Source organism: Stenotrophomonas sp. STEN023 (assembly GCF_056760135.1).
This window is the reverse complement of the sequence record NZ_JBRREF010000007.1, coordinates 54,481-95,289: the sequence shown is the minus strand read 5'-3', so window position 1 is coordinate 95,289 and position 40,809 is coordinate 54,481. Positions and strand designations below refer to the sequence as shown.

The following is a 40,809-nucleotide window of genomic DNA, read 5'->3' as shown; positions in this document are numbered from 1 at the left end:
TCCTTAACTGGGTGCCCCGCAGAGCGGTTCGTGCCGCGCATGCGGGGGCGGGGCCTCCCCGGGAATGGCCTCTGGGCTTCTGGGCTCGGCTCTACAGGACTTTATCGGTAAGGCCTCAGCCGAGCATGGCTCGGCTCTACAGGGCTTTATCGGTAAGGCCTCTGCCGAGCATGGCTCGGCTCTACAGGGCTTTATCGGTAAGGCCTCTGCCGAGCATGGCTCGGCACTACAGGCTGGTCGCTGCCTGCCTGACGCTGTACCGGTCATTCTGCTCGGGCCGCCAGCGGGTAAACTAGCGCAATGCCCCAGAGTCCCGCGCAACAACTGCTCTCCAGCGTTTTCGGTTACGACAGTTTCCGCGGCGACCAGCAGGCCATCGTCGAACACGTTGCCAGCGGCAACGATGCCTTGGTATTGATGCCAACCGGCGGCGGCAAATCACTCTGCTACCAGATCCCGGCGCTGCTGCGCGACGGCTGCGGCATCGTCATCTCGCCGTTGATCGCCTTGATGCAGGATCAGGTGGAGGCATTGCACCAGGTTGGTGTGCGCGCCGAGTTCCTGAACTCCACACTGGATGCCGAAACCGCCGCGCGGGTCGAACGCGAGCTGTTGGCCGGCGAGCTGAAACTGCTCTACGTCGCACCGGAGCGCCTGCTGACCGGGCGCTTCCTGTCACTGCTGAGCCGTGCGCACATTTCGCTGTTCGCCATCGATGAAGCCCATTGTGTGTCGCAGTGGGGCCATGATTTCCGCCCCGAATACCGCCAGCTGACTGTTCTGCACGAACGCTGGCCGCAGGTGCCGCGGATCGCCCTGACCGCCACCGCCGATCCGCCCACCCAACGCGAGATCGCCGAGCGCCTGGCGCTGTCCACCGCCCAGCATTTCGTCAGTTCCTTCGATCGCCCCAATATCCGCTACACAGTGGTGCAGAAGGACAACGCCAAGCGCCAGCTGCTGGGCTTCCTGCGCAATCATCGCGATGAGGCCGGCATCGTTTACTGCATGTCACGGCGCAAGGTCGAGGAGACCGCGCAGTTCCTGTGCAGCGAAGGCATGCAGGCATTGCCCTATCACGCCGGCATGCCGGCGGAAGTACGTGCCGCCAACCAGCGCCGCTTCCTGCGCGAGGACGGCATCGTGATGTGCGCCACCATTGCCTTCGGCATGGGCATCGACAAGCCCGACGTGCGCTTTGTCGCGCATACCGACCTGCCCAAATCGATGGAAGGTTACTACCAGGAAACCGGCCGCGCCGGCCGTGATGGCGAGGCTGCCGAAGCCTGGCTGTGTTACGGCCTGGGCGACGTGGTGCTGCTCAAGCAGATGATCGAGCAGTCCGAGGCCGGCGAGGAACGCAAGCAGCTGGAGCGCGCCAAGCTCGACCACCTGCTCGGCTACTGCGAATCCATGCAATGCCGCCGCCAGGTGCTGTTGGCCGGCTTTGGCGAAACCTATCCCAAGCCCTGCGGCAACTGCGACAACTGCCTCACCCCGCCCGCCGCATGGGACGCGACCATTCCGGCGCAGAAGGCGCTGAGTTGTGTGTACCGCAGCGGTCAGCGTTTTGGCGTCGGCCACTTGATCGACATCCTGCGCGGCAGCGACAACGAGCGCATCCGCCAGCTCGGCCACGACAAGCTCAGCACCTACGCCATCGGCAATGACCTGGATGCGCGCGCCTGGCGCGGCGTGTTCCGCCAACTGGTCGCCGCCAGCCTGCTGGAGGTAGACCCGGAGAGCCATGGCGGCCTGCGCCTGACCGATGCCAGCCGCGATGTACTCACCGGCCGCCGGCAGATGATGATGCGCCGCGACGCTGCACCAACCCGCGAGCGCGAGCGCGGCGGTCCGCGCACCGGCCTGCCGGTGCAAGCCGGCGATCTGTCACTGTTCCAGGCTTTGCGCGGGCTACGTGCGGAACTGGCACGCGAGCAGAACGTGCCGGCTTTCGTGATCTTCCACGACAGCACCCTGCGCAACATCGCCGAACAGCGCCCGACCAGCGTGGACGCGCTGGGCAAGGTTGGCGGCATCGGCGGCAGCAAGCTGGCCCGCTACGGGCAGCGCCTGGTCGAGATCGTGCGCGAGCAGGGTTGAGGCGCAGCCGCGGCCTGGGCAACTACTGTCCCTGCAGGTTCTGCTCGGCAAGCAGCAACAACCCTTCCACCTTGCGTCGGTCGACCGAGCCAGCCACCTGCAGCCGTTCCATCAGCACCTGTACGCGCAGCAGTTCCTGCCTGGCCAGCTGCGCATGCCCCAGCTGCAACAGTGATTCCGCCAACGCCAGACCTGCTGCGGCTACCGCGGCACTTTCCTTGCCCTGCTTGGCTGCGGCAAATTCCAATGCACTCCTGCGTAGCGCCAGCGCGTGCGCGCCCTCCCCCATGCGCCCTGCCAAGTCCGCCCGGATGGTCAACAGCCTCAGCTGCAGATCCTCCGAAATCGGCGAATGCATCGCTTCCAGCAGCCGCTGAGCCTGCGCCAGTTCGCCGTTGCGCACATGCCAATCGATGCGATTCAAATGCGCTTCCACGCGACCGGGCGCATCCTCCGGCAGGCTTTGCGTCAGTCCCTTGTCGGCATGCAACAGCATGGGGCCGGCCTCCCCCATCCGTCCCTGCCGCATCAGCAACACGCCCAGCCCACTCTCCGCCCGCAGGCTGGTGGGCGAGTCCGCACCCAGCTTCTGCGTGCGGATCAGCAACGTCTGCCGATACAGATCTTCGGCCGCGCCGAATTCGCCGCGCAGTTCCTTCAACGATGCATAGTTGAACAGGCCCATCGAGTACTCGACCGAGTCCACACCATCCAGGCGCGCGCTCAATGCATTGCGCTTCTGGTAGTACGGCTCCGCCGCCGCATAGTCGCCGGAGTCCCGGTACAGATCTGCCAGGCCATCATATTGCTGGCGTACGAAGCCGCTCTCGGCACCGTACAGTTCCAGCGCATGCTGCATGCCCGACTGCAGCAAAGGCAATGCCTGTGCATAGCGGCCCTGCTCGCGGAAGATCTGTGCCAGCCGCATTTCCGCCGCCAATGCCAGCGAGGTGCGCCGACCGTGCAGGCTGGCAAGCATCTGCCGGAACTCGCGTTCCGCCGATTGCTGGCGGCCCCAGCGCAGGTACATCAGGCCCTTGTTGTAGGACAGCTCACTTATTTCGGTCGCAACGTCCGTATCGGTCGCATCCTGGTACAAGGCCACCGCACTGTTGTACGCGGCCTCGCCAAGATCAAAATGCTGTTGGTTGACCAGCGCCAGACCCTTGGCGTTATAGAGACGCGCCTGTATCACCACCGGGCCCTTGCGCCCGATCAGATCCAGGCCTTGCGCTGCCAGTTGCGCCCCAAGTTCACCATCGCCATCCATGGTTTTCTGCACGGATAGATCCGCCAGCACATTGGCCGCATCCAAGGGGCGCGCCACGCGCGGGTCCATGAAACCGCCATAGGCCTGCTGCAGCAACGTGTCGGCCTGGTGTGAGGCACCCGCGTTCTGGTAGGCAACGCCCAGCACCGCGCGCATCCGCGCCAGCTGCGCCGGCGCATCGGCAAGGTCGCGTGCGACCTGCAGCGAGGCCTTGTCGAGCAGCTGCCGCGACGTCAGTTGCTCGGCGCCGCGCTCGGTACGCAGGAACGGATCGGCAGTCTCGAACATGCCGACCATGAAGTTGCTGACCTGCTGCGCGACGACCGCCTCTTCCTGCGCCTGCCGCCGGGTTTGCCACAAGCCCACCACGAACACCGCGAGCAGGGCACTGACACCCGCGGCGATCGCAGCACCCTGCCAGTTGCGGCGCAGCGCCTTGCCCAACTGGTACAGGCGACCGCCGTTGCGGGCAACCACCGGCTGCAGTTCCTGATAGCGCCGCAGATCGGCCATCAAGGCTTCCACCGAGCGATAGCGCAGAGTGATGTCACTGGCGCAGGCACGCGCCGCGATGGCATCCAGGTCACCGCGCAATCGCCGCCGCCAAGGCAGGTCGGCCGGCGCGCTCGCGCTTGCTGCAGGCACGGCTTCGCCAGCATTCTCGGCTTCACGCGTACAGGCGCGGGTGGTCAGCATCTCCACCAGCATGACTCCAAGACTGTAGACATCGCTGGCTGCGCCGACATTGTGCCCGGCGATCAGTTCCGGGCTGGCATAAGCGGGCGTGCAATAGCCGGAGTCGCGCTTGTCGCGTGCCTCGTTGAGCAGCTGAGCCAAACCAAAATCCAGCAATACCGGCTGACCATTGGCCTGCACCAGCACGTTGCGCGGCTTGAGGTCACAGTGCAGCACCAACTGTTCGTGCGCAGACTGCACGATGGTGCAGATCTCCAGGAACAGGCTCAGCCGCTCCTGCAGCCCCAACGCCTGCTCTTCACACCAGCGGTCCAGCGGCACCCCATCGATGTACTCCATCACCAGGTAGGGATGGCCGTCGGGCGTGGTACCGCCATCGTAAAGCCGCGCCACATTGGCCAGCTGCAGATCGGCCAATACCTGCCGTTCACTGCCAAGCAGTTCGACTTCGGTGGCGCCCGGCATGCCGTGCAGCAGCTTGATGGCAACGGTGCGCTGATAGAGACCGTCGGCGCGTTCGGCCTTGAACACCGTTCCCATTCCGCCTTGGGCAATGCGCTCGGTCAGCCGCCACGGGCCAAGCCGCTCGCCGACCCCGAGTTCCGGTGCCAACGCCCGTGCCAGCGCAGTGTCCAGGCGATTGCTGACCCGGCTCAGGCCTACCGTCTGCGAACGCAGCAGCTGCAGCACCTCCTCGCGCACGGCGGGATCGGCACTGCCTTCGGCAACGGCCTGCGGCCATTGCTCGCGCGCCAACTCACTTACCGCGTCGAACAGCGCACGCACCTGCCGCCAACGTTCACCGCCCACTAGTGCCCCCTGGCCATCAGTGCTCAGCGCAATTGCCGGTTCAACCAGGCCCGCGCGAAACGCAGGTCTCGGTCGACCGTGGGAGCGGATACATCCAGCACCAGGGCGATCTCATCACGGCTCATGCCGCCAAAGTAGGTCAGCTCGATGGTGCTTGCCGCGCGTGGCTCCAGCTCGGCCAGTTGATTCAAGGCCTGGTGCAGCGCCAGTACGTCATAGCCGATGCCGGCTTCATCCGGCACCTGGTCGGCATGTGAAAGCGTCAGCTGCTCGGCGTTGCCGCCGCGTTTGTCCGCCGCGCGTGCGCGCAGATGGTCCACCAGTACCGAGCGCATCTTCAGCGCGGCGATGGCAACGAAGTGGGCGCGATCCTTGTAATCGGCTTCAGCGCCCAGCAGGCGCATCAGCGATTCGTTGACCAGCGCCGCCGGCTGCAAGGTGCCATTGGTCTGCTGTGACAGGCGATTGCGGGCAATCAGCATCAGGTCCGAATACAAGGCCTCGAACAGGTGCTCGCGTGCATCCATGTCGCCTTGTTGCCAGCGGTGCAGTAATTGCGTGATCTGCTTGCTCAATCCTGTCCCCAATGACTGGATGCCGACAACGGCAACCAACGGTGCGCTGGCCATATTAGGACCAGTCCCCATCAGATCCAACCACGATGGCTGCAACTGTTCGTTCGGGTGACAGCTGCGGCGCACTCTTACAGTCGCTCGTGTCGTTGAACAACTGCCAGCAAACAGCGATAGCGGTCACAACGCATGCACTGTGTGGATCACATCGATGCCTGCTGGCCCAAGGCCCCAACCCCGCTGCATCCGCGCCGCCCCGGTCAAGCCACGGTAGCCCGAGGACACAGTACTGATGGCCGTTGACAACATTTCCACGGCATTGGAATCTGCGCCACTTCGCGCCTGAAAAGCGCTTGATCGGCGGATTCTATGCAGCAGGGAGTAATGCAGGGCATGTGGAGAAGGAACGTTTTGATCGGCACGCTGTTGTCTGCGGGGATGCTGGCAGCCACGGCACAGGCACAGGTATTCGATCCCGGTGCACACAAGGGGCCACAACAGGGGACGCAGAACGAAGTCGCGGTGCTCGGCACCATGCACATGGCCAGTCTGCCGGCAAGCTTTGACCCCGCCTCGCTCGATGCCTTGATCGACCGGCTGGCATCGTGGCACCCGCAGGCGATCGCCGTCGAGTCGGTATCCGGACAGCAGTGCGACATGCTGCGCCGCTACCCTGGCCGCTACAGATTGACGGTGAACGATTACTGCCCCGACCTGTCGGCCGCAGCGAAGGCAACCGGACTGGACGTGCCAGCCGCATACGCGGCAGCGGAAACGCTGTTGGCAAGCTGGCCAGCACAACCAAGCGCGGCCCAGCGCCGCGAACTAGCCGCCAAGTTCCTCGCAGCGGGCGAACGTGATTCGGCACTGGTCCAATGGTTGTACCTGCCTGCGCCGGAGCGGCATGCAGAGGGCGGCTTGAACCAGGAACTGGTGGACGCACTGGAAGTGTTGCGTAGTAGTCGCAATGAAAACACGCTGATCGCCGCCAAACTGGCGGTGCGGCTGGGACACCAACGGCTCTGGCCGACCGACGACCACAGCGCGGATCAGTACGGCCCCAACCCCAAGGCCTATGTGGCGGCGATCCGGAAGGCATGGGACAACCCGGCTTCCAAGCAACGCAGCGCGCAGTACAGCAACCTGGACGCACAGCTCGACACGCCGGAGAAAGTACTGGCGGTATACCGCCGTGACAACGGCGCCGACATCGCCCCGGTCGCCTTCGCAAGTGACTACGGCGCCGCACTGGAAGAACCCTCTCCGGAAGGCTATGGGCGCATGTATGTCACCTCCTGGGAAACCCGCAACCTGCGCATGGCCGCCAACATCCGCGACCTGATGGGGCCAAGGCCCGGCATGCGCACGCTGGTGCTGGTCGGCGCCTCGCACAAGGCCTACCTGGATGCCTATCTCAAGCAGATGCACGACGTACGCATCGTCGACGTCCAGCAGACCCTGCTGAAGTAACACAGCAAGGCCGCGGCGAACGCCGCGGCCTGCACCATCAGTAGCCCGGGCAAGCGCAGCGCACCCGGGGCTTCCCGAGAACAAGCTTCAATACCGCTGGATTCCAGTCTCCCGAATGCGCTTCGCTTACGCGGCCCAGGTTTGAGCCGCCAATTCAGGCCCTCGCGCAGCGGTCGCTTTCTTCGGGGCAACAAAAAAGGCTTCGGATCGCTCCGAAGCCTTTGCAATGCTGGTGGGCCGTGATGGATTCGAACCATCGACCAAAAGATTAAAAGTCTGATGAAAAACCCTTGCGGCACAATGGTTTGGGTCGGTTTCCCGCTCCGCAACTATGTGCAATAGATCACCGGTAAGTGCTTGATCCTGCGTGGACGAACTTTCCTTTGCGGAGCGAAATCGAGCCGCGCCTTGCGGCCGCTCTGGCCCCGCCAAAGGCTTGATTACATTCAATTCCTTCAGATACTAGGAATTGACGCCACCCCCAAATCACCCCAATTCCGGTGATTTGACCGATTCGTCAAACTGGCGAGGCAGGGCTTAACAAATCAACGATTTGGAACAGTTCGGCGCTTTACAAAAGCGGGCTGGAGAAGTTCTCGATCACCGATCTGTCCACCAGGCAACGCCATACGCCGATGTTGATTTTCCCCGCCTTCATCGGAGGCGCTGGAAATCAACATCCATCCCATAGAGTGCCGAGCTCACCTCGGCACCCTCACCTCGGCCGCCGGCCGCTTGCTGATCAGCGCCTGCAGCACCGCCTTCTCACGCGATCGACGGCGCGGCCTCACCGGCCGACTGGGCAGATCGTTGCCCCGTGCAGCGATCCATCGCTCCACCCACATCTTGCCCTGGCGGTAGGAGCCGGCCTTGAAACAGAAGGACCGGCCTTGCCAGTTGATGGTGCCAGCTACCCTGCCCATCTCCATCTGCAGCACCGCCACCGTCTGGTAGTTGAAGCACAGGTAGCAGGTGTCGGGGTTGTCGAGCCAGTGGTATGGGGTTGGGAGCATGGCCAGAGGATGGACCAGCCGCGTCTCTCTTGGTGAGAACGCGGCCAGTACAAGGCCCTACCTCCACTCCCACTGGAACCGGAAGCCGGCCATACCCGAGGCATTGAGCTCGGCCGTGGTGCCCAGCTCGGCGGCGTGGACCACGTCGTACAGCTCCCGCTGCACCCGAAAGCAAAGCTGCGTCCCCGAGATGTAGCTGAGGATGATGTCGCTATCGCTAACGCGCTCGGGCCGGTGGTCGTCCATGGTGATGCAGGGGCTTGATGCGCCGGCAATCTGGACCGCGACCATCTCACCCGTGTCCGCCGAATAGCGCCAGAGGAAGGTTCCGACAGAATCGGTCCAACACAGGTGCACCCGCATGTTCTGGTCGAACGCCAGACCGATGCGGATGATTCCGGGGCGCTGCAGCACTCCGACCTTGCTGGCCTTGCCCTGGTCCTCCCGCCAGACGTAGACCCAGCCATCGGCCAGGTCGTACTCCGCTGTCCAGTCATACCCTCCCAATCCCTGCGACGGGTCATTGATGGCAATACCGCCCACCTCATAGTCCACCAGAGGATTTCGGTGATTCCGCATCCTTGCCGACCAAGGGCCGGGGTATGGAACGATGGAGAGGATAGGAATCATGGCGTATGGCGTCCCCAGCTAAACCCGACGGTTACATTGGCGGTTCGCTCTGCGGTTTTATTCAGCTTCGGATTGAAACCGAAACTCCAGCATCCAATCGGCGTCCGAGATGAGTTATCGGTCGCACTCGCCCCCCCCATCAGCGCCACCACCCCGAGCCCTGTGGCGTAGTTTGCGGAGGTCAGCCCTAGGTTGAATGTGTAGGTCCTCAGATAGCTGTCAAGGGTGTAGGCGTTCGAAGTAGGCACGCCTGCGCTGATGCTGGCCGTAGCTGGCTCGACGGTCGCAGCAGAGGGCTGCGTCTCTGCATGCTTATCGCCGCGGTAGCCGACTACGAAAGCCGAGCCCAGGATTGCTGCTGATTTATCCCAGTGGCCGGAGGTCGGCCAGCCATGTGGACGCATCGTTATCGTGCATGCCGCGCCGTCAACTGTGGCATTCACCACAACGTCGCTGTTCGCAACATAGCAGCGCAACTCATAGATGACGTCCAGAATCTCATCAGGTGCCAACGTGATTGTGGTCGGGGTGCCGCCGGAATCCTTCAACAGTGCGCGCGAGAAGATAGCTCCAGTCGCAGCCGGGGCCATGGCTACTTCTGCAAGATTCACGCCCGACACCGAACCAGCGGTAAACCGACGCGAAACCCGGTTGTACATATAAGTTGCATCGACCGATATGCCGGACGCAGCTCCTGTGCCTGCACCATTAGCAGATCCGCTTTGGGCTACTAGTGCGGTGTCCGTGAAGGCAGGGGCTGCGTTTCCAGTTCCAAGACGGCAAAAGGTCAGCGCATTGACCGCTGTATTCCCGAGCATGTTCAGTCCGCCATTCGTGATTAGGTTGCCAAACCACGGCAGGACGACCTCTGCCTCGGACAGGATCTGCTCGCCCTGCGCGTCAACCCCGAGAACCTTACGCTTCTCAAACTGGAACAGGCCCTCTAGGCCAAAGGTGGTCTTTTTCATAGTGATGTGCTCGCTGAGACAAAGATAGGAGAAAGGCTTACGGCTTCGGGCTCCATGGTGTTGGCGCTCAGAACCTTCTTGGTAGAAGCGGAATCAAAGATCGGAGAAAGCTTTACGAAGTCCTCCGCAGGTTGAACATGTGGAATGCGGATCACCCTTGTGCTCGCCGAAACGAATACTGGCGCGAGTAATAGGAAGTCTTCTGCAGGTTGCTCATGCGCCCACTGGACTGGCCTTGTTGCGGCGCTGATAAAAACCGGCGACAGGCGCACGAAGTCTTCTGCCGGCTGTAGATGAACCAGTAGTCCAATGGCTGTGGAGGCAGACAAGAAGACGGGAGTTAGCCCTACCGAATCTCCGACGACTACTGGATATGGCGCACTGGTTAGATACGCGCGGAACTCTCCTAGCTCACCGGTCCAGATGGCGGCACGGCCAGCCGAGTCACGAATCCGCAACGCGATGCGGTAGCGGCCAACCTCATCGACACCGAGCTCAGATGGCACGTCCCAGCTCGCCGCATCCATCCAAGTAGGGGCGCCGGAACCAGTGAGCCACGCACCGAGCTGGACCCCGGCAGTACCATTCGGCCCTGACGCGCTGACGGAAGCGTCGTTCCACCGCCCGTTCTGGCCACGCCCCTTGAACACCTGTCCGCGTTGCGGTGCGCCGATTGGATTGCCCGCGCTGTCGAGGAACCGCACCAGTGCGCTGTACTGGCTACCGAAGTGGTGGCCGGCAGGGTTGTACATGCCCCGGAACCGCGTCGTGATCCGCTGACCGGGAAGGCACGGCCCGATGGTGTTGTTCCACGCTTCGACCTCGATGCCGCCCTCATTGCCCATGCCGCGACCACCAGGCCACCTCAGCGAGTGCGCGCCTTCGTAGCGATGGGCGGTGTCCACCACCGGTACTGCGCTGCCGCCGCGCGGCACAAACGACCAGCCGCTGGTGTCGCCCGTTTCAAAACCGGGATTCTCCAGAGGCGTCACGTACTGGCTGTACGGCGGCCAGACGATGACGATCTCTTGCGTTGCATGGTCGATATAGATCGAGCTGCCAGGCGGCAGCGCGTCGCTACCCGGCAGGATCTCTACCGAGCAGCGACCGATGGCGTTGTGGATCTGCAGGCGCCCCTCATACGCCAACCGGGATGCCACATACGGCAGCGTCCCTGTGATGTAGAGCGGCAGGCCATCGACGTTCTGGTCGAGGTCCGGCCGCAATGACAGGCGGGCCGCCATCAGCTTGCCCTCGCGCCGCGCAGATACACAGCCAGACCCTTGGCCAGCGCCGTGCCCACCTGGTCAACATCAATCGTCACTTCGGAGCCGGCAGGGATAATCCGGTTTGCGGCCAGAAAAGCAGTGCTGTAAACAGCAGGCGTTGCCGCGGTGATGGTCGTTCGCTCGTTGTTGTCGAAGGTCAGCCGCGTGGCAAGGATGCTCACGCCATCCACGTTCACGTCCACGGTAAGCACTGCGCCGGTCGCTTGCGCTACTGCCAGCCCCGCGTACAACCCGCGCGCAGCGACTTCATCAAGCATCAGATCGTAGGGAAGGACAAAGCTGTCTTTGCCGGTGCCGGTGGCGATGTTGGTTCCGAGCAGAACCGTGCGATCGATCAGCCGGAACACCTGCTTTGCGGGCTCCGTGGCCAGCCGCAGCAGGTCACCGCCTGCGCACCAGCTGTCATCCTGCTTGGCCAATGCGCTGATCAACGCACCCTGCGCGCGCGTCTCCAGAGCGAAACCGGCCGGCGGCTGCAGCGTCCCGCCCGATTGGATGGCCAGCGTCACTTTCCCCAACCCGGCCTGCAGCACCATGAAGTGCGGCGCAAAGTCGCCCTTTCGCCAGTCCGCGGACGCGCTGCCGGTATTTGCCCGGATGGTGATCGTGGTCGGATCGTCGGACTGGCAGATGATCAGGGCGTTCTCGTAGGTTCCATCCACCAGTAGGTTGTCGCCAGGCAGTAGCACCCGGCGCATGGCCGTCGTGGTCAATGGCGGATCACCCGCCCATGGACGTGCATAACCACGAAGCACGGCGAACCCGCGCAGCCCTGCTGCCGGTGCCACGGCATAGCGCATCACCGAATCACCAGGGTCAGCGCCGACAATGATCGTGTAATCGACACCTGGCCGCATGCCAACGAAGTCGCCGGCGTTCACAACCTGCTCGAAGTAAACGTCGTACATCGACGGGTCGCCGATGGTCGCCTGCGGAATGGGGAAGTCGGTGGCGACGCCATCGGCCAGGCCGTTGCCGTTGTCGTCCTGGAAGAGGAACAGCATGGGCGTCACGCCGACACCGCCGGTCTGCGTCTGCTCGATCAGCGTTAGGGCTGTTCGCAGGTTGAGTGCGTCAGCCTCGGCCACCGCGTCGCCCACACGGATGATGCGCTGCCCCTTTGCATCCCAGACAAACGCACCGGTCACCGCGTCGATCACCGTCTGCATTGAGTCATCTGACAGCTGCTGCAGCTGCATCACCCGGTAGTCGAAGGCGTCCTCATGAATCTCCGGCAAGAACGCGCCTTGGTTGGTGATGTCTGTCGGCTGGTCCAGAGGCACCGTGCGCAAGATAAGGATCTTCAGGCCGGCAGCCGGCGGATCGTTGAATTGCAGGGTCGTTTCCGGCAGGCCGAGGCCTCGAACCGTGTACTGGCTCGGTGGCACCAACGTGAAAGCGCCATTGGTTCCGAACAGAACCGACAGGTGCGACGACAGGAAGGCCCGCGGGCCGTTGAAGGTGGTTGCCTCGCCGTTGCCGTCGTAGCTCTTGCGACGGTCATTTGCCGTGATGGTCATGGAGTCTCCAGAAAGAAGAAGCCCCGCACTTGGCGGGGCTTGGTGGTCAATGGCGCAGGCTGTTACTGCTCGTCTTTGGGGCGCCGATAAAGAAGGTAGGCCGCCGCTTCTGCGGGGTTGTCAGGGGTGTATTGACCAGTGCCAACGTCGTAAATGTATTCGCCGGTTGTCAGCATCTGGTTGCTGGGAATACCGGTCAACGGACCAGCAGCGCGCACGCCGGTCTTGATCAGCTTTTCGGCGTCCGGCTCGTCGTCGTCAGCAATCCAATCCCTGCCTTCCTTCCATGCGGCCTGGCCGAACTTCGCCAGTGCCACACCTGCATCCACGATCGGATTCGGACGGCCCATGCTGGGCTTGCCCTCGATCGCTGCGTCAATGCCGCCAGCTACATCGCGCAAAAGCGGGATGGTCTGGAAGGGGAACAGGATCGTTTTACGCGCGAGCCAGGCACTCCAGTCGTCCCAGCCCTTCTCATCGTCGTCACCACCATCCGGACCGCGCATCATCAGGACTTCGAACACGGCGTTCGACAGCACACCGGCCGACAGCCAAGTACCAAGCGCACGTGCCGGTGACTGCACCCGCCCCAGGTACAGTCCACGTAGGCCTGATTCCTGCAGCCGGTTGTTCATGATGATCATCGGGCCGATGAACATGCGTGCCCACTTGTAACGCGGGTCACGCTCGGCCGCGCTCAGATCCTTGGGTGCGCCTGCCTGTTGCGTGGTACGAATCGACTTGTCGGCCAGACGCACCGACTCATCGATCCCCATCCCTTGCGCCTGTGCCTGCTGGTATCTGCCCAGCCAGATTGCCCGCTCAGCCAACGGAACTGTCCAGCGGTGCACCTCCATAGCCATCTTCATTGCTGCCGCACGAATGCCCCGCTTGCCTGACAGCTTGCCGAGAACGACCTGGTAGGACGAATCCAGCGAGTTCGCACGCTCCTCCATGTAGGGCGACAAGGAATGGATCATCTCGGTCATCTTGCCAGGACTGCGGTAATAGGCCGCGTAGCCGGTGGCCAGATACTTCGGGTCGACGCGCGCCGCAGCCTGGATTGGTGCCACCACGGTGTTTGCGAACACCAGCGGAAGCCTGAAGCCCAGAGCAGCCACAGCCGTATTGGTCAACACCGCGTCGCCGATCTTCTCGGCCATGCTGGAACCAGGCTCAGACACCGAGGCGCCACGCACTGCGTTCTTCACGCTGCCGTAGAGCGAGTGATAGGCGCCCTCCGAAAGCCGCTGCTGGATCAGGTTCTTCAGTTCCTGGTCCTCCAGCACCCGCAGCGCCTGCTTCACGTAGCCGCGGTGGGACACGTCGGTGATCACGTCATTGAGGTGGCGGGACAGCACGCGGTGGTAGTCCAGCAGCATCGGCGCCGCGTAGTCAGTGCGTTCCTTGGTGTGCCCCTTGCTGGTCATCGCCCGGCTGAAGGTGCCGCCCAGGATCTGTTCTTCCGCAGCACGCGCCTGCTTGGCGCCGCCGGCGGACACGCGCGGGTCATACACCGCCGGGTAGTAACCGCCACGCAGGCTGACCGTCGAGCCATCGGCCGCGGTAAAGATCAGCGGCATGGGTTCCACCTGCTCCGGGGCAACGCCCGACAGTCGGCGCTGCTGCTCCACGATGTCGGGCCACAGACTGTTCACCGCATCCCAAATGCCTTGCACCATCTGCGCATCGGCCGGCGTCAGGTGCCCCAGCATCTCCGCGATGGCCTGCGGAGTGAAAGGAGCAACCTCGCTGTTGTTGCCGACGTAGCCGCCCCGCATCAGCTTGTCACGATTGCCGGCGTTACCCATGTTCAGGGCAGCAGCCACAATGGTGTTCTTCGACATCGATCGGCCCAGGCTGGGCACGAAGACCAATCGGTTGAGGTCCGCCCGTTGCTCAGGCGTCAGGGCCTTCATGGTCTGCTCGAGCATGCCACCCACGCGGTTGCGCAGTTCGATGCGCTGCTGCTGTGCGGCCTCGGCCTGGTTCCAAAGGAAGTCGTGCCACGGCCCCGTCTCTCCGCCGTCCAGCCACTCCACCACGGTTTCCGGTCGCAGCACCCAGTCCAGCAGGCCGGTGTAGGCCGACCCCACTTTCTGCATCGCGGTCATGTCGGCGTCGGAGAACGGCAGCGGCTTGCCCTCAGCGATCGCGCCGCGAATGGCGCCGGCCAGCTCGGCCTGGGCGCTGTCCCAGTCGCGCTGGTCCTTGTTGGCCAGCAGCTGGTTCTTCAGCTTCGCCAGTCGCGCGATATTGGTCACCGCGTCGTGAAGCTCCCGGAACTCAGCGATCGGCAGGTCCGCGTAGTTGGTGACGTTCTCCGCCTCAACCCGCGCCAGCAGTGCGTCACTGATGGCCGTCAGGTCATCGTCGGCCTGCCGCGCCTCCACCCATTGCCGCAGGCTCTGCCTCCGCGCCACTGCGCGTCCGGATACGTCGCGGAACTCGTAGGTATCGGCAATCGTGTCCATGGCCTCCAGATAGTCGGCGCCGGCCTTGCCCAACCGCTCGCGCGCCTTCGGGGTCAGTTGCTGCCGGATGTAGCCGGCCTTCGACTCAACCTCCTGCTGCACGGAGCGGGCCTCTGCGAACAGCAAGGCGTTCAAGGCCTGCTGCCGCTTCGCCTGCAATGCTTCACCGTATCGCCCCTTGGCCGCTGACTGCGCTGCTGCACGTGCAGCCTTGCGCTCAGCCACAAGGTACTCATTGGGCCGTATCTGCCGCGCAGTCTTGCGGGACAGCAGGGCTTCGGCCACAGCTTTCAGCTCGCGGCGATTTGGCCTCGGCTCGCGTGCCAAGGCTGCCAGCACACCCAGCTCGCGCTCCAGCAGCTGGATTTTGCGGCTGCCGTGCACCGCGTCCAGAGCCCGCTGCGGCAGCGTGCCGTCAGTCATCGGGTCGCCGTGGCGGGCCTGCATGCGCGCGTCAGCCTCCGCGCTCACGCCTGCCAGGGTCTGCCGTACCGTCCACAGGCCCTGCACTAATTCATCGGCTGAGGTGAAGCCCAGCAGTGTGGCCACCTCTTCGGGATGCGTGCCGCCCTTGCGTGCGTAGACCCTGCCCATCTTGTCCAGCAGGCCGTCGCCATAGGTCGCTGCCAGAACAGCCCGGTCCAGCTTCAGGCCCTGCAGCCGCTCCGGCACGGGCTCGCCACCGGCTTCCTTGCGCCCGGTCAGCACCCGGTAAGCGCGAACGATCGGGGTGGCCTCGACCTCGGCCTCGACCTCGTTGCGAATCGTGGCCAGCTCGTCCTTCCACCAGCGTTCGCGGGCGCGGGCGTCGGCTTCCTGTAGTTGCGCCATGACGTCGGCCTCAGCCTGCTCGCGTGCAGCGGCGATCTGCTGCTGGTAGTCCGTGAACTGGCGCTCGGTCATGCCCAAGGCCTGCGCCTCTGCCAAGTCACGCGCGATCGGCTCGAAGCCAGAACGGGCCTGCGCGGCCTCAATCTCTTCCTGACTGGCCAGCATGCGGTCGAAGACCCCGCGCACGTCGTCGGTCAGCTCAACATCTAGATTCCGCAGGCTGCGGTAGATGCCCATGATCCACTGCTTGAACTGACTGAAAACCGATTGCAGCTCCGGCGTCGGCGCCTTGCCCTCGCCCAGATATGCCTCAAACCCTCGGGCGAACTGTTCGTGCTGATCGACGCCAATCTGGTCCGCGGAATCGACGCCGAACCACTGCAGCAGTGAGTCCATGTCGGATCGCAGTTGCTGCGGCGCACCCTCGGCCGTTGCCAGGTCGCGGTAGACCTCCAAGAAGAAGTGCCCTGACTCATGCAGGAACGTGGACAGGTCCGCGCCCTTGAAAAGGCTGATCTGCATTGACCGGTCGATGCCGATCTGGATCTGACCCCGAGGCTCGGCACCACCCTGAAACAGGATGTCTCCGGCCAACACCTCACGCGCGGCGGTGTCCGGCAGCGCCACGCTCCAGGTCTGCCGCTGCCCTTCGATTGGATCGTCCTGCACGATCTCGCCGCCAGTGCGTTCGGCCTCGATGCGCGCTTGGTCCAGGGTCAGGAAGTCGCGAGCCTGGCCCTGATCGTCCGCCAGCAGCCACTGTCCTGCGCGCTGCACATAGGTCCCGCCGTCGCGTTCAATGGTCTGCTGGCCGCGTCCATCGGTGGCAACCTGCGGCCGGCCGAATAGGCTGCGCAGGGCGTCCATGCCGCGTTGCATCAGCGTGCGAGGCTGTGCTTCGCCGCCCTCTGCTGTCGCTTCGGCGGCATCAATGCCGGCGGCGTACCGCTCGTACAGCGCCACCGGATCCTGTCCGGTGACCTCGCCCAGCCTACCGAACAAAGCTCCCCAGAGCTGCGCCTGGCTTTCGGCCTGCGCCGGGGTGTAGCGCTCGGTTCCCACCAGCTGTGCCATGACCGATTGCTGCACCTGGCCGCGGGCGGTTGCGGCGGTTGTGCCCGGTGCTGGCGCGTCCAGCGGCACGCCCAAGTCGCGCGCCATTCCCTCGATGTCCAGCGTCTCCAGCTCTGCCGGCGACAGACCCTCTGCCGTGGTGCGGGCACTGCGCAGGATCTCGTCGCGGTTCGGCAGTCGCGGGACAGCGGCCATCCACTCAGCCATCGGAATGACGATCTGGCCGGTGGCTAGCTGCTCGGCCAGAGCGGACTCGCCGCCCACCATGTCCTGCAGCACCTGCGGAGCGGACTGGAATAGCGTCTGGGCCTGCTCTGCGTCCAGATACACCCGCGCGTCTTCGCCTGCGACCTGCGCGGTCAGCGCCTTCATGTCCTCCGGCGAGCGCTCGCCGAGCTTCAGATCAGCGGCCAACTCGGTGGCTGCGCGAAGGCGCTCATTGCTGTCGCCGGAGGTCATCACCTGCTCCAGGCGCTCGTTGATCCAGCGGACCTGTCCCGACGCTTTCGCAGCGCGGTAGTTGGCGTGGACCTCTACAGCACCGGTAGGAATCTCGGCCAGGCCCTCCATCAGGATGTCGCCCCACTTGAGGCGGTCTTCGGTAAGCATCTGCGCGACGGCCTCACCACCAGCGCCACCGGCAAGCTGGACGCCAGCTTCAGCGCCGGTGCGGAGGACTGCGGACGTGGCGCTGCGCCGTGCGTTATTGATGAAGTGGCCTGCCACACCAGCAGTCAGCGCATCAAAGACGCCGATGGCCATGCCTCGCTTGGCTGCCTTCTCGCGTGCTGCGGCCATCTTTGCCGGATCACGCAGGAACTGGCCAACGGCATAGGCATCGGTGGGATCAACACCAGCATCCTGCATGCTCTCGGAGATGCTGGCGCCAAACTCGGTCAAGCCCGAACCTGTGCCCGCCGTGGCAGCGGTGACGACTCGGCTGCCGCCGCCCGTGGCCACAGTCAGGCCCAGCCCTGGTGCACCCATGCCTATCGACTGGCCAAGTGTTACCGCAATGGCGCCGAGCGTATCTGTTCCCCCGGCGTACAGCTCCTTCACTGCGCCAGTGAATCCATCAGCCTTGTTCGCACGGTCGAATGCCTGAAAACCGCGATCGGTCGATGCGCTGGTGGTATCCGCTGCCTGCGCACGCCGTTCCATATCCGCTCGCAGCGCAGCCTCTTCTGCAGAACGGTCGGTAGTCAGATTGCCCGTAGCGGGATCCACCACCGCTGGACCGGCAGGCAGCATCGCCAACGCATTGGCCTTGCCGCGCCGCCAACCACTCACAACCCCGCCAATCACCTGCTGCAGGATGTTTGGCTCCGGTGCCGCGCTCATCTGCCCCGTAACAAGTGACTGAGTGTAGGCAGACAGCTTTGGAGCTTCATCGCTGGCCAAGGCCATACGTCGCGGATCGCTCAGAAACTCGGCCACATGCGGAGAACGCTTTCCAGCTTCGGATATGTCTTGCCGCCGGGCGTCGTCTTCGAAGTCGCTCAGATTTGCCGCCACAACTCCGTAAGGCTGGCCGAGCTGGTCCGAAAGTTTGTTCGCGCGAGCAGCTTCCTCGGGCTTTGCACTGGTGCCCGTGTAGGCACTGCGCAGAGTGACCTGCCGACTGCTTTCGATCTCATCCGACAGCTCATCGAAGCCGTCCAGCACGTTGTCGATCACTTCTTGGCTCCTTGAATCCTGCGGGACAGATATTGCGTAACCCAGGCATCGGTCGGTGCCTGGCCGTACTTCTGGGTGTAAGCGCCGCGCACGGCGTCACGATCGGCCTGGCTCACTTGCAGGTCGAACTGCGCGGCAGCGCTGTAGAGGCCAGTTGCCACCTTCGGGTTGTTCTTGAACTTTCCGTCCTCATCGCGGATTGTTCCCAGCCGCCCTGCCTGCAGATTCTGAGAGAACTGTCTGGCCACGGTGCTAAGCAGCACGTCCCCCTGTTCTGGCGTCGGCTTCTTTCCAGTGGTCTGCACAAACGCCGTCTGCGCGTTCTGGTACGCGATGCGGAACTCGCCGCGAAGCGAGCTGCGAGGTGCATTCTTGTCGCCGGACCCATCTCCACTGGCGTCGGAGTCAGTACCGATCCCCAGCATCTGGAACCCTCGATTAAGCCGCTGCTCGTCCGTCATGTAGTCGACGCGTTTTGCCGGATCGTTGGCCTTGGTCTGGTCCTCGGCCAGAGTCTTCAAAGTCTTTCCGCTCAGCTTGTCGGCGTACTGGCCAAGTGGAAGCCTGGAAAACTCGGATGGCTGAAGTGCCTGCATCCGATGCAGTCGATCGAGCGTCCCCGGATCATCTTCGATCACCGTCCCTTCTGAGATCAGGTTCCGATACCGGTTTATGGACTCGCTGAGGCTGGAATCCTGACCGACCAGCGCCAGCTCGGCAGGTGCCAATACCTGCGACAGCGGCACGCTTACACCCGCTGCGGTCACCTTGTCGTAGATCGACATGGCCGCCTGCTGCTTGGCCTGCTCGATCCGATCCTTGCGCTGGGCGAAAATGTCGCGCAGATAGCCCTCCGTCGCAGCCCGCTGATCCGGCGGCATCCTGCGCGGAATGGCTGCGACAGCATCGGCCAAGGTTGTCGGTATTGCGCGGGCACCAGCGGCAATCGGTGCAGCCGGCGCAACACCAGAATCGCCCTCAGAAGCCCATCGCGCAGATCGCCCCATGACCTGGCGCACATAGAGCGCAGTCTTCGGATTCTGGGCGGAGCGGCCACGATTAACCACCGCATCAGCACCGCCCTCACCCGCGAAGTGCGCGGCGATAGCGAACTCGCGCCCACCTTTGGCCAACCGCTCCCGGTACTCGCGCGCCGCACGCCGGGCCGAAGCCGCGGCATCTTTCCGGTCGATGCCGCCGGCACTGGTTGCCCGGTACTGGAAAAGCCCGGTTGCTTGGTCGCCATCGTCCAGCACTTCCTTGTTCACGGCGCCAGCGTTGAACCCGGATTCCTGCTCCGCCAGCGCATACAGGTCCGCGCGGCCAGCTGCGTCCAGCCCCTCGGCCTTCGCCGCGTCATCGATCGCCTTGGCAACCGCTGCCGACGGCAACCCGCGCGAAGCCGGCGCCGGAAGCGGCTCGATTGCACCACGGCCTTCAGCGAGAGATTGGGCCAGCTCATACGCTGCACGGTCCTTCACCACGGGGTACAGCGTGCGCTCGACCTGCGCGCGATCCTCCGGGGTCATCTGGTCGGCATAGCGGTGGTAGTAGTCCTCGGCCGCGAATGGGTCACGCGTGGCCATGGCTGCCGCTGTCTGCTTACGGACCGACGAAACGATGCCGCGCTCACTGGCCTTGATGGCTTCCGCGCCAAGCCCTTGCGATTCGTAGGATGCCGAGGCAATTCCTATCGCCTCCTGCAGGCGGTTGTCGGCCAGGCCAAAGTCGCCAGACATGCCAGCGCTTACGGCGTCCTGCCCAATGTTCTCGATCGTGGCCTTGTGCTCAGCCGCCTCGTAGGCGCTGTACTCGCGATCGGCATAGTTGTTCAGCCGCCCCTGCACGGAGTCGCGGAATGAGAACGCCACAGCATCGAAACGCTGCTGCTGATCGGCGGACAACCTGGAACGAATGTCGCTGACCCGATTATCCAAGTCACCGAGCAGCACATCGTGCGCTTGCAGCGAGTTTTTCCCTTGGTACTTGGCAATGCCGTCGGCGTTGGCTGGATTGAAAGTGCTGCCCTCCCAATCGGAAAGCTCACGACGCGCCTGCATAACCGCCGTGAGATCCGCCTTATCCTTCTGCTGCTGGAAGAAGTCACCGGCAGTCTTGCCGAGCACGCCGGCAGCACGGACGGCTGGCGACATGTCGACCTGCGCAGTGTTTCGCACCTGCGGACCCATCTGCTGCTGGACCTGCGGGCCAGGGCTGCGGGGAATCAAGGTGGCCATCAGGCGTACCCTCCCATCCAGCTGCCGTTGTTGACGGTGCCAGTGGTGCCGCCGCCCACTCGGGATTTGCTGGCACTACGGGAGCCGTACGCGCTATAGGCCTGATTCGCCGCCGATGCCAGACCCCCGAGAATTGTGCCGGCCGCTTGGGTGTTGCCACTCCAGCGCGCCAGAGACCCCTGGTTGCGGTAATTCGTTGCCTGAGCGTTAAATCCCCACGACTGTCGAGCGGCATTCATGCGCAACGTCTGCTGGTCGACCTCGCCGAACATGGCCGTCTCGCCCATGATCTCGGCGGCGCTGCCGAACGTGGGATCAAGGTTGTTGGCAGCGATGGATGCCCGCTGTTGGCCCAGCAGAGCGCGCGTGCGCCAAGACTGCTGCTCCATGTCGCGAGTAGCCTGCGCGTTGGTCGCGTCGGCGTCAGCACTTGCCAGCCGGGCATTGTTCTCCGCGATGGCTGCGTTGGCCTTGCCTTCCTGCCGCTGGGCGTTCGCCTGGTAGGCGGTCGTCAGCACCGTGGTTGCAATCAAGGCGATGGTGGTCGGTTCACACACCGGCTTTTCTCCAGAATGGGATAAACGGGAGCCCGTCAGGGCCAACTGGGATGGGTTCTAGGAACTGGAAACCGAGCCACCGCAGCCAGCGCTTGGCCGCTTTGTTGCGGGCGTCAACGGCGTTGAACAGAAGCGCGGGGAACCGCTCCTGCATGCGCTCGACCGCAGGGGCAGCAACACGCAGCAGTTCCTTCTGGGCCGACCAGCTCCGCAGGTCGGTGGTGCCGATCATCCAAGGCGTCCCCATTCCGCCCAGGATCGAATACGGTGAGGCGCCGAACATGGCCACTGGGCGTCCGTCCAGCAAAGCAGTGGTGGCATCCACTGTCGTCGCCAGCCCCCGCGTCAGCGCCTCAGCGGGCGTAGTGCGGGAAAGCGCCCACAGCTCGGCAATGTCCTGTTGCCGAGCGCGCACAGCGATCTCTCCGACGTGCGCCGGTTCCGCGGGTACCAAAACGGTACGCATCAGTCAGAGATGGCCACTTTCGGGACGATGGACAGGATCTCCATCGGCAGCGGGTCGTCGCTAAAGATGTGCACGTGTCCGCAATCCTCTCCCCAACGGGCGGTGATGTTCTTCTTGAAAATGCCGGTATGCGCTTCGGTCGGTTCGTCGTAGTTCTCGAACTGCCGCTGTGCAATCGGGTCCAGCGCATCCAGCGAACCGCCGACATGAACGCCGCGCGTGTTCCGCACGACCAAGGCGATCTCGAAGGTCAGTTTCTTCATTGCCCGGACCGCCTCACCACTGGCGCTGTTGATCTCCAGCGTCTCGATGTGCGCGCCATACGGAAGGCCGACCTGCACCACGCCGCCTGGACGCTGCAACTGCACCTTACCGGCCGACACGACCAGGTCGCGCTCCACATTTCCGTCCACCAACGCGTACACGGTCCGGCCCTCCAGGTGCCCAAGGCCGCCGATGCTGTCTCGTTGCAAGGTCCAATTCAGCACTGCGACATTCCGCAGTGCCGTCGGCACCTGGCCGATGCTGCGCACCTTCACCGCTACGGTGCTGATGAACTCAATGATTACGCACCGCACCTGTTCGCTGCCCAGTCGCAGCAGCAGGCCATCGCCGACATCGCTGCCACCGGTGAACACCGCATCGCTGGCTGACGCTGTCAGCTCGTCGTTCTCCGTCCAGCCTGAGCCAGTGAGGGTGATCGTGGTCATCGAGGCATTGCGGCCATCGTATGTCAGCATGCTGTCCAGGTACTTCCAGTCCAAAGTCTCGGGCTGGCGCGTCGGAGCCTTCTGCTCGATGTACTGTCGAACTTGCCCATTGACCACGCGGCGTACCAGCGCATAAGTCTGGGTTTCATCCTTCCGGGGCAGGCAGCACACATCCAGCACACGGTCCTCGCCGATCTCGGGATTCTCGGTATCACGTCCCGTGTCATGCCGGTGCCAGCCGCTAACCTCCTGCTCGGGCAGGTAGGTACAGCCCACCAGTACACCGTCATTGCGCACCAGCCATACGATCTGCCATGGCGCCGCGGCTTTCTCGATCCAGCGAAAGCTGTAACCCTCTACCAGGTGATCGGCCCAGATGCTGATCTCGCTGCCACGGAACCCATCCTTCTCGAACTGATAGGCCAGGTCACGAACCTTCTGGCCCTGCTCTTGCAGCAGGATCGCCGATTCGCCCAAAGCCCTGGCCGGTACGTTACCAACGCCATAGTAGGACTGCGGCTTGATGCCGATGGTGCTGGGAGTGACCACATCGTCCTGCCCACCGGTGACCTTCCACTCTCCGCCGGTGGTCAGTACCAGCAGGCTGTCCAGCGGCACCAGGTCGCGGATGGCGTTCACTTGCCTCGCGTTGATGGTGAAGGACACCGCATCGCTGTCCACGATCGGGGAGCTGCGGCCAAAGTTGTTGTAGTCGCCGATGTTCGATGCCCACACCGTCTGCGGATCGCCCGGCGTACCGGCAAACCAGATTCGATCGGCGTAGAACTCCACCTCGCCGGGATAGCCGTAGCGATACGACCAGGCGCCGACTGCCCACACGTCGGTGCCGCCATTGGCGCCCGCGGCGAACTCCGTCACGACGATGTTGTCTGTACCAGCCGGCGGCGCCTCGTAGAACGTGATCTGCCCGGTGATGGCGTTGATCGTCCAGCCCTGTGCCATTACAGCGCCTCCGTAGTCGTGCCGTTACCACCGCGCCCGATGCCGCCGGTGCTGGAACCGCCAGTACCGCTACCGCCTGGATAGAACGGGTTGGATTGCACAGGAACACCATTGATGGTGACCCTGTAGTCCAGGTAGGACCCGCTGGCCGCGCCGGTGATGGGGAAAACCTTGGCGGTGCCGTCGCCACTAAAGGACCAGGGACCGCCGACGGGAGCCGGCGCAGTACCGATGATGCTGTCGGGGATGCGTTCGATGACGGTGGCCTTCACCGCGTATGCGCTGACGAACTCGGTTACCTGCAGGATGCCGAAGCCACCGTGTACATATTCCCACTCCACACCCACGGCGTAGGAGTTAACGCCATCGTCTTTCACGTCCTGCGGACCATCGAATGCCCGGCCAACGTCATGCACCGGGCGGACGCCACCGCAGACGTAGTATGGAGAACCTTTCCCACCAAGACTTGTTGGCACCGACACGCACCGGTAGACCTTCTGGTCGCTGCGGCGATACGCGCCGAGGGGGACGTTCTTTTCCGCAGATACCCACGGTTTGACGGAGCGCAGCTCCTTCTCCTCGACGTACAGCAGCGAACCAACCATCTCGGGCGTGAAGGTGGACACGTTGACCGTCACGTTGACCACGCCTTGCGTCCCTGACACGGCCATTACTGCAGCCTCATCGGTGTTGAAGGCGCGGAACGGCCCACGGCGAAACTCGAAGTTGCGCAGCTCGAACGTGGTCGCAGTGAGCCGGCGCAGCTCCTTCTGTGGGATCCACGGGTGCACCAGATACATCACGTCTGCCGACTGGGTAAAACGAACGTCGTAGATCATGGTTCCCGTGTAGGGCGTAACCACCTCAACCGGCTGCCCAAGGCCATCGCGAAGCAGCACCCCGTCCACCCAAAACCGGAAGTAGCCGTCCCCCATCTCGATCAGGTAGTTGATCTCCGTGGAGTAAATGAACGGGACAAGCCGGGTGTCGCGGTCGTGGTGCTTCACCTCGCCGCGAAAGATGTATCCAGGGCGCTTCGCTGCACCTCCCGTTGGCTTGGTCTCCACATTGCGGCACGTGGCCAGGCTGGTCATGTAACGGGCAAGGTCCACGCGGCCATGCAGCCCTGGCGACAGCTCGCCGCCAGCCAAGGACGGTTGCGGGAAATTCGGCATCGCCTCAGCCCCTCGCCGCTTGAGCGGCCGGCATGTACGGATCGTCGTCGTGCACGCCCTCGTTGTAGGCGTGAGCAGCTGCCTGGCTCAGGGCCATCTGGTACAGCTGCTTCAGGTTTGGCTTTGAGCTGAAGCCTCGATCACCAATGATCGCCGGCGCTGCTTCCTCGGCCAGTTTGCAGGCCAGCGCATCCACAAAACTCGGTGGATAGCGCTCGGTGTCTTCGACGCGCGCGACGTAGATCAGGTAGGCCTGCTCGATGTCGGCAAGGATGCTGGTGCCCTCCTCGCCACCGGCCACCTCGTATTCAACCGCGTAGCGCAGGCGGAAGTCGTCCTCGCACCACCGCGACATGCGACGAGCGGCGCGCACGCCGGCCTCATCCGTGACCGCCACCACGGTGATGCAGTCAGCCGGACGTGAGTAGCGCAGCTGCCAGCCAGGCATTGCCGGCTCGCTGGCCACAGCCAGCGGCATCGCGCGCATGGCCCACGGCCACTGCCGCTCGGCAAGCACCAGGTCGCGCATGGGCTCCCACAGGCGTGCAGCGATTCGGGATTCCTTGGACCGCTCCGTGAAGCTGGCAATCGTTGCGTCCTGAGCCAGTTTCAGCAGCGCCAAGTTGAAGATGTCGATCTTGGAAGGCATGGCTTACGCCTTGTCCTTGGCCGGATACAGGCGCTCGGCCACCGTCTCGCCTGCGCCAGTGTCCACGCCAAGCTCGGTGATCTGGATCTCCAGCCCACGCTGAAGCTTCCCGTCGATCTGCTCCTCGCGCATGCTCGACACGACGCCTTTGGCCTCGATCAGGATCACCGCACCTGCCGTTGGCATGGCGCCGATACCCAGCTGCGCCAGCTGTTCTTCATTGAGGTTCAGCCGCAGGCCCCAGGGGTAGTCGGGCGTGTCGCCATGACACGGCGAGCAGCTCTCTGCCTCGCCCTTGTCCACCTCGCTGCGCTTCATCGAAACCAGCTTCATGTGCTGCTCCAGAAAGAGAGAGGCCACCTGAAGGTGGCCTCTGTGGTTGCCGGTTAGGCGTTTGCCGACTTCTCGGCCACGGCCTGGTCGATTGCCTCGATGACACCCTTGCGGGGCTTTTCGGCCGAGGCTTCCAGTTCGCGATAGGCAGCCAGCTGCTCAACCGCCAGGCCGGGCAGATCCGCCTTGATCAGATCAGCGTTGCGAGCCAGGAATTGGTCAACCGGTGGCGCCGACTTCTCGGCCACGGCCTGGTCACCGACCTTCTCCATCCAGGAGCCCATCTGCTTGTCGCTGTCGATCTCGAACTCGTCGCCGGGTTCGCGCTGCTGCCCAAAGAATCCGCGCCGGGTCGCGCGCACGCGAAGGCCGGTCACAGGTTGTTCTCCTGGTGGCCGGCAACGATGCCCGCGGTGATCTTGCCCGTGGTCGGAGCCGTGCCAACCAGGGTGTAGTTCAGGCGGGCATAACGCTGGTTGACGCCGCGCGGCACGAAGTACAGACCGCCGAACACGGCGCCGGCGGCCAGGCTGGCAAGCGGCAGGGTCTGCGAACCGACGGTCGTGGGCGAAGCGAAGTTCTCGGTAGCCGACACCTGCAGTTCGACCTGCAGGCTGGTGGCGTTGTTGAAGGCTTCGACCACCTGGACACGCAGCGGAACCGGAATGCCTGGACCGATGTCGCGCTTGATGGGGGCGCCTTCTCCGACGACAGTGCCAGTGGCGCCGAGGTCGATCACGTTGGTGGATGCTGCGCTCGCCAGCACTGCCTGTGCGTTCGAGAACAGGTTCTGTAGATCAAGGATCATGGTGATGTGCTCCTGGAATGACTTAACGGCGAGCGGGCCGAAGCCCACTGCCAAGGGTTGGTGCGGTCGGTCAGACCACGCGGGCTTCGGTGTTCAGCAGCGCATCCGACTCGCGCAGCGGGATACCGCGATAGGCCAGCACTTCCTCGCCCTCGATCTCCTTGCGGGTCAGGCGCACGAAGTTGTCGGTGGTGCCGCCGTTGGTAGCCAGCGTGTCCAGGACTTCCAGCATGTCCTTGTTGAGGTAGATGGCTGCCTTGCCACCGGTGACCTTGCGCTGGTGCAGCTTGTAGAAAGCCTTGCGCATGAAGTCGTACAGCTTCACGGTGCCCGCCTGCGCATCAGAGACATCGATGTTTGCGATGCGCGACACGTAGCGGTAATCGCGCACCGACAAGCCAGCATCCAGCTGGAACTTCTCGCGCATCACGTCGTACACCGAACCATCGGTCAGGGTCTTCGTCTGCGAACCCTTGTCGTCGCGGGAAATGCCCGCGGTGCTGCCCTTCGGGTACAGGCCGTGCACGGTGTTCTCGCCCCACACTACGAACCAGATCGAGGTGTTGTCCGAACCGGTGCCGCCAGCGTCCACGATCTGGTTGCCGGATCCACTGGTCGCCTTCTTGTTGAAGCGCGGCGTCAGGCCCGTGAACATCTGCGGCGTGGTGGCCTGGTCGCCATAGAACAAGGCGCGAGCCCAGGTCTGGTTGAGGCCTTCGAGGAACGCAGATGCTTCGGACAGGCGCAGACCGGCCTTGTCCTGGGTCAGCTCGTAGAGCTTCTGGTCGATCTCGCTCCACGCTTCAGCGAAGCCGGTGGCGTCACGCACCTGCGCGGTGGTGGACTTGGTGGGCTGAACGCCTTGGTACAGCATGCGCCACGTGGCCTCGGGGATGCCGGTGCGCACGGTGGTGAGGTGGGAAGTGCCGTCGTTGCACTCCTTGACGATCATGTCCTGCAGGATCGGGTTGGTCTGAGCCAACAGCTCGATGACAGCGGCGATCTGCTTGTTGGCGTCGGTGCGCTTGAACACGTCCGCAAGGGTCAGGTAGGTATTGCCTACGGTCGACATATTTCAATCTCCAGAAATGAAAAAGCCACCTTGCGGTGGCCGTGGGTTTCGGGGTGGTGGTGAATCAGGCGTTGTTGCCGTACAGCACGCTTGCGTGGTCGGTGGCCTGGTTGCCGGTACTGGTGCCGCCGCCCAGCCCATCCATCGAGCTGTCGCGCATGACGCGGCCGAAGAAGGCAAAGGCATTGACCATCGCCGGGTGATTGCCAAGGCCCAGCTCATTGAATGCCTTGGTCAACTCGGGATCGTTGATGGCCTTTACCGCAGTGGTGGCAAGGCTGACCGTCTCGTCGTACTTGTCGCCGAGCTGCTGTTTCGTCTGCTCGCCCCACTGCGCAACCTGCTCGACGCGCTTGTCTTCCATCGCCTGTTGCAGCGCCGCCGCGTCCTGCCCGGCCATCTGGCTGTACAGGTCGACGGCCTGCTGGGCCTGCTCCTGCGTCCAGCCATTGGTCTTGAAGAACTCGCCGGCAGTCTTGAGGCGGTCGCCTTCGAGCGCGAAGCCCTCCGGCACCTTGAACGCCTCGTATTGCTCCGGTGCGCTCTGCTGGCCTTCCGGCTTGGGATTGGCGTTACTGCCACCCTCGCCTTCGCCCTGCGGTGCGCCCGAAGCTTCCCCGCCACCCTGGCCCTCGGTTACCGTCGGCTTTGCCCCGGCTTCCTGCTGCGTCGCGGTGTTGGTGGTTTCGGTGGTCCCGCCAGCGTTGCCAGCATCGACCGTATTGGATTCACTCATCTTCTGCTTCCTCGTTGGCTCGGAGCTGCGCAAGCAGCTGCTTCAGTGATTTGTTGGCCTCGGCACGCATCTGTGCCTCGCGCTCAGGGCAGTTATCGCGAATGGCGTTCAACCACCACTGCGCCGCTTCCTGCCTGCCGATGGCGCGAGCGGTGTCCGTTGGCTCAACGCGGTATGGCGAGGCATCCAACCCCATTGCCTGCACGAACTGCCACAGCAGCCGGCGCATCCGCGGATCGTCCAGAACGCCGCGGACATCCTCGACAAGCTGCTGGTGCTGAAGCCTGGCCAGTGATTCGTGCCGGCGCTGGTCTTCCAGTTCCTGCTCCGTCCGGAACATGTCGCGGCTCACTGTCCGCCACCCATTGCATCCATCAGCGCCTGAGCTGCGGAACCATCCTCCGGAACCGCCTCGCCGGCCGTCTTGATCGCCTGCGCGCCGTCCTTCATTGGCTGGGCCAAAGCCGCCATCTGCTGCATCTGCTGCTGCTGCGAACGGTCGGCACGCATGCTGGCCACGTTGTCATCGCTGCGGATGATCGAGGCAGGACCGCCAACTGCGCTGCTGTACTCATCGACAGCCTGGTCGCCATCCAGCTTGTCCAGTACCGCCGGGTTGCCGGTAGCCTGCGCAACGCCTGCAGCAAACTGCACCACGCGCTCGATCGTGCTGACACCATTGGCCTTCGCCGCCTGGGCAAGGATGGACGTGTACTCGATCTGCAGCGGTGTACCGGCCAATGCCTCGGGCAGATCCGGGATGCGACCTGCCCGCTCCAGCAGGCGGAACACGCGGATGATCACCGGGTCAAGCACCTCATCGGTGATCGATTCCAGTGTCGGCCCAAGCACCGCCGCCTTCTCTTCGCGACGCTCGGCAATCTCGGTTGCGGTGCGCCCAGTCTGATCGCCCAGCGATTCCATCATCAGGAACAGCTGATAGAAGAAAGCCCGCTCAATGCGGGCCTCGATCGTTGCGATCTCCTCGCGTATCTGCGCCAGCGAACGAGCGTCTGGCGTGTAGACCGGACGGACCTCAGCCCCTCGCGCCTCATCGGGCGGCAGGTAGATATGCGCCCCTTTGCGGAGCTTTGCACCGCCGCGGGCACGGAGAGTATCCGGCACCGCCAGGGTAGGGTCGGACAGCTGCTCCATGATTCGGAGCTTCTCGCCTTCCAGGTACTGCAGCTGCTTGATGTCGCCCAGCGTGTCCACCGCAGGGCTGGTGGAATAGATGTCCTCAGCCACCGGGTTCCAGCGTGCAACGACGAACGGGGCTTCGTAGTGGCCGCCAATGTCCAGCACGCCGGTGCCGTCGTCCGTGCCGGCGTCGATCCATACCACCTCGCGGTAGGGGCGCAGGTGCGGTGCCTGGATGCCGAGCGGCCCCATGCCCGGTTTTGCATCCGGGTTCGGCTCGATCAGCGACTGCAGCCAGAACTTCTCATCACCGCCACGATCCAGTGCGGACTGGACGGTGCGCGGTAGCCGATCACGACCGTAGCGCTTCTCCAGCTGGCGCGCAGTGCGGCTGTACTGGCGCCACAGAGAGTCAACACGCTGATCGTCGTCCAGGCCCACGGCATAGGTGCCGCAGGTCAGCGGGTAGAACCGCACCACGTCCTTGCTGTCTTCCAGCACCAGCATTGGCGCCGTGCCGAACAGGCCGTCCTCGGTGTAGACAACCGGCATGGCCTTGTAGAAGTTGCTGCCGGCCAGGGTGTCGCGGAGCAGTTGGGAAATCGCATCCAGCCAGACGCGCACGCCGAACAGCTCCGCCTGCTGCGAGTTGGCAATGCCAGCCTTGAACCAAGGCCGAGCCTTGCTCGTCATGTGCGACATCATGCCGGCCGCCATCACACGCAGGACCTCGGTGGCCTTGCTGTTGATGATCTTGGCGCGGCTGCGCTTGATCGGCTTGCCTTGCTTGTCGCTGAAGCGGCCGCGAGTCGGGTCGATGTACTCGGACGCCTGCTGCCAGTCGCCCTTCCATTCGGACTGCGCCTCCTTCATTGCTGTGGCGCGATACTTGCAGTGCTTCAGCAGCTCCAGCCGGTCGATAGCCACGCTTAGGCTCCCAGTGCCGTCTTGACGGGCGCGGTAGGGGTGGCGGCGGTGTCCCCGGCCAAGATGGTCGACGCACGGCCACGGCGCAGACGCTGACGCTGCCTTTCCCGGTCGCGCTCGTTGATCGCGGCATCATCGATTGATTCGGGCCCGACCTGCGGCGCTGCGGCCACCGGCTTGACCTTCGGGGTACTTGTACACATCTGCATCACCTCAACGGGTTGTAGGGCTCGCCCGCCTGGGCGTCGTTGTCGTCGCGCGGCACCACTGGAGTGCCATCGGGGAATCTGGGCTTTGCCATCACCGGATAGGCGAAGGACAGCACCAGCGAGTCGGCCCGATTGGGACTGGGCAGGCCGCGGCGCTTCATGTCTTTCTTGGATTCGATCTGCACCTTGCCGTCCAAGCGCGGCACCGTCTCGGGCGCCTGCAGTTCGTCGCGCAGCGTTGGGTCTTCGGGGATGGCGCCGCCTTCCTTGAGCCAGTCGCGCGCCTCCTTCCACATCTGGGCGCGCTTGTTCAGGCAGCCCGGATCGCTGGACTCACCCGAGAACCACACCAGCCGCCAGTCGCGGTTCCAGGTGCGTCCAACGGACACGATGCCCGTGCCATAACCGCCATCCACGAACACCGCATCGGCCTGATGCTCGTCCTCCAACTGGGCGAGGATCGTGGCTACGTGCACGTCGTTGTCATTCTTCGGCAGCGTCTTCAGCACCCGGAAGTACAGGCCCTGCCGCAAGCCGATCACCAGCTCGTCGTCGCCTTCCCAAGCTGGGTCGAGCGTGAGGATCTTGGGAGCCCAGCTGTACTGCTCCGGCCGCAGGTGGCGCCCGTAGGCTGCGACAACGTCTGCCTCGGCGATGTACTGGCGGGCTGACATGGACGGGAACAGGCCGCGTATGCGCACCTTCACCACGTCGCTGTCCTCGCCGTAGTCGCGCACCATGCGGGCCGCTTCGACCAGGTTCACACCCTCAACGGTGCGGCTGTCGATCTGCTCGGTATCCCAGCTGGCCTTGAACTTGCGGAAGCACTCGCGGAACCGCCCAGTGTTGCGGGTGGTGTTGCCGAAAGCGGTCCAGACGATCTCGGTGCCTTGGTCGGTCAGCGCGCCCTCGGCCACTTCCCAGACCTTGTCAGCGATGGCAGAGGCCTCATCGAACACCAGCAGGATGCGCCGTCCCTCGTTGTGCAGACCGGCGAATGCCTCGGTGTTGTTCTGCGACCACGGCACCGCGTCGATGCGCCACGTCTTGTCATGGCCAGGCGCTGAGCTGATCAACGCCGTAGCAGTGAGCGTGGCCCAGCCCTTCGTCAGGCTCATCGCGTGCCACTTCGACAGCTCGGCCCACGTCTTCGTGCGGAGCTGGTTGTCGGTGTTTGCCGTGACGACGCCGCGTGTGTCCTCGAACGTGTCGAACGCCCACTTGATCAGCATGGCCACCAGCGCGGACTTGCCGATGCCGTGACCGGAGCCGACAGCCTGGCGGATCACCTCGCCGGCATCAGCGGCACCGGCCTTCAGCTTGACGCCGATCTTCTCCAACTGCCGACGCTGCCATTTGCGCAGGGACTTGCCTTCAAGCGGACCGCCCTTCTCACCCCAGGGGAAGTTGAACAGCACATACCCCAGCGGGTCATGTTGGAACGAGGCAATGGCCTCTACCAGCTGCTGCTCAGGACTCGCGGCCAGCTGCGCGCTCACGGGCGGCCCTCAACTGATCGGCCAGGTTGTCCTGCACGCCATGGTCCAGCGCCACACGCTCCCCGTACTTCTTGGGCTGCAGCTTGCCGGCGTACCACTTGCGCGCATCGATCTGCAGCCTGGAACGCTCGACCATGTCGCCGGTGGTGCGCTCCAGTACCTTGCCCTTTCCGTCCTTCTTCAGGCGCTCGCCCAGCACCGCCTTGTCGGCGATGTCGAGGATCTCTTCTGCCAGCGTGTCGGCCTGCAGCTCGCGTGCGCGTGCGTATTGGCCCCGGAATGCTTCGTTCTCAGCCAACCAACGCAATACCGTGGAACGTCCCGGCATCTTCGCCGTGGAACAAATGGTGCGTAGGCTCTTGCCATCAATCAGCTGCTCACAGATCGCGTCTGCCAGCTGCTGGCTGTACTTACTCGGCCTTGCCATTACTCATCACCCTGCATGATCCGCGCCTTGCACCACTCCAGCAGGCCCACCAGCTCGGCGGAGTTGCACTGCCGGCCATACACCCGGTAATCGACCTTCGGACCGTCCATCACCAGGCAGACCTTCTCCAGGCTCCCGAACTCGCCGGCCTCAATACGGTCAGCGAACTGACGGATGCGCGCAGCAAGCTGCTGCTGGTCGACGCACAGGGCGTTATTGGGGACAAGGTGAACAACCTGGCTCACGGCTGGACCTCTACCCTGTCAGCCTTGATCACGGCTTGGCAGGCTGCGAGCTGGTCGTCGGCGTCTCGGCCGATTCGAACAATTCGGCCCGCAGCCTCTTCTCTGCTTGCGGCAAGCGCATCACGTTCGACGGTGCTGGCGACGGCTTGGGACAGTAGTCGGGTCTCACAGCCGGCCCACTCTTGCCGCAGGCGGACATTGCCATTGCGCAGATCAGCAACAACAGCAGCAGGGACGGCCTCGGCCGCTTCCCGGTCTTCTTCATGCTTGGCTCCGATGGTGGCCAGTGCCTGGCCTTGGGATTGCTCGATGGTCCGGGCGCCCTGCACTGCCTCGACCTGCGCGGCCAGCGCCTTGACCTCCTGCTGGCTCTCTGCCAGATCTGCCGAACGGTCGCGCCACTCGCGGCCCAGCAGGCAGCCAGCGAGGAACAGGCCGAGCCCGGCGAGGATGTGGGCGCGGGTGATCACTGGGGCACCTCGATGTTGTGCCGGCGCAGTTCCGACTCCAGCCGCTGTATCCGTAGGGTCAGCTCGTAGACCTTGGACTCCGCATCGCGGCGGGCCTTGCGCTCTTCATCCAGCCCCGTCTCCAGGGCAACAAGCCGCTGTTCCTGAGCATTGATGCGATCCCCCTGTTGGTTGACCAAGGCGTCGTAAGACTTGCCGTCGGTGCTGACGAAACGATCCCAGAGGAACTTCCCAAGGAGCGCGATTCCGCCGCCGACTGCGACATCGGTGCCGGTCATATCCATCAAGCCCCCAGCTCCCCGCCAGCGAACACCTTCGCCTCGTCTGCACGACGGTTGGCCAAGCCCTGCATGCGCTTGCCGGCAGCCATGACCCACACGCCGAACTGCTTGCAGGCCGCCTCGGGCTTGCCCTCGTTGAACAAGCGCAGCAGCGTGGATTTCTCGAAGCGCGCAAGGCCGATGTTGTAGGCCAGCGACGCCATCGCACCCAGCTGCTTGTCCGTAGCCGGGCGCTGCAGCATGCGCCGCACACCATCAACGAACCGCTTCACGTCCTGCTCGAGCCGCTCCTCGGCCTGCTGCTGGGTCCACACCACACCGCGGCGAATGCCCGGGCCGGTGGCGCCGAACCCGATGGTCCACGGATCACCGCCGCTGGCAGGGTCCGGGTAGGCCTTCAGGTGGCAGCCCTCCCACTTCCGCACCAAGGCGGCTGCGTTGTCGTATGCGGACATGGGTTGCTCCAAGCAATAGAGGCCCGCCACCGCAGCCGGCTGGCTTCGATGATTGGTCCGGATCAGGGGGACGGGCAGAAACGGAGAAGCCCCGGCTTTTGGCCAGGGCTTTGGAGACAATTATTGACGGTCACATAATTCGATCATTTGGTGCCGTCACTGTCAAGCTGCAACGGCCCACCTCATTCCCCGAAGCAGATCCTGCGCCCTGGCTAGCTCATATCGGTACTGGCGAACCGACAACGCAGGGGCGTCATCCTCCGCCACCTCCGGAGGGTCAACCCCCAATCGACGGGCCATCTCCTTTTCAAACTGCTCGCACGCCATGCGTACCTTGACTCCACGGCTGGCGGCAACAGTGAACTCAATTCTAAGGATGATTGCGCGCAGCGGACTCTCCCGGTGCATTGCTGCAAAAGCTCTATCAATCCACCTGAGCTCGTCGGGAATGCCCAAGTCCACAGCGATCTCCGGGTTGTCGTGTGGTTGATCCGCGTCATTGGTTGACTGGATCGGATCCACCGCCCACGTCGGCAGGATGTGCATGGCATCCACCCCGCTGCGCTTGGCCATGAACCGGCGGCGGCCTGAGCCGTCACGCCCAATGAGATCACGCTTTGCGTTCTCAACCGTTCCCGGCGCATGGTCGCGCACCTTGTCAAGGACGTGAATGCTGCGGTCAGCTCGACTCAATGCGAACCGGTTTACATGGGCATTTCCCCAAAGCCGCAGCTCCGCAATAAGCCCATCTTCATTTCGCATCGCGCAGGTCCTCCACCGAACTGGAATCAAACTGAAACTTGGGCAGCTGCCCATCGATCACGCACGCGCCCTGCCTATCCGGGTTCCGCGCACAGTGGAACGTCCCGTCGGTCAGCTCCCGGAATTGGCACACCGAGCAGCGGCCGAACCGGCGCAGCCTGGCGTCGTACCGCTTCTCGAATACTGTTCGGCTCAAGCGGCAACTCCATCCAGCAGCGACGGCGCGGCGGCGATGAACTCAATCTCGACCTCGACCCGGGCTCCCTTCTCGTCCGGCTCGCAGCGCTCCAGCACGATCCGGCGCAGCTGCTTGTCGTCCGCCCAGGCAATGCCGTTGAGCGCATCGGACAGCACCTTCTCGCAGTTGCCGAGGTCGATGCAGCGCACGGTGTCGTCCCAGGTGTCCGGCTCACGACGGGCGCGGCGGGCCCAATCCTGCGGCCGCTCCGGGAACAGGCGGATCAGGAGGGCCACCCGACCCGCTGCCGGTGCTCGCAAGCCAGCAGCCAGCGCCAGCATTGCCACATCGCGCTTGTACCGCTCAGCCTCCGGTGTCACGTAGGTCATCGCCGAGGAGAACTTCGCGCCCTTTCGCTTGATGACGCGGGTTGCCCAATAGCGGTTGGCGCTGATCGGGTACGGAAGGATCAGGGTGATCATGCTGCTTTCCTCTTGTTGAGCCGCTCCAACGTCACGTTCAGAGCCTTCAGTTCGTCCATCTTCATGACCGTCCACATTCGCTTCTGGCCGTGCCAGCCGTTGAAGCTGCCTTGATGGCAGTCCTTGCACAGGGCCACGGTCGTGAAGTGCTGGCCTTGGTTGATGTGGTGGGCGTCGCTGGGCGGCGGGGCATCGCAGACGCTGCAGGGGAGCAACTTGACGGCCTCCAGGTGCGAGCTCTCAGCCGGGGTGATTGCCTTGGCGTTCTTGGTGCGCATCAGCCATGCCCTCCTGGGGCGCCGCGCCACACGTAGTCACCTTTGTCCTCGACCATCACGGGCTCACTGCTCTTGCACGGGCATTCGATGCCGATCAGGCGCTCGGCCACTGGCCGCCAGAAGTTTCGGACCACGCCGTCGGGGACGTGGTTGTCTTCCTCAGCGCCGTCCATGCCGAAATCCTCCAGCACCTTGCGGGCGTCGCTGGTGCTGCAGCGCTTGCCGTCGCGGCTGATGCTGACGTGGTACTCCGGCCCCTTGTCGATGTCGCCAGGGTCCGAAGCCACCTCGACAGCCGAGATGACGTTCAGCCCGCGCGCCGGATGCCGGAACATGCGGGCTTCATAGCCAAGCGATACCCAGCGCGGCGGAGATGGCATTTCGACCCAGCCAAGGCCAGCGGCTGGCGCCTTCGGAGGAAGAATGGACGTCATGCAACCCTCCTAACTTCCTCGGCCATCTGCTGATCGCGCACCGGTGCAACGTCCCGTAGCCTCACGTCGTTGTCCACAGCCCACGACTGCGCGAAGGTGATCAGGTCGGCCATGTCGCCGATGGACATGGTCCGGGTTTGCACGGCCAGGTTCACGACACTGGCACCGTCCAGCGATGGGACAAGGTCGCCCTGCTGCCGGTTCTCGCTGCGCGCCCATGCGTCGACCAGCAGGCGTTTCCAGCCCTCCTTGTCGATCCAGCGACCAACCCACTGCCGCTGTCGGGCAATGTCCTCGCAGATGGCGTGCAGCATTGCGTTCTGCTCCAAGCTGCGCGTGGATTTGCATTCCTTGATGTCGACCCGGACGGCCTTTCCCAACTCCAGGTACTGACAGGCGAACTGCCACACAGCAACCATGCGTTCGCGGGCGTTGCCGGTGTTGAGGATGTAGGTGGTCATTGGTCACCTGCCCTTGCCGCTGCTGCGGTGGTATGCACGGGAACGCTGCGCGCGCGCCGCGGTGCCGGCGGCTGATCCAGGTAGTCGGGCTGCAGCTCCGGATCAAGGAAGCGCATGGTCTTGCCGTCAAAACCGAGGCTGAAGCCTCCGCATGGCCCATGCCTGTTCTTCTCGACGTTGAGTTCCGCCTTAGTTGGATCGCCGCTCTCGCGGTCGTAGACGCAATGGCGGTACAGGAACGCGATGATGTCCGCCTCTCGCGTGGCCTCGTCGCTATTTGCGATGTCGCCCAAGTTCGGCCGTTTACTGCCGTTGCGGGTGTCCACATCAGCCTTGACCTGTGCCAGCACCACAATTGGGATATCGAGGTCGCGCGCCAGCGTTTTCAGGGTGCGGGCCACCTCGCCCACTTCCTCGGCTCGACTGTTCGAGCGCGGCACGCGGATGCGCTGCAGGTAGTCCACCCACGCAATGCGGATGCCGTGTTCCTGCTTCCAGCGGCGGATCGTGCGGACAACCTCATCCAGCGTCGGCGCGCTGCGGTCGTAGATGAAAACACTGCGACCGATGAGCTTGCGCATGCCGGCGCTGAGCTGCGGCCATTCCTCGGCAGTGAAGTCGCCACTGCGCAGCTTCTCGGCTGCCACGCCCGACTCGCCCGAGATACCGCGCGACGCCAACTGCCTTGCCGACTGCTCGCCGGAAATGATGCCAACCGGGATTCCGAGTCCGCCTTGGTGAAACGCGCAGTTCACCAGTAGCGCCGTCTTGCCCATCGATGGGCGAGCGCCAACGAAGATCAGATCACCCCCATGGGAGCCGCCCAGCCGCTTGTCCAGCCGGGTGAAGCCATATGGCACACCACGCACCTCCCCCTTGTGCGCATAGGCATCCTCGGCGTCGCGCCAAGCCTCGCCAAGCGCCTGCTCCAGCGTGTGCTCGTAGCCCATGCGGGTTTTGGTCAGCTGCATCAGCTCGCGGATGGCGTCGTCCAGAATCGTCACGGATTCCTCGCCTTCCGGATTCATGCACTTGCCGATAAGGGTGTCGCTGATATCGATTGCGCGCCGCATGGCCGCTCGTTCGCGGATCAGCGCGGCGTGCTCGGAAACGCTGGCAACGGTGTAGCCGTTGGACTGCAGCTCGATCAGGTAAGCGCCGTCCATGCGGTTGCCAAGCCCTTGCGCCACCAACCACTCGCCGAGGTAAATGGAATCGCACGGCTTGCCGCTGGCTTCGAGCTTCAGCATCTCGCCCCACAGCACCGCATGGTCGCGGCGGAAAAAGTCGCCCGGCTCCAGGTTTGCGCGTCCAATGGCCTCGGGGTAGTTCATGCAGCCGCCGAGCACGTACTGCTCAGACTCGATGGCTGTCGGCAGGGAGCGGTCGCGCTGGAAATGTTCGCGTGGCACGGCCATCAGAGCATCTCCCGGCCATCGTGAGCCGAGTCGGACAGCGACTGCTGGGAGCTACGCTGCCCGCCCTCGCGTGCAAGCCAGTCAGCGCGAATCGCTGCCCAGCCACGTTCGCAGCACAGGCGGATCGCGGATTCCAGCGACAACCCAGCTTTGCCCGCCTCGCGTTCCAGGCCTGCAACCGCTGTTCCCGTCAGCGGGAGTTTCTTTTCCTTCCGGACTGCCACGAAGTCGGAAACCAGGTCAGCAGGCAGACCCGGAAGCAATTTGATGGCCTCCTCCACTGCCGCGCTATGACGGTTGCTTCTGACGGTTCTTGATGGTTTATGACGGTTAGTGTCCGCCTGGCGGACTGGTATGGTTCGCGAGGCGGACTGGTTGGTTCGCGAGGCGGACTGGTTTGAGTCCGGGAGGCGGACTGGTTCGGCAGGCGAACTGGTTCGGGAGGCGAACTGGTTTACCGCATTCAGATCGACCGTGTAGGACGTGTGCCGACCATTGCTCCGGTCCGCAACAACCAGGCCCTCATCCTCCAGCCAGCGGATGGCGGCGATCACTGCCGTCCTGCCAAAACAGGTGCGCTCACAGATTTTCGTCAGCGACGGCCAGGCCACGCCCTGATCGTTGGCGTTGTCGGCCAGCGATACCAGTACTGCCTTGGGCGTTGGAGGCATCTGCAGCGGCCAGCAGAGGGACATGACCATCGTGCTCATCGGTCACCCCCAAAAATTCGCTGGTGAAGTTCAGCCTCCAAGAGCGCGACCTGCTCGGGCGACCTGGCCAGTGCGGCTGCCTTGTATTCGTCATACAACCGGCGTGTTTCCGCCTTATCGCCAGCGGCCTGCGCCTCTCGTACAAGCTGCGCCAGCACCGCTATCCGCTCTTCACGCAATTCATCGCTACGGTTGCTCATGCCGCAGCCCTCCCCGTCAGTGCTTCGGACAGGATCTTGCTGCGGGTGCGCTCAGCCTCGAGCTGCTCGGTCAGCTCCCGCACCTTGCGCTCGGTCTCCGACTCCAGCGGGCGAACGCTGGCCGGGTCCAGGCCCATCTGAATCAGGAGCCAGGACAGCGGTGCAGAATTGCCGCAACGGAGCATCAGGCGCACCAGCTGCTCGCCGCTGGGCGAGTTGGTGCCCGTCTTGCAGCGGGACCACACGGCGTCCTGCATGCCGATCTCGGCCGCGATGGCCTTGTCCTGCAGGCCGCTCTTGCTGGCGCAGTACGTCAGCACCGCGCCCCAGTTCTGCTGGCGTGCCACGTCGGCCAGGTCAACGCTGGTCGGGTGTCCACGCATGGGTAGATCAAGCTGGGTTGTCATGATTGATTCGCTTTGATCAACGCCCGGAGGGCGAAATAAAGGCTCAGCCCCAAAGGACCGAGCCAAGTGGATTCAGGAAGAACGAACGCGCCGAACGTCGTAACGCTTCAGCGGATGTGCGGCCGGATCTACGTGATCAGCCGCGTTGGTGATCGGGTGAAAGCGCGACTGGTCGAGCCGCGCAAACGGGAGCGCCCCACCCTGCCCGGCGTCGTTGTGCCGTTCCCGGGGCGCTGAGGTGGCCATTTCAGGCGGCAACGTCTTTTACCGGCGGCTTGGCGCCAGTCGAGTACAGGTGATGCAACTGCACGGCGGCCATGCCGCCCGGCTCGCGGGTGCGGCCCTGCTTGATGTCACTGACGGTCTGCGGCGACTTGCCGATGGCTCGGCCAATGTCGGTCAGGGACCAACCACGCCCCTCCAGTGCCTTGATGCGATCTGCCCAGGTGATTTCCATGTGGGGTGCCTTATGGGTTCCCGGCATTCTCTGGCATCCCATAGATGCATGTCAACGGCATCCCATAATGGTTTTCCGTAATGCTCGCTCCCATGACCATAGGTGACCGCATTAAGGAAGCGCGCAAGCTGCGCGGCATGAGCCGCCCGCAGTTGGCGGAGGCTGCCAACATCAAGTACCCGACCCTGGCCGGTATCGAAAACAACGACCAGACCGGCACCACGCAGCTACCTCAAATCGCCGATGCGCTCGGCGTTTCCGTCCGGTGGCTTCAGTCCGGGAAAGGACCCAAAGAAGCTGGTGAACCGGCGGCCAACGAGGATGACGGTTGGTCAGATATCCGCGGCTACGCCCAAGCCATTGGCCTGGGCGGCGGCCCAGAGGCGCAGGAGTACGCCGAAACCCACAAGCTGAAATTCCGCGCCGACTCATTGGCCCGTAAGCGCCTGCGACCCAACGCCTTGGCTGTCATGTACGGCAAGGGCGACAGCATGGAGCCCCGCATTCACAGCGGTGACGCCATCCTGTTTGACACCAGCGATACACGGCCGAGAGACGGCCAGGTTTACGTTGTCATGGTCGACGGTGGCGGTGCAGCGAAGGAGTACCAGGTGAAACGGTGCGAAATCATCGATGACTTGGTGTTCTTCAAGTCCGACAACCCGCGTGGCGACCACAACTGGAAGAAGCCAAAGCGCATGGACAGCCCGCGGCACCCCATTGATGTCATTGGCAGAGTTCGCTGGATCGGCAGCTGGGAAGAATAAGGACAAGCCTATGCACCCGGCGCTGGACGAGATGGCCGCAGCCATCAAGGAATGGGATAGCGATGCAAAATTGCATGCGCTGACAGCAATTCACGTTGCACATGCAGGCGACATCGATGGGGCGAAAAGGATGGCCGGCGAACTGCTCTCCCCTGCGCGCGCGAGCTTTGTCCAGCGCGGCATTGAGCTAGCATTTCAGAAGCCAGCCGTAGAGCAGCCAAGATCGTCTACTTATGCAGACGGAACCCCTGTGCTTGACGACGAGATGCCGGGAGTAACGTATGCCGAAGCACTGCGAGCCGTCAGCATCGGAAAAGCGGAGCTAATGGTCGACCAAGGGCTGGCGGTGGCCTTTATGCCAATTCTCAACCTATCGACTTGGTCCATCAGTAAGCCGCTCTTCAGCCTTATGTTGGCCATAGCAGCAATTCCGGCATGGCTACTACTTTCGCCATGGCTCGCCCCCGTTTGCATCATTGCAGGGATCTTGCTGTATCGC

Annotated in this window: 43 protein-coding genes (1 of these 43 only partly in view); 4 read left to right on the top strand and 39 right to left on the bottom strand. The window is 63.7% G+C overall.

Annotation, left to right across the window (positions count from 1 at the left end; translation table 11 throughout):
- The first annotated feature begins 300 nt into the window (after nucleotides 1-300).
- Nucleotides 301-2,103, top strand: a complete 1,803-nt coding sequence (gene recQ / locus ACVOLV_RS03515; protein WP_481553164.1) for a DNA helicase RecQ — start codon at nucleotides 301-303, stop codon at nucleotides 2,101-2,103.
- A 22-nt stretch (nucleotides 2,104-2,125) separates the two neighbouring features.
- Here recQ and ACVOLV_RS03510 read toward each other — a convergent pair whose 3' ends face one another.
- Both ACVOLV_RS03510 and ACVOLV_RS03505 read right to left on the bottom strand, forming a co-directional pair.
- Nucleotides 2,126-4,879 (bottom strand): protein kinase domain-containing protein, encoded by a 2,754-nt coding sequence (locus ACVOLV_RS03510; protein WP_481553163.1) that lies wholly within the window; start codon nucleotides 4,877-4,879, stop codon nucleotides 2,126-2,128.
- 23 nt (nucleotides 4,880-4,902) lie between these two features.
- Complete coding sequence (locus tag ACVOLV_RS03505; protein ID WP_481553162.1) at nucleotides 4,903-5,526, bottom strand: ECF-type sigma factor; 624 nt, start codon at nucleotides 5,524-5,526, stop codon at nucleotides 4,903-4,905.
- Nucleotides 5,527-5,844: 318 nt separating this feature from the next.
- On the opposite strand from ACVOLV_RS03505, the gene ACVOLV_RS03500 reads away from it, so the two are divergent.
- The gene (locus ACVOLV_RS03500) at nucleotides 5,845-6,921 is read left to right on the top strand and encodes a DUF5694 domain-containing protein (protein ID WP_481553161.1); all 1,077 of its coding nucleotides are present in this window, start codon (nucleotides 5,845-5,847) and stop codon (nucleotides 6,919-6,921) included.
- A 701-nt stretch (nucleotides 6,922-7,622) separates the two neighbouring features.
- Here the strand turns inward: ACVOLV_RS03500 and ACVOLV_RS03495 are convergent.
- From ACVOLV_RS03495 to ACVOLV_RS03315, 37 genes are all read right to left on the bottom strand, one after another.
- Nucleotides 7,623-7,934 (bottom strand): hypothetical protein, encoded by a 312-nt coding sequence (locus ACVOLV_RS03495; protein WP_481553160.1) that lies wholly within the window; start codon nucleotides 7,932-7,934, stop codon nucleotides 7,623-7,625.
- 57 nt (nucleotides 7,935-7,991) lie between these two features.
- On the bottom strand, nucleotides 7,992-8,489 hold the full coding sequence (locus tag ACVOLV_RS03490) for a hypothetical protein (RefSeq protein ID WP_481553159.1): 498 nt from the start codon (nucleotides 8,487-8,489) through the stop codon (nucleotides 7,992-7,994).
- A 71-nt stretch (nucleotides 8,490-8,560) separates the two neighbouring features.
- On the bottom strand, nucleotides 8,561-9,532 hold the full coding sequence (locus ACVOLV_RS03485; RefSeq protein WP_481553158.1) for a hypothetical protein: 972 nt from the start codon (nucleotides 9,530-9,532) through the stop codon (nucleotides 8,561-8,563).
- A complete protein-coding gene (locus tag ACVOLV_RS03480; RefSeq protein WP_481553157.1) occupies nucleotides 9,529-10,776 on the bottom strand; it encodes a hypothetical protein in 1,248 nt (415 codons plus the stop codon). Before ACVOLV_RS03480 ends, ACVOLV_RS03485 begins: the two co-directional genes overlap by 4 nt.
- Nucleotides 10,776-12,341, bottom strand: coding sequence for a hypothetical protein (locus ACVOLV_RS03475; RefSeq protein WP_481553156.1), 1,566 nt, complete (start codon nucleotides 12,339-12,341; stop codon nucleotides 10,776-10,778). The genes ACVOLV_RS03480 and ACVOLV_RS03475 overlap by 1 nt, the downstream gene beginning before the upstream one ends.
- Before the next feature lie 62 nt (nucleotides 12,342-12,403).
- The gene (locus tag ACVOLV_RS03470) at nucleotides 12,404-18,397 is read right to left on the bottom strand and encodes a hypothetical protein (RefSeq protein ID WP_481553155.1); all 5,994 of its coding nucleotides are present in this window, start codon (nucleotides 18,395-18,397) and stop codon (nucleotides 12,404-12,406) included.
- Nucleotides 18,394-20,634: a hypothetical protein gene (locus ACVOLV_RS03465; protein ID WP_481553154.1), complete on the bottom strand. Its 2,241-nt coding sequence runs from the start codon at nucleotides 20,632-20,634 to the stop codon at nucleotides 18,394-18,396. The genes ACVOLV_RS03470 and ACVOLV_RS03465 overlap by 4 nt, the downstream gene beginning before the upstream one ends.
- Entirely contained in the window at nucleotides 20,634-21,191 is a 558-nt protein-coding gene (locus ACVOLV_RS03460; RefSeq protein ID WP_481553153.1) for a virion core protein, T7 gp14 family, read from the bottom strand. The genes ACVOLV_RS03465 and ACVOLV_RS03460 overlap by 1 nt, the downstream gene beginning before the upstream one ends.
- Entirely contained in the window at nucleotides 21,184-21,657 is a 474-nt protein-coding gene (locus tag ACVOLV_RS03455) for a hypothetical protein (RefSeq protein ID WP_481553152.1), read from the bottom strand. Before ACVOLV_RS03455 ends, ACVOLV_RS03460 begins: the two co-directional genes overlap by 8 nt.
- Nucleotides 21,657-23,330, bottom strand: coding sequence for a phage tail protein (locus ACVOLV_RS03450; protein WP_481553151.1), 1,674 nt, complete (start codon nucleotides 23,328-23,330; stop codon nucleotides 21,657-21,659). Before ACVOLV_RS03450 ends, ACVOLV_RS03455 begins: the two co-directional genes overlap by 1 nt.
- Nucleotides 23,330-24,505, bottom strand: a complete 1,176-nt coding sequence (locus tag ACVOLV_RS03445) for a phage tail protein (protein WP_481553150.1) — start codon at nucleotides 24,503-24,505, stop codon at nucleotides 23,330-23,332. The genes ACVOLV_RS03450 and ACVOLV_RS03445 overlap by 1 nt, the downstream gene beginning before the upstream one ends.
- 4 nt (nucleotides 24,506-24,509) lie before the next feature.
- On the bottom strand, nucleotides 24,510-25,154 hold the full coding sequence (locus tag ACVOLV_RS03440) for a phage connector family protein (protein ID WP_481548341.1): 645 nt from the start codon (nucleotides 25,152-25,154) through the stop codon (nucleotides 24,510-24,512).
- Nucleotides 25,155-25,157: 3 nt separating this feature from the next.
- Nucleotides 25,158-25,487, bottom strand: coding sequence for a capsid staple protein (gene gp10 / locus ACVOLV_RS03435; protein WP_481548342.1), 330 nt, complete (start codon nucleotides 25,485-25,487; stop codon nucleotides 25,158-25,160).
- Nucleotides 25,488-25,540: 53 nt separating this feature from the next.
- The gene (locus ACVOLV_RS03430) at nucleotides 25,541-25,864 is read right to left on the bottom strand and encodes a hypothetical protein (RefSeq protein ID WP_481548343.1); all 324 of its coding nucleotides are present in this window, start codon (nucleotides 25,862-25,864) and stop codon (nucleotides 25,541-25,543) included.
- Entirely contained in the window at nucleotides 25,861-26,295 is a 435-nt protein-coding gene (locus ACVOLV_RS03425) for a Bbp16 family capsid cement protein (protein ID WP_481548344.1), read from the bottom strand. Before ACVOLV_RS03425 ends, ACVOLV_RS03430 begins: the two co-directional genes overlap by 4 nt.
- A 70-nt stretch (nucleotides 26,296-26,365) precedes the next feature.
- Nucleotides 26,366-27,367, bottom strand: coding sequence for a major capsid protein (locus ACVOLV_RS03420; RefSeq protein ID WP_481553149.1), 1,002 nt, complete (start codon nucleotides 27,365-27,367; stop codon nucleotides 26,366-26,368).
- A gap of 64 nt (nucleotides 27,368-27,431) precedes the next feature.
- Nucleotides 27,432-28,103, bottom strand: a complete 672-nt coding sequence (locus ACVOLV_RS03415) for a hypothetical protein (protein ID WP_481548346.1) — start codon at nucleotides 28,101-28,103, stop codon at nucleotides 27,432-27,434.
- On the bottom strand, nucleotides 28,096-28,443 hold the full coding sequence (locus ACVOLV_RS03410) for a hypothetical protein (protein WP_481553148.1): 348 nt from the start codon (nucleotides 28,441-28,443) through the stop codon (nucleotides 28,096-28,098). The genes ACVOLV_RS03415 and ACVOLV_RS03410 overlap by 8 nt, the downstream gene beginning before the upstream one ends.
- Nucleotides 28,444-28,451: 8 nt before the next feature.
- Entirely contained in the window at nucleotides 28,452-30,170 is a 1,719-nt protein-coding gene (locus ACVOLV_RS03405; protein ID WP_481553147.1) for a portal protein, read from the bottom strand.
- A gap of 2 nt (nucleotides 30,171-30,172) precedes the next feature.
- The gene (locus ACVOLV_RS03400; protein ID WP_481553146.1) at nucleotides 30,173-30,373 is read right to left on the bottom strand and encodes a hypothetical protein; all 201 of its coding nucleotides are present in this window, start codon (nucleotides 30,371-30,373) and stop codon (nucleotides 30,173-30,175) included.
- 5 nt (nucleotides 30,374-30,378) lie between these two features.
- Nucleotides 30,379-31,878, bottom strand: a complete 1,500-nt coding sequence (locus ACVOLV_RS03395; RefSeq protein WP_481553145.1) for a hypothetical protein — start codon at nucleotides 31,876-31,878, stop codon at nucleotides 30,379-30,381.
- Nucleotides 31,850-32,305: a terminase small subunit-like protein gene (locus ACVOLV_RS03390; protein WP_481553144.1), complete on the bottom strand. Its 456-nt coding sequence runs from the start codon at nucleotides 32,303-32,305 to the stop codon at nucleotides 31,850-31,852. Before ACVOLV_RS03390 ends, ACVOLV_RS03395 begins: the two co-directional genes overlap by 29 nt.
- The gene (locus tag ACVOLV_RS03385) at nucleotides 32,305-32,550 is read right to left on the bottom strand and encodes a hypothetical protein (protein ID WP_481553143.1); all 246 of its coding nucleotides are present in this window, start codon (nucleotides 32,548-32,550) and stop codon (nucleotides 32,305-32,307) included. Before ACVOLV_RS03385 ends, ACVOLV_RS03390 begins: the two co-directional genes overlap by 1 nt.
- A complete protein-coding gene (locus tag ACVOLV_RS03380; protein WP_481553142.1) occupies nucleotides 32,547-33,020 on the bottom strand; it encodes a lysis system i-spanin subunit Rz in 474 nt (157 codons plus the stop codon). The genes ACVOLV_RS03385 and ACVOLV_RS03380 overlap by 4 nt, the downstream gene beginning before the upstream one ends.
- Complete coding sequence (locus ACVOLV_RS03375) at nucleotides 33,017-33,304, bottom strand: hypothetical protein (protein ID WP_481553141.1); 288 nt, start codon at nucleotides 33,302-33,304, stop codon at nucleotides 33,017-33,019. Before ACVOLV_RS03375 ends, ACVOLV_RS03380 begins: the two co-directional genes overlap by 4 nt.
- Nucleotides 33,304-33,756, bottom strand: coding sequence for a lysozyme (locus tag ACVOLV_RS03370; protein ID WP_481553140.1), 453 nt, complete (start codon nucleotides 33,754-33,756; stop codon nucleotides 33,304-33,306). The genes ACVOLV_RS03375 and ACVOLV_RS03370 overlap by 1 nt, the downstream gene beginning before the upstream one ends.
- Nucleotides 33,757-33,918: 162 nt before the next feature.
- Entirely contained in the window at nucleotides 33,919-34,518 is a 600-nt protein-coding gene (locus ACVOLV_RS03365; RefSeq protein ID WP_481553139.1) for a hypothetical protein, read from the bottom strand.
- The gene (locus ACVOLV_RS03360; RefSeq protein ID WP_481553138.1) at nucleotides 34,508-34,714 is read right to left on the bottom strand and encodes a hypothetical protein; all 207 of its coding nucleotides are present in this window, start codon (nucleotides 34,712-34,714) and stop codon (nucleotides 34,508-34,510) included. The genes ACVOLV_RS03365 and ACVOLV_RS03360 overlap by 11 nt, the downstream gene beginning before the upstream one ends.
- A complete protein-coding gene (locus ACVOLV_RS03355; RefSeq protein WP_481553137.1) occupies nucleotides 34,711-35,178 on the bottom strand; it encodes a RusA family crossover junction endodeoxyribonuclease in 468 nt (155 codons plus the stop codon). The genes ACVOLV_RS03360 and ACVOLV_RS03355 overlap by 4 nt, the downstream gene beginning before the upstream one ends.
- Nucleotides 35,175-35,456 (bottom strand): hypothetical protein, encoded by a 282-nt coding sequence (locus ACVOLV_RS03350; RefSeq protein WP_481553136.1) that lies wholly within the window; start codon nucleotides 35,454-35,456, stop codon nucleotides 35,175-35,177. Before ACVOLV_RS03350 ends, ACVOLV_RS03355 begins: the two co-directional genes overlap by 4 nt.
- Nucleotides 35,456-35,890: a hypothetical protein gene (locus ACVOLV_RS03345; protein ID WP_481553135.1), complete on the bottom strand. Its 435-nt coding sequence runs from the start codon at nucleotides 35,888-35,890 to the stop codon at nucleotides 35,456-35,458. Before ACVOLV_RS03345 ends, ACVOLV_RS03350 begins: the two co-directional genes overlap by 1 nt.
- Nucleotides 35,887-36,351 (bottom strand): recombination protein NinB, encoded by a 465-nt coding sequence (locus tag ACVOLV_RS03340; RefSeq protein WP_481553134.1) that lies wholly within the window; start codon nucleotides 36,349-36,351, stop codon nucleotides 35,887-35,889. Before ACVOLV_RS03340 ends, ACVOLV_RS03345 begins: the two co-directional genes overlap by 4 nt.
- Complete coding sequence (locus tag ACVOLV_RS03335) at nucleotides 36,348-37,769, bottom strand: replicative DNA helicase (protein ID WP_481553133.1); 1,422 nt, start codon at nucleotides 37,767-37,769, stop codon at nucleotides 36,348-36,350. The genes ACVOLV_RS03340 and ACVOLV_RS03335 overlap by 4 nt, the downstream gene beginning before the upstream one ends.
- Nucleotides 37,769-38,479: a helix-turn-helix domain-containing protein gene (locus ACVOLV_RS03330; protein ID WP_481553132.1), complete on the bottom strand. Its 711-nt coding sequence runs from the start codon at nucleotides 38,477-38,479 to the stop codon at nucleotides 37,769-37,771. The genes ACVOLV_RS03335 and ACVOLV_RS03330 overlap by 1 nt, the downstream gene beginning before the upstream one ends.
- On the bottom strand, nucleotides 38,476-38,679 hold the full coding sequence (locus tag ACVOLV_RS03325; RefSeq protein WP_481512519.1) for a hypothetical protein: 204 nt from the start codon (nucleotides 38,677-38,679) through the stop codon (nucleotides 38,476-38,478). The genes ACVOLV_RS03330 and ACVOLV_RS03325 overlap by 4 nt, the downstream gene beginning before the upstream one ends.
- Nucleotides 38,676-39,086, bottom strand: coding sequence for a phage regulatory CII family protein (locus tag ACVOLV_RS03320; protein WP_481512518.1), 411 nt, complete (start codon nucleotides 39,084-39,086; stop codon nucleotides 38,676-38,678). The genes ACVOLV_RS03325 and ACVOLV_RS03320 overlap by 4 nt, the downstream gene beginning before the upstream one ends.
- Before the next feature lie 247 nt (nucleotides 39,087-39,333).
- Complete coding sequence (locus tag ACVOLV_RS03315) at nucleotides 39,334-39,543, bottom strand: helix-turn-helix domain-containing protein (protein ID WP_132862759.1); 210 nt, start codon at nucleotides 39,541-39,543, stop codon at nucleotides 39,334-39,336.
- 80 nt (nucleotides 39,544-39,623) lie between these two features.
- Between ACVOLV_RS03315 and ACVOLV_RS03310 the strand changes: the two genes are divergently transcribed.
- Together ACVOLV_RS03310 and ACVOLV_RS03305 are read left to right on the top strand one after the other, a co-directional pair.
- Nucleotides 39,624-40,310, top strand: coding sequence for an XRE family transcriptional regulator (locus ACVOLV_RS03310; RefSeq protein ID WP_481553131.1), 687 nt, complete (start codon nucleotides 39,624-39,626; stop codon nucleotides 40,308-40,310).
- Nucleotides 40,311-40,320: 10 nt separating this feature from the next.
- Nucleotides 40,321-40,809, top strand: partial view of a hypothetical protein gene (locus ACVOLV_RS03305; RefSeq protein WP_481553130.1) — the 5' portion only. Its footprint extends 120 nt past the window's final position; the window shows 489 of its 609 coding nt (coding positions 1-489); its start codon is at nucleotides 40,321-40,323; its stop codon lies beyond the right edge, outside the window.

What these genes read in the sequence shown, in the direction of transcription:
- recQ (WP_481553164.1), top strand. Translation starts at nt 301, where the DNA reads ATGCCCCAGAGTCCCGCGCAACAACTGCTCTCCAGCGTTTTCGGTTAC.
- ACVOLV_RS03505 (WP_481553162.1), bottom strand. Translation starts at nt 5,526, where the DNA reads ATGGGGACTGGTCCTAATATGGCCAGCGCACCGTTGGTTGCCGTTGTC.
- ACVOLV_RS03500 (WP_481553161.1), top strand. Translation starts at nt 5,845, where the DNA reads ATGTGGAGAAGGAACGTTTTGATCGGCACGCTGTTGTCTGCGGGGATG.
- ACVOLV_RS03495 (WP_481553160.1), bottom strand. Translation starts at nt 7,934, where the DNA reads ATGCTCCCAACCCCATACCACTGGCTCGACAACCCCGACACCTGCTAC.
- ACVOLV_RS03485 (WP_481553158.1), bottom strand. Translation starts at nt 9,532, where the DNA reads ATGAAAAAGACCACCTTTGGCCTAGAGGGCCTGTTCCAGTTTGAGAAG.
- ACVOLV_RS03480 (WP_481553157.1), bottom strand. Translation starts at nt 10,776, where the DNA reads ATGGCGGCCCGCCTGTCATTGCGGCCGGACCTCGACCAGAACGTCGAT.
- ACVOLV_RS03475 (WP_481553156.1), bottom strand. Translation starts at nt 12,341, where the DNA reads ATGACCATCACGGCAAATGACCGTCGCAAGAGCTACGACGGCAACGGC.
- ACVOLV_RS03465 (WP_481553154.1), bottom strand. Translation starts at nt 20,634, where the DNA reads ATGGCCACCTTGATTCCCCGCAGCCCTGGCCCGCAGGTCCAGCAGCAG.
- ACVOLV_RS03455 (WP_481553152.1), bottom strand. Translation starts at nt 21,657, where the DNA reads ATGCGTACCGTTTTGGTACCCGCGGAACCGGCGCACGTCGGAGAGATC.
- ACVOLV_RS03450 (WP_481553151.1), bottom strand. Translation starts at nt 23,330, where the DNA reads ATGGCACAGGGCTGGACGATCAACGCCATCACCGGGCAGATCACGTTC.
- ACVOLV_RS03445 (WP_481553150.1), bottom strand. Translation starts at nt 24,505, where the DNA reads ATGCCGAATTTCCCGCAACCGTCCTTGGCTGGCGGCGAGCTGTCGCCA.
- ACVOLV_RS03440 (WP_481548341.1), bottom strand. Translation starts at nt 25,154, where the DNA reads ATGCCTTCCAAGATCGACATCTTCAACTTGGCGCTGCTGAAACTGGCT.
- gp10 (WP_481548342.1), bottom strand. Translation starts at nt 25,487, where the DNA reads ATGAAGCTGGTTTCGATGAAGCGCAGCGAGGTGGACAAGGGCGAGGCA.
- ACVOLV_RS03425 (WP_481548344.1), bottom strand. Translation starts at nt 26,295, where the DNA reads ATGATCCTTGATCTACAGAACCTGTTCTCGAACGCACAGGCAGTGCTG.
- ACVOLV_RS03420 (WP_481553149.1), bottom strand. Translation starts at nt 27,367, where the DNA reads ATGTCGACCGTAGGCAATACCTACCTGACCCTTGCGGACGTGTTCAAG.
- ACVOLV_RS03415 (WP_481548346.1), bottom strand. Translation starts at nt 28,103, where the DNA reads ATGAGTGAATCCAATACGGTCGATGCTGGCAACGCTGGCGGGACCACC.
- ACVOLV_RS03410 (WP_481553148.1), bottom strand. Translation starts at nt 28,443, where the DNA reads ATGTTCCGGACGGAGCAGGAACTGGAAGACCAGCGCCGGCACGAATCA.
- ACVOLV_RS03400 (WP_481553146.1), bottom strand. Translation starts at nt 30,373, where the DNA reads ATGTGTACAAGTACCCCGAAGGTCAAGCCGGTGGCCGCAGCGCCGCAG.
- ACVOLV_RS03390 (WP_481553144.1), bottom strand. Translation starts at nt 32,305, where the DNA reads ATGGCAAGGCCGAGTAAGTACAGCCAGCAGCTGGCAGACGCGATCTGT.
- ACVOLV_RS03375 (WP_481553141.1), bottom strand. Translation starts at nt 33,304, where the DNA reads ATGGATATGACCGGCACCGATGTCGCAGTCGGCGGCGGAATCGCGCTC.
- ACVOLV_RS03370 (WP_481553140.1), bottom strand. Translation starts at nt 33,756, where the DNA reads ATGTCCGCATACGACAACGCAGCCGCCTTGGTGCGGAAGTGGGAGGGC.
- ACVOLV_RS03365 (WP_481553139.1), bottom strand. Translation starts at nt 34,518, where the DNA reads ATGCGAAATGAAGATGGGCTTATTGCGGAGCTGCGGCTTTGGGGAAAT.
- ACVOLV_RS03355 (WP_481553137.1), bottom strand. Translation starts at nt 35,178, where the DNA reads ATGATCACCCTGATCCTTCCGTACCCGATCAGCGCCAACCGCTATTGG.
- ACVOLV_RS03350 (WP_481553136.1), bottom strand. Translation starts at nt 35,456, where the DNA reads ATGCGCACCAAGAACGCCAAGGCAATCACCCCGGCTGAGAGCTCGCAC.
- ACVOLV_RS03345 (WP_481553135.1), bottom strand. Translation starts at nt 35,890, where the DNA reads ATGACGTCCATTCTTCCTCCGAAGGCGCCAGCCGCTGGCCTTGGCTGG.
- ACVOLV_RS03340 (WP_481553134.1), bottom strand. Translation starts at nt 36,351, where the DNA reads ATGACCACCTACATCCTCAACACCGGCAACGCCCGCGAACGCATGGTT.
- ACVOLV_RS03335 (WP_481553133.1), bottom strand. Translation starts at nt 37,769, where the DNA reads ATGGCCGTGCCACGCGAACATTTCCAGCGCGACCGCTCCCTGCCGACA.
- ACVOLV_RS03330 (WP_481553132.1), bottom strand. Translation starts at nt 38,479, where the DNA reads ATGAGCACGATGGTCATGTCCCTCTGCTGGCCGCTGCAGATGCCTCCA.
- ACVOLV_RS03325 (WP_481512519.1), bottom strand. Translation starts at nt 38,679, where the DNA reads ATGAGCAACCGTAGCGATGAATTGCGTGAAGAGCGGATAGCGGTGCTG.
- ACVOLV_RS03320 (WP_481512518.1), bottom strand. Translation starts at nt 39,086, where the DNA reads ATGACAACCCAGCTTGATCTACCCATGCGTGGACACCCGACCAGCGTT.
- ACVOLV_RS03315 (WP_132862759.1), bottom strand. Translation starts at nt 39,543, where the DNA reads ATGGAAATCACCTGGGCAGATCGCATCAAGGCACTGGAGGGGCGTGGT.
- ACVOLV_RS03310 (WP_481553131.1), top strand. Translation starts at nt 39,624, where the DNA reads ATGCTCGCTCCCATGACCATAGGTGACCGCATTAAGGAAGCGCGCAAG.